At 57.6% G+C, this 41,200-nt stretch carries 39 protein-coding genes, 1 pseudogene and 2 riboswitches; of the genes and pseudogenes, 24 read left to right on the top strand and 16 right to left on the bottom strand.

What is annotated here, in order from left to right:
• Positions 1-87 precede the first annotated feature (87 nt).
• The 4 genes from GTO91_RS15475 to GTO91_RS15460 are packed head-to-tail and all read right to left on the bottom strand — an operon-like array spanning position 88 to position 2,746.
• The gene (locus GTO91_RS15475; protein ID WP_161259640.1) at positions 88-960 is read right to left on the bottom strand and encodes an energy-coupling factor ABC transporter ATP-binding protein; all 873 of its coding nucleotides are present in this window, start codon (positions 958-960) and stop codon (positions 88-90) included.
• A 42-nt stretch (positions 961-1,002) separates the two neighbouring features.
• Complete coding sequence (gene cbiQ, locus GTO91_RS15470; protein ID WP_161259639.1) at positions 1,003-1,701, bottom strand: cobalt ECF transporter T component CbiQ; 699 nt, start codon at positions 1,699-1,701, stop codon at positions 1,003-1,005.
• Positions 1,702-1,739: 38 nt separating this feature from the next.
• Positions 1,740-2,075: an energy-coupling factor ABC transporter substrate-binding protein gene (locus GTO91_RS15465; protein WP_161259638.1), complete on the bottom strand. Its 336-nt coding sequence runs from the start codon at positions 2,073-2,075 to the stop codon at positions 1,740-1,742.
• A complete protein-coding gene (locus tag GTO91_RS15460; protein WP_161259637.1) occupies positions 2,072-2,746 on the bottom strand; it encodes an energy-coupling factor ABC transporter permease in 675 nt (224 codons plus the stop codon). Before GTO91_RS15460 ends, GTO91_RS15465 begins: the two co-directional genes overlap by 4 nt.
• Positions 2,747-2,981: 235 nt before the next feature.
• Positions 2,982-3,163, bottom strand: a riboswitch (cobalamin riboswitch).
• A 297-nt stretch (positions 3,164-3,460) separates the two neighbouring features.
• On the opposite strand from GTO91_RS15460, the gene speD reads away from it, so the two are divergent.
• The gene (gene speD / locus GTO91_RS15455) at positions 3,461-3,832 is read left to right on the top strand and encodes an adenosylmethionine decarboxylase (RefSeq protein ID WP_161259636.1); all 372 of its coding nucleotides are present in this window, start codon (positions 3,461-3,463) and stop codon (positions 3,830-3,832) included.
• 75 nt (positions 3,833-3,907) lie between these two features.
• Here the strand turns inward: speD and GTO91_RS15450 are convergent, their stop codons facing one another.
• On the bottom strand, positions 3,908-5,131 hold the full coding sequence (locus GTO91_RS15450) for an HD-GYP domain-containing protein (RefSeq protein WP_161259635.1): 1,224 nt from the start codon (positions 5,129-5,131) through the stop codon (positions 3,908-3,910).
• Positions 5,132-5,252: 121 nt separating this feature from the next.
• Here GTO91_RS15450 and GTO91_RS15445 point away from each other — a divergent pair, with 121 nt between their 5' ends.
• The 14 genes from GTO91_RS15445 to GTO91_RS15380 all read left to right on the top strand — a co-directional run bounded on the left by GTO91_RS15445 (position 5,253) and on the right by GTO91_RS15380 (position 18,467).
• Positions 5,253-5,429, top strand: coding sequence for a hypothetical protein (locus GTO91_RS15445; protein ID WP_161259634.1), 177 nt, complete (start codon positions 5,253-5,255; stop codon positions 5,427-5,429).
• A 180-nt stretch (positions 5,430-5,609) separates the two neighbouring features.
• Positions 5,610-7,280, top strand: a complete 1,671-nt coding sequence (glgP, locus tag GTO91_RS15440; protein ID WP_268894893.1) for an alpha-glucan family phosphorylase — start codon at positions 5,610-5,612, stop codon at positions 7,278-7,280.
• A 260-nt stretch (positions 7,281-7,540) separates the two neighbouring features.
• Complete coding sequence (locus tag GTO91_RS15435; protein ID WP_161259632.1) at positions 7,541-7,723, top strand: YjfB family protein; 183 nt, start codon at positions 7,541-7,543, stop codon at positions 7,721-7,723.
• Positions 7,724-7,923: 200 nt separating this feature from the next.
• Positions 7,924-8,493 carry a flavodoxin family protein gene (locus tag GTO91_RS15430; RefSeq protein WP_161259631.1) on the top strand — a complete coding sequence of 190 codons (570 nt, stop codon included), beginning with the start codon at positions 7,924-7,926 and terminating at the stop codon, positions 8,491-8,493.
• Between the two features lie 13 nt (positions 8,494-8,506).
• Complete coding sequence (locus GTO91_RS15425) at positions 8,507-9,538, top strand: RluA family pseudouridine synthase (RefSeq protein ID WP_161259630.1); 1,032 nt, start codon at positions 8,507-8,509, stop codon at positions 9,536-9,538.
• Between the two features lie 31 nt (positions 9,539-9,569).
• On the top strand, positions 9,570-10,259 hold the full coding sequence (trmB, locus tag GTO91_RS15420; protein ID WP_161259629.1) for a tRNA (guanosine(46)-N7)-methyltransferase TrmB: 690 nt from the start codon (positions 9,570-9,572) through the stop codon (positions 10,257-10,259).
• 280 nt (positions 10,260-10,539) lie between these two features.
• Positions 10,540-11,199: a TMEM165/GDT1 family protein gene (locus tag GTO91_RS15415; protein ID WP_161259628.1), complete on the top strand. Its 660-nt coding sequence runs from the start codon at positions 10,540-10,542 to the stop codon at positions 11,197-11,199.
• A 62-nt stretch (positions 11,200-11,261) separates the two neighbouring features.
• Positions 11,262-12,407, top strand: coding sequence for a DUF362 domain-containing protein (locus tag GTO91_RS15410; RefSeq protein ID WP_161259627.1), 1,146 nt, complete (start codon positions 11,262-11,264; stop codon positions 12,405-12,407).
• Positions 12,408-12,601: 194 nt separating this feature from the next.
• A complete protein-coding gene (locus tag GTO91_RS15405) occupies positions 12,602-13,195 on the top strand; it encodes a TetR/AcrR family transcriptional regulator (RefSeq protein WP_161259626.1) in 594 nt (197 codons plus the stop codon).
• A 20-nt stretch (positions 13,196-13,215) separates the two neighbouring features.
• Positions 13,216-14,487 (top strand): efflux RND transporter periplasmic adaptor subunit, encoded by a 1,272-nt coding sequence (locus GTO91_RS15400; RefSeq protein WP_161259625.1) that lies wholly within the window; start codon positions 13,216-13,218, stop codon positions 14,485-14,487.
• Positions 14,484-15,137: an HlyD family secretion protein gene (locus tag GTO91_RS15395; RefSeq protein ID WP_161259624.1), complete on the top strand. Its 654-nt coding sequence runs from the start codon at positions 14,484-14,486 to the stop codon at positions 15,135-15,137. The genes GTO91_RS15400 and GTO91_RS15395 overlap by 4 nt, the downstream gene beginning before the upstream one ends.
• A 4-nt stretch (positions 15,138-15,141) precedes the next feature.
• Positions 15,142-15,789, top strand: coding sequence for an HlyD family efflux transporter periplasmic adaptor subunit (locus GTO91_RS15390; RefSeq protein ID WP_161259623.1), 648 nt, complete (start codon positions 15,142-15,144; stop codon positions 15,787-15,789).
• 6 nt (positions 15,790-15,795) lie between these two features.
• Positions 15,796-17,349, top strand: a complete 1,554-nt coding sequence (locus GTO91_RS15385; protein WP_161259622.1) for a DHA2 family efflux MFS transporter permease subunit — start codon at positions 15,796-15,798, stop codon at positions 17,347-17,349.
• A 167-nt stretch (positions 17,350-17,516) separates the two neighbouring features.
• Entirely contained in the window at positions 17,517-18,467 is a 951-nt protein-coding gene (locus GTO91_RS15380) for a nitronate monooxygenase (protein ID WP_161259621.1), read from the top strand.
• Positions 18,468-18,601: 134 nt separating this feature from the next.
• Here GTO91_RS15380 and GTO91_RS15375 read toward each other — a convergent pair whose 3' ends face one another.
• Positions 18,602-18,985 (bottom strand): VOC family protein, encoded by a 384-nt coding sequence (locus tag GTO91_RS15375; RefSeq protein ID WP_161259620.1) that lies wholly within the window; start codon positions 18,983-18,985, stop codon positions 18,602-18,604.
• Between the two features lie 141 nt (positions 18,986-19,126).
• Here GTO91_RS15375 and GTO91_RS15370 point away from each other — a divergent pair, with 141 nt between their 5' ends.
• Complete coding sequence (locus GTO91_RS15370) at positions 19,127-19,741, top strand: LysE family translocator (protein ID WP_161259619.1); 615 nt, start codon at positions 19,127-19,129, stop codon at positions 19,739-19,741.
• 22 nt (positions 19,742-19,763) lie between these two features.
• Here the strand turns inward: GTO91_RS15370 and GTO91_RS15365 are convergent, their stop codons facing one another.
• From GTO91_RS15365 to GTO91_RS15345, 5 genes are all read right to left on the bottom strand, one after another.
• On the bottom strand, positions 19,764-20,567 hold the full coding sequence (locus tag GTO91_RS15365; protein WP_161259618.1) for a MerR family transcriptional regulator: 804 nt from the start codon (positions 20,565-20,567) through the stop codon (positions 19,764-19,766).
• A 104-nt stretch (positions 20,568-20,671) separates the two neighbouring features.
• On the bottom strand, positions 20,672-21,430 hold the full coding sequence (locus GTO91_RS15360) for a YwaF family protein (RefSeq protein ID WP_207709041.1): 759 nt from the start codon (positions 21,428-21,430) through the stop codon (positions 20,672-20,674).
• 209 nt (positions 21,431-21,639) lie between these two features.
• A complete protein-coding gene (locus tag GTO91_RS15355; RefSeq protein WP_161259616.1) occupies positions 21,640-22,278 on the bottom strand; it encodes a LutC/YkgG family protein in 639 nt (212 codons plus the stop codon).
• A gap of 3 nt (positions 22,279-22,281) precedes the next feature.
• The gene (locus GTO91_RS15350; RefSeq protein ID WP_161259615.1) at positions 22,282-23,691 is read right to left on the bottom strand and encodes a LutB/LldF family L-lactate oxidation iron-sulfur protein; all 1,410 of its coding nucleotides are present in this window, start codon (positions 23,689-23,691) and stop codon (positions 22,282-22,284) included.
• A gap of 3 nt (positions 23,692-23,694) precedes the next feature.
• Positions 23,695-24,426 carry a (Fe-S)-binding protein gene (locus GTO91_RS15345; RefSeq protein ID WP_161259614.1) on the bottom strand — a complete coding sequence of 244 codons (732 nt, stop codon included), beginning with the start codon at positions 24,424-24,426 and terminating at the stop codon, positions 23,695-23,697.
• A gap of 245 nt (positions 24,427-24,671) precedes the next feature.
• On the opposite strand from GTO91_RS15345, the gene GTO91_RS15340 reads away from it, so the two are divergent.
• The gene (locus GTO91_RS15340) at positions 24,672-25,529 is read left to right on the top strand and encodes an MBL fold metallo-hydrolase (RefSeq protein WP_161259613.1); all 858 of its coding nucleotides are present in this window, start codon (positions 24,672-24,674) and stop codon (positions 25,527-25,529) included.
• A 272-nt stretch (positions 25,530-25,801) separates the two neighbouring features.
• Complete coding sequence (locus GTO91_RS15335) at positions 25,802-27,442, top strand: L-lactate permease (RefSeq protein WP_328793825.1); 1,641 nt, start codon at positions 25,802-25,804, stop codon at positions 27,440-27,442.
• Between the two features lie 216 nt (positions 27,443-27,658).
• On the opposite strand, the pseudogene GTO91_RS18810 reads toward GTO91_RS15335, so the two are convergent.
• The 3 genes and pseudogenes from GTO91_RS18810 to GTO91_RS15320 form a co-directional block, all read right to left on the bottom strand.
• Positions 27,659-27,736 (bottom strand): annotated as a pseudogene (locus GTO91_RS18810) (hypothetical protein); the annotation flags it as partial.
• The gene (locus tag GTO91_RS17870; RefSeq protein ID WP_207709040.1) at positions 27,721-28,428 is read right to left on the bottom strand and encodes a hypothetical protein; all 708 of its coding nucleotides are present in this window, start codon (positions 28,426-28,428) and stop codon (positions 27,721-27,723) included. The pseudogene GTO91_RS18810 and the gene GTO91_RS17870, both read right to left, overlap by 16 nt.
• 526 nt (positions 28,429-28,954) lie before the next feature.
• Positions 28,955-30,394, bottom strand: a complete 1,440-nt coding sequence (locus tag GTO91_RS15320) for an amino acid permease (protein ID WP_161259610.1) — start codon at positions 30,392-30,394, stop codon at positions 28,955-28,957.
• Between the two features lie 75 nt (positions 30,395-30,469).
• A riboswitch (Lysine riboswitch) is annotated at positions 30,470-30,645 on the bottom strand.
• A 385-nt stretch (positions 30,646-31,030) separates the two neighbouring features.
• On the opposite strand from GTO91_RS15320, the gene GTO91_RS15315 reads away from it, so the two are divergent.
• A complete protein-coding gene (locus GTO91_RS15315) occupies positions 31,031-33,238 on the top strand; it encodes an RNA degradosome polyphosphate kinase (protein ID WP_235919635.1) in 2,208 nt (735 codons plus the stop codon).
• A 176-nt stretch (positions 33,239-33,414) separates the two neighbouring features.
• Here GTO91_RS15315 and ppx read toward each other — a convergent pair whose 3' ends face one another.
• Complete coding sequence (gene ppx, locus GTO91_RS18725; protein ID WP_161259608.1) at positions 33,415-34,947, bottom strand: exopolyphosphatase; 1,533 nt, start codon at positions 34,945-34,947, stop codon at positions 33,415-33,417.
• Positions 34,948-35,264: 317 nt separating this feature from the next.
• On the opposite strand from ppx, the gene GTO91_RS15305 reads away from it, so the two are divergent.
• Entirely contained in the window at positions 35,265-36,053 is a 789-nt protein-coding gene (locus GTO91_RS15305) for a slipin family protein (RefSeq protein ID WP_328793824.1), read from the top strand.
• A 227-nt stretch (positions 36,054-36,280) separates the two neighbouring features.
• On the opposite strand, the gene GTO91_RS15300 is transcribed toward GTO91_RS15305, so the two are convergent.
• A complete protein-coding gene (locus GTO91_RS15300) occupies positions 36,281-37,501 on the bottom strand; it encodes a S8 family serine peptidase (RefSeq protein ID WP_161259606.1) in 1,221 nt (406 codons plus the stop codon).
• 478 nt (positions 37,502-37,979) lie between these two features.
• On the opposite strand from GTO91_RS15300, the gene sigK reads away from it, so the two are divergent.
• The 4 genes from sigK to GTO91_RS18805 all read left to right on the top strand — a co-directional run bounded on the left by sigK (position 37,980) and on the right by GTO91_RS18805 (position 41,123).
• Entirely contained in the window at positions 37,980-38,681 is a 702-nt protein-coding gene (gene sigK / locus GTO91_RS15295; protein ID WP_161259605.1) for an RNA polymerase sporulation sigma factor SigK, read from the top strand.
• 218 nt (positions 38,682-38,899) lie between these two features.
• Positions 38,900-39,724, top strand: coding sequence for a Fic family protein (locus GTO91_RS15290; protein ID WP_161259604.1), 825 nt, complete (start codon positions 38,900-38,902; stop codon positions 39,722-39,724).
• Between the two features lie 157 nt (positions 39,725-39,881).
• Entirely contained in the window at positions 39,882-40,841 is a 960-nt protein-coding gene (locus GTO91_RS15285) for a hypothetical protein (protein WP_161259603.1), read from the top strand.
• A gap of 174 nt (positions 40,842-41,015) precedes the next feature.
• Entirely contained in the window at positions 41,016-41,123 is a 108-nt protein-coding gene (locus GTO91_RS18805) for a nucleotidyltransferase domain-containing protein (RefSeq protein WP_161259602.1), read from the top strand.
• The last annotated feature ends 77 nt before the right edge of the window (positions 41,124-41,200 follow it).

Here is a 41,200-nt window from a genome sequence, read left to right as displayed (position 1 = left end):
TTCGATCATGAGAGGAATTGAACGTTTCTTCCCTAGAAAAAGTATTTCCCGCTGAAAAAGGTTTTCCAGCGGGAAAATTTGCTCCACTTATTTGCCTTCTTTGCGTTCCTGCCAGGCCTGCTCGATCAACGGGAGCAGGCTTTCTCGATCCATCGGGACTTCCCCGCCTTTCAAGTCATTCGGAGAGGGAAGAATCGACCTTTCCACCAGCGCCTGATACAAATCCATGGGCCAGGGCAATTCCAGACCGGCTTTTGTCAGGAGGTCTCGCCGGGCAAACAGTTCCCGGGGAACGCCCTGGAAGAGCCGCTGTCCCTGATCCAGCAGGACCACCTCGTCAGACCAGCGGGCCACGATATCCATCTGGTGCAGGGACATGACGATGGTGGCGCCCTCCCGGTTCAACTGCTCCAGCAGGTCGAGGATGCTTTTCGCTCCGGCGGGGTCGAGCCAGGCCAGCGGTTCGTCCAGGATGATGACCTGCGGGCGCATCGCCGCGACACCGGCGATACAGACCCGTTTTTTCTGGCCGTAGCTGAGGGCGTGGACGGGCCGGTGGCGCAGTTCGGTGATCCCTGTCGCTGCCATGGCCGCGTCGACGCGGCGGCGCACCTCGGCCTCGGGAAGGCCCATGTTGAGGGGGCCGAAGGAGATGTCCTGTTCCACGGAAGCGGAGAAAAGCTGGGCGTCAGGATCCTGGAAGACGAGGCCGACGTGGCTGCGCAGTTCGCGTAGGCCCCGGCGGGAGTAATCGATGGGCTTACCCTGGAAACGGACGACACCCCGGCGCGGCTTCAAGGCGCCGTTGAGATGAAGGAAGAGGGTCGACTTGCCGGCGCCGTTGGCGCCGACGACGGCGATCTTGCGTCCCGCCGGGAGGGAAAGATCGATACCCCGAAGGCCGCTGTTGCCGTCGGGGTAGTTGTATTCCACTTGTTCCGTTTCCAACAGGGCTGTCACGATGAAAACCATCCTCTTTTTTAGGGAGTTCTGGTGCTATTTTTAAGGGGTTCTGGCGCGTGGCAGTACACGAAGCTCTTCCTCATACCCCCGGGCCGACAGGGCGATGTAGAGCTCACGGGAACGGATGAGGGAGCGGACGAATAGGTTGGCCGCCAGGATACCGAGGGAGCGAAGGCTGTTGGCTTTCGTGGAGTAGCCGAGTCGGGACTCTTGGGCCACGACGATGGCCTGAGTCGTCTCCATGAGCACGAAGATGAAGCGGTAGATGAGAAGCATCAGTTCCGTCACAATCTTGGGCGTCCGCAAGCGGGCCGCTAGTTCGATCACATCGACCATCGGCGTGGTAAGCACGAGAAAATAGAGGCTGGCTGTGGCGCCGAGGGATCGAAAGAAGAGGATGCCAGCCTGTTCCAGACCGGCAGCTGATATGCCAGGGGTGTAGGGACCGATAGTCACCTGCGCCACGGGGTCAAGGGGGGATGGCGAAAAGGCCACTGTAATGCACCCGGTGAAGAGGAAGAGGCCAGGCACAGTCAACAGTTTTACGAAGATGGACAGGGGTACGCGGGCCGCGAAGACGATCAACGCGCCGGAGAGGAGCGTGATCAAGCCGGGCAGCCAGGGCGTGGGGGAGAGGAGGCTAGCCAGCAGCCCTGCCAGGGCGGCAAGCCCTTTCCCAGTCGGCGATTTGTCCCGCAGTTTGTTGGCCCAAGCCCACTGATCGATCGTGTAGAGCATCTGTTTAGACCCCGTTTGTGAACTGTTCTATTTCACCATCAGGCGTTGCCGACGGAATTGCGCCCCATGCCGCCGCCCATTCCGGAACCGGCGCTCATGTCGGATCCGCTGCTCTTGCGGCGGCGTGTGAAGTAGTAGGCGATAAAGGCGGCGCCGGCGGCGGCTTGAAAGCCGAAGAGAAGCGGTTCTGCCTCCTCTCCCGGTTCCCAAAGGGATTCGAACCAGGGTTTGTAATCAGGGGCGATGGTCTGCACCATTTCGCCTGCCTGATCATCGGCGCCGGCAAAATCGCCGGTGAAATGCATGACCAGGGGAACGCCCGTCAGAAAAAGGGCAGCCGTAATCAGGACAAGCTTGTTCCGCAGCCAGTTCATGCTTTCACCTCTTTCGAAAAGATGTTCAGCGCAGACAGTTCGTTGGCCGAGTATTTCGAGAGAGCATTGAAGATAAGGACGGTCAAAAGGCCCTCAGCCAGCGCCAGGGGAACCTGCGTAACCAGGAAGACGGAACCGAATTTGACGATGGAACCGGCGACGCCGGCGGCTGTGTCCGGGAAGGCGATCGCGAGTTGTAAGGTCGTTGTCACATAGGTCGCCAGGTCGCCGATGGCGGCGGCAGCGAAAATGGAGACGTTGGAGGGAAGGCTCAGCCGCTGTCCCAACCGGTAGACGCCGTAGGCGGCAAAAGGTCCCACGATGCCCATGGAGAAAACATTGGCGCCCAGGGTGGTGATTCCGCCGTGGGCCAGCAGGAGGGCCTGAAAGAGCAGCACGATGGCGCCGAGAACGGTCATCACGGTGGGGCCGAAGAGGACGGCGCCCAGGCCGGTGCCGGTCGGGTGGGAGGAACTGCCGGTGACAGAAGGCAGTTTCAGCGCCGATAGCACAAAGGAGAAGGCTCCGGTGACGCCGAGGAGCATTTTGGCTTCCGGATTGGCCCGGACGGTTTTTTGGATCGACCGCAGCCCATGGACGACGAAGGGCGTTGAGGCGGCTGTCCAGGCAGCGGCATGGCTAAGGGGCAGGTAGCCCTCCATGATATGCATTCGCAGACACTCCTTTTTGTGTAGGGGTGGTTGTAGGGATTTCCTATCTAAGTTCCGGTGTTTTCGTCGCTTGCTGTATCGTTCTGGAGAATATATATGTACTAAAAACTACAATCGCATGCTTGCAAGCTCCTCGATTTCGGTCATCGCCTTGGACCAAGCGGTAGATTGTCTGCGCCAGGTGGAGATTTCCCCATAGGCAACAAAATAAAGCCCTCCCTTCCTCCCGAAGTGGGTCTTTCGTTTGTTGCGGGCAGGTCTCCTGGCTCGGGCGTCATCCGGTCCCGCCTCCTTCCCAGACCGAAGTCCAGTGGATCTGTGGCGGGTCGTCTTCCCTTACAGTAGCGGGGGCTGCTGAGGCTTTACACCTCATTCCCTTTTCAGCCGCTGAGCGGCGCCTGCAACAAGGGTAACCGTGTTCGATTTTTCAGATAGCTATGGAAAGCACTATCTATATGCAATCGTAACACGTCAAGGCGCGCGGGGCAAGGGTGTCGCAAGGTTCAGGCAATAAAATCCTCTCGAAAAAAAGTATTGATTTGCCCCGCCATTTATGATATTAATATACTCATTGTGGTGGGAACCAGGATTCATCCAAATCGGGTTTGGATTGCTTCAAACAGACCAACGTCCCTGTTAGGGCGGGTCTAGACCCACCCCCGGATGGATCACGTAGGTCCCGGCATCCAATTTGCTGGGAAGGGGGCCGAAATGATGGATTACTCCACTTTCGGACGACATGTCACCATTGACACTTGGGGCGTAGATTTCGAAAAATTGAACGACGCCCGGTTCCTGGAGGAACAGATGATTGAAGCCGCCAAGGCGGCCGGAGCGACGGTTCTCTCGTCCCAGAAGCAGCAGTTTGAGCCGCAAGGCGCGACGGTCCTGGTCCTGTTGTCCGAGAGCCATATCTCCATCCACACCTATCCCGAGAAGGGTTTTGCCGCCCTCGATTGCTACACCTGCGGGGAGACGGTGGATCCGGAAGTGGCCATCAACCACATGATCAAGGTGCTGGTTCCCAAGAAGACGTCGGTAAAGCTGCTCAAGCGCGGCGACGGACCGATCGAGGTCCTGAAATAACGACGGCGCGTGAAAAAAAGCCTGGTCATCGCCAGGCTTTTTCTAATGCCATTCTTTTGATCTGATGAAAACGGCTTACATGGTTTGTTTCAACGCTTCGAAGTCGTCGTAGTGTTGGCAGAGAAGATCGACCAGATCGCCGTCGATGGCCTTTTCCAGGACCATCTTTTTCAGGATTGATTCGACCTTTTCGCGGGAAAGGCCATCCCGGTACGGGCGGTCTTCCACGAGGGCCGAGAAGATATCGGCTACGGCCACAATCCGGCTGCCGACGCTGAGTTCTTCCCCTGGGATGTGAAAGGGGTAACCTCTGCCGTCAAGGCGCTCGTGGTGGTAGGCGCCCCATTGGGCGATCTCGGAAAAGCCCGGAACCTGATTCAGGATGTGGTAGCTGTGATAGGTGTGCTGTTTGATGATCAGGTACTCGTCGGGCGTCAGTTGAGCCGGTTTTTCTAAAATCTCCTCAGGGATGCTCAGTTTGCCGATATCGTGGAGGAGGCCGGCGACTTCCATGCGGGCAGCGTCGGCGGGAGAGAAGCCGAATAACTGGCTCAGAAGCGTCGCCGAGGCCGAGACCAGCCGTGAGTGGCGGAGGGTGAAGCGGCTCTTGCTGTCAATGATGCGGGCGAAGATCGATGCCAGACCCTTCAACTCGCAATAGGGGAGTTGGATGGTATGCTCGTCGGCGCCGACGGCCTGCCGGGTCAGTTCGTCGATGAAGGGGGAGTCCAGGTCAAGCCAAAAGCTCTCTCTCCCTGCCAGTTCGTTGAGGAGGTCCTTCAATTCGGGGCGGAAGACTGTTCCGAACATGTTGTTGATGGCGTCCATGACCTGACGGCGCTGGGAGAGGATATGGGCGGGTGTCAGGAGGACCTCGATGCGATCGGCCAGGTGGATCAAGTCACCCAGCAGGAGCAGTGTGGGATCGACGGGAGCATCCTGCCGGCCCGGCTCGTCCCAGTGGTCATGGTGGTGTTCGATGATGATCGCGGCTTCTCTCAGTTGGGGCGAACTCGCCAGCATCCGCCGACCGAGTTCGCAATGGCTCTTGGGCGAGTGGATCTCAAAGCGGGAGAGGTCGCTCTTCTGGGCAAAGGTGACGGCGCCGATATCGTGAATGCTGGCTGCGCAATAGAGGGTCTTCAGTGTTTTGACCGGAAGCGCCATCGCCCGTCCGAGTGTGACTGCCATGTATGCAACCCGGCGGTGGTGGCGCGAGAGCCCGTGGGTAGTGAAGTCCAGGGCCATGGAGAGGGCGCCGAGCAGCCGGGAGAGGTCGACGGGGGTATAGGATGCCATCCGGATGCCTCCAATTGTTTGCAGATTTTTAATGAGATCTACACAGATCTATCATCCATATTACCATAAGATAAAGTCGTGTTGCCCCTTATTTTTCTGAACCGGCAAAGGAGGTGATATTGTGATCAAGCGGTTTACGGCGGAATGCACCGAATGCGGCACCGTGCGCAACGTGATCGTTCCCGCCCGTTCCCAGGCGGAACTGGCTGTAGATATGCTGGGCGAAATCGAACGCACCCGGACCTGCCCCTACTGCGAACAGGAAGGCGTTCGCGAGTTGCGGGACCATGTGGCCTGACCAACAGGCGCATCGTACAGTTGAATAGACCGGTAATCAGTTCAACGAACGGGGTCGGCAAAATAGTCGGCTCTCTTTTTTTTTAACATACTGAAAAAGGATCCAGAAAAATGTAGCCACTGGACGCCAGTTCCGTTATCATAGAATCGTGGGCAAATGCGCGAGAAGAGGTGAATGGGATTGAACGTATTCTATTCCGCAGGCACGGAACTGCCGCATGTCGCCTATTTTTGCATGGAATATGGTTTGAACGCTTCCATACCGATCTACTCGGGCGGTCTGGGCATTTTAGCGGGCGATTACATCAAGGCGGCCCGGGAACTGGGACGACCGATGGTGGCCGTCGGGATCCTCTGGCGCCAGGGATATACAGAACAGCACATTGACAGCAACGGTCAGCCCTATGATGTGTACCGCGATTATGAGTTCCCCGATCTGAAGGACACCGGTGTGTCCGTATCGGTCCGCATCTGGGAACATGATGTGGTCTGCAAGGTCTGGGTGCTCGACAACCAGGGGAATGTGCCCCTTTACCTGTTGGACGCCGGTTTTCCGGGCAGCCCCCATGGCTGGATGACCCAGCGCCTCTACGGCGGCGGGCGGCAGGAACGCATCGCAGCTGAGATGATCCTGGGCATCGGCGGGATCCGGGCGTTGCGCGCTCTCGGCTTGTCGATCGATGTCTATCATTTTAATGAGGGCCATGCCGTTTTCGCCGGGTTGGAACTGATCCGGGAGAAGATGAACCAGGGCCAATCCTTTGAGCGCGCCTGGCACAACACACGCCAGGAGATCGTCTTCACGACCCATACGCCGGTCGCTGCAGGCAATGAGGTTCACGACCATGACACGCTGGGGCGGATGGGCGCCTACAACGGCCTCAACTACAATCAGATGCGCGACCTCGGCGGCGATCCCTTCAGCATGACCGTGGCCGGTTTGCGCCTCTCCTATATGGCCAACGGCGTTTCCAAGCTCCATGGCCGCACGGTTCACCGCATGTGGGGGCACCTGGAGTCGATTCCTCTAATTTTTTCCATCACCAACGGCGTCCATCCGGGCACCTGGCAGGACCCCCGGATCAAACAGGCCTTCGAGACGCGGGGAGACCTCTGGTCCATCCATATGGACAACAAGCGAAAACTGATCGAGTATGTCAAGGAAAAAGGGCTGGGGAACCTGCGGGAGGACACCCTCCTGATCGGATTTGCCCGCCGGGCCGCCTCCTACAAGCGAGGCGATCTGATCTTCCGCAATCCGGAAGTGATCGATGCCTACCTGTCGACGGGGAAGATCCAGATCATCTTCTCGGCCAAGGCCCACCCCGCCGATATGATGGGCAAGGAGATCATCGCACGGTTGGTGGAATTCCAGAAGCGATACCCCGACAATGTGGTTTTCATCGAGAACTACAACATGGACATCGCCACGCTGCTGGTGCGCGGATGCGACATCTGGCTGAACAACCCGCGCCGGCCCCAGGAGGCCTCGGGCACTTCGGGGATGAAGGCGGCCATGAACGGTGTGCTGAACCTGAGCGTGGAAGACGGTTGGGTTGGCGAAGGGGTGCAGCACGGTATCAACGGCTGGCTGCTCGACTTCCACCCCGGCGAGAACCTTTCGCCACAGGAGCAGGATGAGTTGGACATGAAGTCCCTCTACCGGGTGCTGCTGCAGGAAGTGCTGCCCATGTACAACCACAACCGCAAGCATTGGGTCGAGATGATGATGCTCAGCATCGACATGTCGCGCTGGCAGTTCTCCTCCCACCGCATGTGCCGCGAGTACTATGACCTCATGTACACGCCGGTGACGACGAACAAGCGGCAGTTGCTGAATCAGTCGGTGTGACGGTAAGGACTGGCCGAGGGAACGGAAGAGACGCACACTGCGCCTGTAGATGCGAAAAAGCGGGGAAACCGGATTGCCGGTGGAACCGCTTTTTTTGCCTATTATCGCGAAGGGGGCGCCGGAAAGGCAAGGCTTTTTTGTTTTTTCCGACTTGGGTCCTATGCGCGCTGGGGAACGAACCGCTATAATGAAAAAGAACAGGCTAGCGCAAGCGGACAGGCCTGGGCTTTTGGTTCGGGAAAACTCAGGAGGTGAGCGGCATGAACATATCCCAACTTCCTGCGCCGACGCTGGTCAACGCCGCATCCAACGGGGACATCGTCCACATGCTGGTGCTGAAAAAGGCGATGGATATGGCGCAGCAGCAGGGTTCCGCCGACACGCGGATGATGGAGCAGAGCGTCAATCCCCGTCTGGGCCAGCGGATCGACGTGAGGGCCTAGGTATCGGTCCTCGATAGGTAAGCCATCATCGGGAGGTTTACAAAGCGTTTTTTGTCCTTACAGACAAGAGGCGCTTTTTATCTTTATCGGAAGGGGCCGCCCGATTCCCCGGAGGGGGAGATTATGATACACTTTCTGGAGGATCTGACAGCAGCGCCGGAATCGCTGGCGCATAGGAACGCATGATGGAGGGATAGTGTATGAAGAAAGTCATCCTCATCTCAGGAAGCCCCCGTCAAAAAGGCAATACGATGCAGGTGCTGCAAGCCTGCGCTGAGGCGATTCAGGCATCGGGCATGGAGACGGAGATTGTCTCTTTGGCCGGAAAGAACATCCAGTCCTGTGTCGCTTGCGGCCAATGCAAGTCGGGCAAATGCGCCCTCAATGACGGCCTGAATGAGATCATCGATAAAATCCGGGACGCCCAGGGTCTAGTGGTGGGCGCGCCCGTCTATTTCGGAACGGCCCGGGGCGACCTGATGTCGGCGGTGCAGCGGATCAGCATGGTCTCCATGGCCAGCGACCGCTTCTTGTCCTGGAAGGTGGGCGGCCCCATCGCCGTCGGCCGGCGCGGCGGCTTGACGTCGACGCTCCAGGAGATGCTGATGTTTTACTTTATCAGCGAGATGATCGTCGCCGGATCCACCTACTGGAATATCGTCTTTGGCCGCAACCCCGGCGAGGCGATGAATGATGAGGAAGGCCTGCGTACGGTGCGCCGTTTCGGCGAGAATGTGGCGAAGTTGATCGAGAAGATCCATACCTATTGAAAGGATTGTGGCCGTGTCGAAGGAATGGTTGGCTCACCGGATTAAGCCGGAGGAAGAGGGGCGGCGCATTGGCAGCGTTCTGCAGTTCTGCCTGGGATTTTCCCGCCGGCGCTTGCAGATCCTGACCCGGACCGACGGTTTTCGTCTAAACGGAAAACGGGCCCACCTCGACCGGCGGGTCAAGGAAGGCGATCTACTCGAAGTCTGTGTTCATCAGGAGGAGGAAGGCAACCTGGCGCCGGTCGCCATGGACCTGAAGGTGCTCTACGAAGACGCCGACCTGCTCATCCTCGACAAGCCGCCGGGGATCGAGGTGCACCCGCCGGAACAGAGGGCACGCTTCCGGCCGACCCTGGCCCATGGCGTGGCCCACTACTTCGCCGAGAAGGGGATTAAGGCGAGGGTTCGGCCGCTGCACCGGCTGGACAAAGACACGACAGGCATCTGTGTCTTCGCCAAGAACGCTTTCGCCCACCAAGCGCTGGATCGGCAACTCCGCGACGGGAGCTTGCAGCGCGGTTACCTGGCCATTTTGCGCGGTCTGCCGGCGGAGCCGGTGGGAATCATCGACGCGCCCATCGGTCGCGACCCCGAACATCACATGCGACGCATGGTCCGCGATGACGGAGAAACAGCGATCACCCGCTACCGGGTGACGCAGGTTTTTGAACCGTCAGCCTTGGAGACGAAGGGCGCAGCGGAAGCTGAAGCGGAACCGGAACGGCATCTGGCACTGGCGGAGGTTATCCTGGAAACGGGGCGAACCCACCAGATCCGGGTGCACTTCCGCCATCTGGGCACGCCGCTGCTCGGGGACCGTCTGTATGGGGGCGACTCGTTCCGCATCGGCCGTCAGGCATTGCATTCAGCCTGGGTGACGCTACTCCAGCCTCGCAGCGGTGAGGCGGTGAAGGTTACTTCCCAAATTCCCGAAGATATGGCCAGCCTGATCGGCGGGAACGCAAACGACAGAAGTGAAAACGAAGACAGAAAAACAAAAGACGGTCAAAACGACCTGGACTGCAACGAGGATAGTGTAAAATAGAAATCGATTCGCGTGAAAAAACGAGGTTAATATGCGGTTACGACGAATCCCAGGTACGCGGGAAAAGATTTTGCAGTATACCCCTTGGCTGGTGACGGAGCCTGCGGAATGGCAAGGCCGGTGGCAGGACTATATCGCCAGTCGGTTCGGTTTTCAACGGCCGGAGCCGGTGGAGATCCATCTGGAACTCGGCACAGGCAGGGGACGGTTTATCAATGAAATGGCCCGGGAGTGTCCCGAACGCTTCTGGATTGGCGCTGAACTGCGCGAGGAGGTCCTCCTGGACGCGCTGGAACTGGCGAAAAAGTGGGAGGCGCCCAACCTGGCTTTTCTGTGGATCGATGTGGAGCAGACCGTCGACATCTTTGGCGCCGGCGAGGTCGACGGCATCTACCTAAACTTCTCCGACCCCTGGCCCAAAGCGCGTCATGCAAAGCGGCGGCTGACCCACCGGCGCTTTCTGGAACGTTACCGGCGTTATCTAAAAACGGGCGGCAAGGTCCGTTTCAAGACGGACAATGAGAACCTCTTCCGGTTTTCCCTGGAGGAGTTCGAGGCCAACAGTTTCGCGCTCGAACAGGTAACTTTCGATCTGCACAAGGACCCTGCGCTGGAGACAATGGCGTTGTCGGCAAGGGTGATGACGGAGTATGAGCGCCGATTCTCCCGTCAGGGGATGCCGATTTATCGCTGTGAGGCGGCGCTGTGCTCTCGGGATTGACAGGGCCCGATTTATGGATTACCATAAGATCGCCTGAGGGGAGTAGTTTCACAGGCAAGGTCAACAAACTGGCGTCAGCGCCTGGCCTTGCCGGCCTGGACAAGCCGTATCTGCGGTTTGGATAACACCGGCTTAACGAGACCTTGGACACGTTTTTTGGCGTGTCCAAGGTCTTTCTGTTTTGTTGCTCTCCCCTTTTCGCCTGTTTCTGTAACCCCAGCGAATGTAAGTCAAAGCATTGTCCGCGTATGACCATCAATGCATTAAGGGAGGAAACTGTATGGAAGCATTCTGGGCATCCACCATCTTTGTTGTGCTGGCGGAAATGGGAGACAAGACACAGTTGCTGGGCATGGCCTTTGCCACCCGCTATAAGGCGGCGACGGTCCTGGCCGGTGTCTTCGTCGCCACGCTGCTCAACCATCTCCTGGCGGTGGCGCTGGGGGATTACCTGACCGCATTTGTTCCGATGGAGACGATCCAACTGGCGGCGGCCATTTCCTTTATCTTCTTCGGTCTTTGGACGGTCCGCGGCGATGAATTGGAGGGGGAGGACAAGAAGGAGTACTTCGGCCCCTTCCTGACGGTGACGATCGCCTTTTTTATCGCCGAGATGGGGGACAAGACCCAGTTGGCCAGCGTCGCCCTGGCGGCGAAGTATCACAACCTGATCCCCGTCTGGATGGGCACGACGACAGGGATGATGATCTCGAATGTGATTGGCATCCTCGTCGGTGTCGTCCTCGGCAAGAAGATCCCCGAACGGATCGTCAAATACGCCTCGGCGGCGATTTTTATCTTCTTCGGTTACGCCGGAATCATCGCCACCGTTCACGATCCGGCGATGCGCTATGCGGTGGTGGCGGGGATCACGGTGATCACGGGGATCGCCTTATACATGCTGACGCGGGGGGGAAAAGAACCTGCCCGTTCGGAGTGATTGTTCGGCTAAATCTCCCCAGCGAGTATGATACTAGTGGAAGCGATTCGAGGTGACGGAATTTGACCGGAAAAGGAAAAGCAGTGGCGATCACGGCCTGCCGGAGTTATGAACAGGGGGAGATAGACACCGCTGTCGCGCGCCTGCTGGAGCGTCTGGGCGGCTTAGCCGTCACGATCCGCCCTGGCATGCGGGTCGCCCTCAAACCGAATCTGGTGATGGGGAAAGATCCGGCAGCCGCCGTGACGACCCATCCGGCCCTGGTGGAAGCTGTCGCCAAGGCGGTCATCGCCTTGGGGGCGACGCCTTTCATTGTCGACAGCCCCGGCGGTCCCTCGGCCAACACGGCCGGATTGAGGATGGTCTATAAAAAGACGGGCATGGCTGCCGTGGCGGAGCGGTTAGGCATCGAGGTCAGTTATGACACGGCCGAAGTCGAAGTTCCCCTCACGGAGCGGAGCCCGCTGCGCAAAGTGTCCTTCCTCAAAGTGCTCTACGAAGCCGACGCCATCATCAACCTACCCAAGATCAAGACCCATGCCCAGACGGGTTACACGGGGGCGGTCAAAAACCTCTACGGCGCCATCCCGGGGATGCGCAAGGCCGAATACCATTTCCGGGTGCAGGAGCGAAAGCCCTTCGGCGAACTGCTGGTGGAACTCAACCTGGCCCTCCGTCCGGCGCTGACGGTGATGGACGGCGTCATCGGCATGGAGGGAGACGGGCCGACGGCGGGGGAACCGAAACCATTCGGGTACCTGCTGGCCTCGCGCTGTCCCTTCAGCCTGGACCACTACGCCCTGTCCCTGATCGCCGTCAAGGACATCGAGATGGACCGCGTCGCCCAGGCGCGGGGGCTCGTCGGACCGCTGCTCCTGTTGGATGATGGTGAAAGGATCACGCCGGTTCCTTTCCGCCCGGCCTCGCACCGCCGGGTCAACTTCGTCGAAAACCACCTGCCGCCCTTCTTAGCCAGACCCATCTCACGTTCGCTAAGGCCCTTGCCCGCCTTCGACCGTGACAAGTGTATCGGTTGCCGCATCTGCCTGCAGAGTTGTCCCGCCGACGCGCTACAGATGGAGGGGATCCCCCAACTGGACAAGGACAAGTGCATCGGTTGCCTCTGCTGCCAGGAGATGTGCCCCGAGCGGGCCGTCGAGGTGCGCCAGACGGGACTTAGCCGGTTGCTCTTCGGTTCTCGCCGCTGATTGAAAAGTCGGCGGATTTTTTTTATATTGACAGGTTTTCTCTTTCATGAAAAAATGAAGTTTGCTAAATGAACGTTCATTTAGGAGCGGCTAGAAGGCGTTGAAGTCTACGAAGAGTAGGGATTTTAAACAGGCGCAGAGGCGCATAAGGCGCGGCAGGCGCTAGATTAGCAGGCGTGGGAGGCGATAAAGAGTTGACGGACCTTTGCGGTTCCGAACGGCGCGACATGTTTAAGGCGGCGGCTATGGAGCTTGCCTGCCAGCACGGGTATGAAGGCGCCACCATCAAGCGCATCGCCCAGAAATGCGGCGTCACCGTCGGCACCATCTATCACTACTTTGAGAACAAGGAAGAACTCTTTCGTGAGGCCTTGCGGGAACGGACCTTCGCGACGGTCCTGAAAAAATTGATCGGCGAGATTGAAGAGAAGCCGATCGACGAAGGCCTGTTCCGGGTAGCGATGGGGTTTGTCGGTTTTTTGCGGGAACGGCGAAACCTGATCTCCATTCTCGTCAGTGAGGGATTGCACAATGGCGAGTTCGGCGGTCTTTTCATGGACATCGTTCGGCAGAACACGGAATTGATGAAATCCTATTTCGACCGCAAGATCGCTGCCGACGAGCTGGCGCCCATCGATTCCCGCATCGCCGTGCAGATGTTTTTTGGGCACTTCTTTACGGCCTATCTGCACAAGGAACGGATGCAGATGGAACACCTGCCCCCGCTGGACGAGGCGTTCGTTCGCGGCAGCATCGCCTTGCTCTTGCATAGTTGGACACAGCCATAGCAGAAGACAGGAGGACAGACATGCCGAACCAACAAATCCATCGGAAAATCGGTGTCAAAGCGATCGCCCTGGGGTGTGTCGTTGCGACAGCGCTCACCCTCACCGGCTGCAGCGGCGGAGCGGCCCCCGATTCGAAGGTACATAAAGTGGTCGTCGAAACAGTGGGGGAACAGGGACTTAACAAGGCCCGTGTGGTAACCGGACGGGTCATGGGGGAAACGGAATCGGCCATCATGAGCAAGCTCAACGCCAGGATCGTCAAGGTCCTCGTCGATGTGGGACAAGAAGTCACAGCCGGTCAGCCGCTGATTCAACTGGATGACCGCGACTACCGCGTCGCCCTCGCCCAGGCAGAAGCAAACCTGAGGGCCGCCCAGGCGCGGCTGGCTGACACGGAAAACGGCGCGCGGCCGCAGGAGCGGCAGCAGATGGAACAAAAGGTGACCGCTGCGGCGGCTTCCCTGGACATCGCCAAGAAGACGATGGAACGGACGCAGTCGCTCTTTGACGCCGGCGCAGCCTCGAAAAATCAACTCGAGTCGGCCCAACTGGCCCTGACACAGGCCCAGACCACCTACGAGCAGTTGCTGCAGCAACAGAGCCAGATGCTCGAAGGGGCCACCGCCCAGACGCTGGAGAGCCTAAGAGCCGCCGTGGCGCAGATGAGCGCTATCGTCGACCAGGCGCGGCTGAACCTCGAAGCGACAGTGCTCACCGCTCCCGTCAACGGCCGCATTGCCTCCAAGCCTGCCCATGAAGGGGAGATGGCGGCTACAGCGCCTGCGGCCAACACGTTGCTGACCATCGTCAGCAGCGAACCGGTGGTGGAAGCGAGCGTTCCTGAGGAGTATATCAAGCAGATCCAGGTTGGTCAGGCGATGAAGGCGCGCATCGAACAGGTCTCCTCAGAGGTTTTTGAGGCCAAGGTGATCGCCGTCAGCCCCATCGCCAACAGCGCCAGCAAAGAGTATCCCGTCAAATTGAGCCTTCCCCAGTCGGGGCTCTGGAAATCGGGCATGTACGCCGAGGTCACCCTGCCGAATGGTGAGGCCAGGTCGCCTATCGTGGTGTCGAAAAACGCCGTTGTCAAGCGCGGCAGTGAGCGCGTCATCATGGTCACCGACGGTTCCACCGTCACCACCCGCCCCGTGCTGACCGGCCGCTCTGACGGCAGCAATATCGAGATCCTGAGCGGGCTCAACGGGGGAGAAAAAATCATCACCGTCGGTCAGAACGACTTGAAAGACGGCGACGCCATTCAAGTGATCGCCGAAAAGGGAGCGGCAAAATGAAGAAGAAGATCGCGAAAATTGCCGGCGCCGCCCTGCTCTTGTCTGCCCTTGGCTACGCCGGTTACACCTATGTCGATTCCGTCCGCTATGTCACAACCGATGACGCCCGCATCGACGCCGACATGATCAAGGTAGGGCCGGAGATCGCTGGAAGGGTCATGGAAATCCGTGTCAAAGAGGGCGATCTGGTCCAGGCCGGAGAGACAATGGTCCGATTGGAAGAAAAAAACACGACCCTGCAAAACCGCGATGCCGCCCTGGTGCGGGCGCCTGGCACGGGCATGGTCATGAAAAAGAACGTCAACGACGGAGAACTGGTATCGCCGGGGCAGCGCCTCTTTTTGCTTGCAGATTTCCGGAATCTCTACGTATCGGCCCGGATTGAGGAAACCAAGATCCACCGGCTCTCCGTCGGCGAACCGGTCACCCTGACGGTCGACGCCTTCCCGGGGCGGAAGCTGCAAGGCGTGGTGGAACAGGTGGGATTTGCCGCTGATAGCGTCTTTTCCCTGTTGCCGAGCAGCAACGTGTCGGGAAACTTCATTAAAGTGACCCAGCGGATCCCCATCAAAATCAAAATTCTTGACGATCAGGGGCTGCGCATCCTCCCCGGAATGAACGTCATCGCCAAGATCTCCACAGGGGGATGATGCGGTGAAGGCCAAAAAGCTGATCGTCTTCATCATCGGCGGTTATCTCCTGGCGGCGGCGTTGATCTCTGCCTATTACGGCTACGAGCATGTCTACTTCGTCCAGACCGATGACGCCAAAGTGGCCGTCGACCTGGCCGTGGCCCGCGCGCCCATTGCCGGACATATCACCGATCTGAAGATCCGGGAGAATGAAACCGTTGTGAAGGACGATATCCTCGCTGTCGTGGAAGGAAGTCCGGCGCCCAATCAGCCGAAGCTGCGCGCCCCTGTTTTCGTGCCGAGCAGCGGACAAGTCCTGCGGCTCGACGCGCGTGAGGGGGAAGCCGTCACCGCCGGCCAGCCGCTGGTCGCCGTGGCCGACCGGGAGGCCGCCTATGTGGAAGCGCGCTTCGAAGAAGTGGATTCGAGCCGCATCCGGGTCGGACAGACCGTCGATGTGAAACTCGACGGAGCAGCCGGACGGGTCTTTCCGGGGATCGTTTCGTCCATCAACCGGAACACGGAACAGATCACCTGGCCGATTATCTCGCTGACGCCGGCGCAGCAGCACCCGAAAGAGGATCAACTGTTGAATGTCAAAATTGAGGTCCCCGGCGCGCCCCTGATCCCGGGCACCGGCGCTTCGGTCAAAATCCGGGTGAAGGAGTGATGGCCCATGACTTCCCGTGAGAACGGACACCCCGGCGTACTGGTGGTGACGATGGTCGTCGTCATCGGCACCTTCATGGCCGTCCTCGACACATCGATCTTGAACGTGGCCTTGCCCAAACTGATGGTGCTGTTCAGCGTCGATACGAAGGAGATCCAGTGGATCCTGACGGCCTACATGCTCGTGTCGGGCGCCGTCATCCCGATCATGTCCTATCTGGGCGACACCTACGGCTACCGCACTCTCTACGCCTACTGCCTGGCCGCTTTTACGGCAGGATCGTTGCTCTGCGGCTTCGCTTGGAACAACGAGAGCCTGATCGTCTTCCGGGTCATCCAAGCCTTGGGCGGCGGGCTGATCCAACCGGCCAGCATGGCGCTCATGTTCCGTTTTGTGCCCAAAGAGAAGATGGGAATGGCCATGGGGCTCTTCGGCCTCTCCATCGCCGTTGCCCCTTCGATCGGTCCGTCGCTGGGCGGTTTCATCGTCGAGGATTTCAGTTGGCGCTGGCTGTTCATGATCAACGTTCCCCTCGGGGTGCTGGGCTTCGTCCTTTGTCAGACGCTCCTGCCGGAGACGCAGAAGATCCCCTCTACGCAATTTGACTTTTGGGGTCTTTTTCTCTCGTCAGGCAGCGCCTTCCTCTACCTGCTCGCCCTCGATAAGGGGCAGGACTGGGGCTGGTCGAGCTACACCGTCGTCATGCTCCTGCTCACCGCGACCGCGATGGGGGCGTTGCTGGTTGTGGTGGAACTGAATCACCCCAATCCCATGCTCGATTTGCGCCTGTTCAAGATCCCCCAGTTCACCTACAGCGTTGTCATCTCCAGTTGCCTCTACATCATCCTCATCGGCGGCGTCTTGCTCTGGCCGATCTACCTGCAGAACATCCGGGGCTATTCAGCCATGCAGACGGGGATCATCCTGATGCCCCAGGCGATCGCCATGGGTCTGATGATGCCTGTCGCCGGGAAACTCTATGATAAAATCGGCGCGCGCCCCATGGCGATGGTGGGCATCCCCCTTATCGGGATCTCCACATACCTGATGCATACGCTGACGGTGGACACGCCCCAGTCTGTCTTCAATGTTTGGCTGATCCTGCGGGGGCTCGGCCTTGGGTTGACCTTTATGCCGGTCAACACAGCCGGTGTCAGCGCCGTGCCGATCATGAAAGCCGGCGCCGCTTCGACGCTGAACAACCTGGTCCGGGCCGTCGCCGGTTCCTTCGGCATCGCCATCACCACCTCCATGCTGGAAAACCGGCAGGTCTTTCACACCCACCGGCTGGTCGAGGGGCTTGATCTTTTCTCACCGAGTTGGACCATGATGCAGCAGTCGGCCAGCGGCATCCTGGGGGCGACGGGAGATACGTCGCCGTTGCAGCCGACGACGCTGACCCTCATGTACGGCCAGATCCAGATGCATAGCAACACCTGGGCCATGGCCGATGTCTTTCTCGCCTTCGCCCTATCGGTCATCCTTGTCGTTCCGATGGTGTTGCTGCTGAAGCGAACGGGCGGCGGAAAGGGCGGACCGCCGGCAGTGATGGCAGAGTAGAAAAGGACTTTCGCCAGATGGCAGCCGAAAAAATACTTGAATACAAAAGAGCGGGTATATTGACCGCTCTTTTGTTGCATCCTTTCTTTTGTTATTATTAGGTACATACCGGATCATGACATAAAGAAGAAAATGATCGGGAATGGCAGAAGAGGGGGATTTATTTCTTGAAAACGAAACTGACTGCGCTGTTGGGAATTCAATATCCTGTGATTCAGGGCGGCATGGCCTGGGTCTCTGAGGCCAACCTGACCGCCGCCGTCTCCAACGCCGGCGGAGCGGGCATCATCGCCACCGGCGGTCGGCCGACAGAGTGGGTCCGCGAGGAGATCCGCAAGGCCCGCAGCCTGACCGACAAGCCCTTCGGCGTCAACATCATGCTCATGGCGCCCAACAAAGACGAGATCGTGGAAGTCGTCTGCGAGGAAAAGGTGGCCTTCGTCACCCTCGGCGCCGGCAACCCTGTGCCCTTTTTCGAGAAGCTGAAGAGCGCCGGGATCAAGGTCATCCCTGTCGTCCCCAGCGTGAAGCTGGCCAAGCGGGTCGAGGCGGCCGGCGCTGACGCCGTCGTCATCGAAGGCATGGAAGCGGGCGGCCACATCGGCACCTTGACGACGATGGCCCTCCTGACCAACGTCATCCCTGAAATGAACATCCCCGTCATCGCTGCCGGCGGCATCGCTGACGGCCGGGGGATCGCCGCCGCGCTCCTGATGGGCGCTTCCGGCGTCCAGATGGGCTCCCGCTTCCTCCTGGCTGAGGAGTGCGCTCTTCATCCCAACGCCAAGAAGCGGATTATCGAGGCGGTGGACACGGACTCCATCGTCACCGGCTACTCCCGCGGCCACGGCGTCCGCGGCCTGAGAAACCGCATGACCGAGAAGTACCTGGAACTGGAGCGGACCGGCGCGCCCCAAGGGGAACTGGACAAGCTGGCTATCGGGACGAATAAGATGGCGGCCATCGAAGGCGACATCGAAAACGGCCTCGTCCAGGTCGGCCAGAGCCTGCATCCCTTGAAGGAGATCAAGCCGACCCAGGCGATCATGGACGAACTGATGGGCCAAACGCGAGAGGCACTGGCTGGGGCGGCCCGGCTGGCGGCTTCTTTTGAGTAGGTTTTGATATAGAAAAAGGTTGCAGAGACGTAAGAACCGCCCTTCGCCGCTTATCAGCGGAGAGGGGCGGTTTGTTTCAAATTCCATCCGTTTATCTCGTTGAACGGCAATACTATTCGTGCCAGGCAGCATTGTCAGACCTGTTGGATTTGGATAAGGTTTCCACAAGTATCTTCAAATATAGCGAATGCTCCCCATTCCATTTTTGTCGGTTCCTTGCTGAACACAACACCCAACTTCCTCATTCTTTCGTATTCTTCCTGAATATCGTCAACAAAAAATGCCGTGAGGGGTATCCCTTGCTCAAAAAGAGCTTGTTGAAATGTCTTGGCAGCAGGATTGTCGTTTGGCTCAAGGGCTAACTCGATATCATCCGGTCCTTCAGGAGAGACAACGGTTAACCATTTATATTTACCGACCGGAATGTCAGATTTTTTTACAAAACCCAAAATCTCCGTATAAAACTTCAGAGCCTTGTCTTGATCGTCTACAATTACACTTGTAAGTTTAATCTTCATAAGCATCCTCCCAATTTGTTTAATCGATCAATTCGAGTAAAGAGCTAATTGGCTCACTGTTTGGGAATACAACCACTAGTATTATTTAACCTTCAACACGTTATTCCGAATAGCCAAATATCGGACAAAGAAGGGATCTGAATGCCCTACTGGTTAAAAGGGCTGCTTATCGGACTCGCTGTGGCTGCGCCGGTCGGTCCCATCGGCATCCTCTGCATCCGCCGCTCCCTGGCCGAGGGATGGCGCGCCGGATTTGTTTCCGGTCTCGGGGCGGCCACAGCCGACGCATTGTACGGCTGTATCGCCGCCTTCGGCCTGACGGCGGTGGCGCAGTTGCTGATGCAGGCGGCGGTAGGGCTGAAGTGGGTCGGCGGCGCTTTCCTCTGCTACCTCGGTTATCAGACGTTCCGCTCCCGCCCATCGGAGACAGCAGTGGAGACGAAAAAGTCCACTCTCGCCGCCGCCTACGCGACAACCCTGTCCCTAACAGCGACGAACCCGGCGACTATCATCAGCTTCGCTGCGATTTTCGCCGGGCTCGGTATGGGCAGTGGCGGGGGCACAGGCGTTGGCAGCGCACTTGAGATGGTCCTCGGGGTCTTCGCCGGATCGGCCCTCTGGTGGATGTTCTTAAGCAGCGCGGTCAGCCTGTTACGATCCCGTCTCGACGGGCATGCGCTGGTGTGGGTGAACCGGTTGTCCGGAACCATCCTGTTAGGATTCGGGATGTGGGCGCTTTTTTCTGCGATTAGATGACCTTCTGATCTTTGAAGACCTGCTAATCTTTAACGACCGGGAAGTGGATCTCCGTCACCAACTGTTCCGGCGCCGTCGTAGAGGGATCGGTGCAAGAGACCTCCCGCATGGGGGATTCGACGCGGTAGCCGTTCCGGTTTGTCCACTCGAAGAGGGCTGCGTAGGCCTGTTCCATTTCATGATAGGGACCCACATGGACACAGGCGGCCACCCGGACGGCCGGCAGGGTGGCGTTGACCATGTTGGGGTCAGTGACGGGCCAGGCCACTTCCACATCGACAAGTTCCGGGTTGAATTCCTTGTCATGGTAGAGCATAATCGGCGCGCCGGCCACACAGGCGCCGGCAGCAGTGATCTCTTCATAAAGCCCGGAGATCAGGGGCGGAAGGGTTTCCGGGAAGTTGGTCAATTGCTTCCGAACGGAACGGACCGTTATTTCCGGCACATCGCGGAGCCGGATGTCGTAATCGCGGCGGTTCGTCATCACATTCGCCTCCAATGCTTGGTTCCACCAGGCCAGTTTCGTCAACCGAGCGTTGCAGCGGTTCAACTCCTCGATCAGGGTCTCCCGGTGTTGGGCCAGGAGGGCGCGCAGATCGTCGGGGCTGTTTCCCTTATCGATAATCGCCTTGATCGTTTCCAAGGGGATGCCGAGTTCCTTCATATGGCAGATGTTGCGCACTACATCGACTTGATCGCGCGAGTAGTAGCGGTACTGGTTGAACGTCTCCACCCGGGCCGGCCGGAGCAGGCCGATCTTCTCGTAGTGGCGGAGCGCCTTGGCTGTCACCGCGCAGATTTTTGAAAACTGGCCGATGGTAAACATGGTTTATCTCCTTCTGGATCCGTAGCACCGGTGCAATTTGAGTATAGACCTTACCCCAAGGGCAAGGTCAACGTGTACCGGCAAAAAAGCGATCTTTTTTCGGCTCACATCCCCATCGGCGGTCGGTCGAGCTGCGCCTTTTCACGGCCTTCTCTCCTCCAGTCGCTGATGGCGAAGGGCAGGTAGTAGAGGACCATCAACAACAGGGCAACCGCTTCAAGGGAAAGGATGTACCAGGGCCAGGGGCCGAGGTAGTCGAGCAGCGACGGGTTGTCGGGCTTGGCGCGCAGGTACATGTAGTTGCCGTCGCTAAGGTAGTTCACGGCGCCCACGAAGAACATGAACAGGTTCGTGATGATGACGGTCTTGCCGATGGAACGCCAGCGGGGGCGGTACTTTTCCACGAAGGTCATGTAAAGGCAGGCGACAATGATGGCGCCGTGGGCGAAGAAAAAGCGGTAGAAGATGACATGAGGGAAGGCGACCGGTCCCAGGTCGGGCGTGAGCAGCGCCTGGGCGGCCCCGATGAGCCCCCAGAAGTAGGTGATCTCGTAGAGGGTCTGGTTGCCCTTGAGCAGCATGATACCGCAAAGCAGGCAGGAGACGTTGCAGAGGTGCAGGGGCAGCGATGAGTCCGGAGACCAGAAGCCCCCGGCGATGTACCAACCTTGCATGAACAGTTCCTGCAGGAAAAGACCCGCCGCGAGGCTGTAGCGGAATCGCCGCCGGAACCGCTCGCTCATGCTGTCTCTGTAGAAGTACAGGCCAAGGGAAACGGCGGCGATAAGGACGAGGACCGTAATGTGAGAGAGGGAGTAGGCGACGAAGGGTTCTGTCGGTTCAAAAACAAGGAATGCGCTCACGAGCAACCCTCCCGTGCAATGTAAGCCCATTATGACATCTTTCGGAGCCCCTTGAAAACATCCGATGATTGCGAAACGGATCGCGCGCATAGGAACTCAAATAAAAACGCCCTTGCTTTTCCTCTAACCGGAGGGAAAAGCAGGGCGTCTTCTATTGAATAGACCGATGTGAATAGGCCTACGCTCTTTTAACGTCACGAAAGGCCTTCTCAAGCCTCCAGGCACAGCGCTATCACCCGTTCCGGCCCATGAACCCCGATCGTCAGGTCCATCTCGATGTCAGAGGTCCGACTCGGCCCGGTGATGAAGTTGAGGGCGCGAAAAGGCTGGTTACCGAGCCGGTCAAAAGCCTCCCCCAGCGTGCCGACCAACTCATTTTTCGAAAAGAGCGCCAGATGGACTGGCGGGAGCACGCTAGTGGAGCGCGCGTTGCCGGGGCCGGCCAGCAGGGCGAGGGTGCCTGTTTCGGCGATGACGGCATGAGCCCAGGTGATGCCCAGATCGCGCCGGGCGATCTCTGATGTCTCCCCGCCGGCATAAAAACCGGGGAAGATGCGGCGCAGCGGCTCCAGTTCCGGTCCGGACCAGACGGCCGCCTGTGACTCGCCGATTCCCAACTCATCCAGGAGCGCTCGCACGAGCCCGGCTGCCTCATCCCAGCCGTGGGCGCGAAGAAAGCGGCCGTTGACGGCTTCGAAGGCTCGGACAAAGGCGTTCAGCCGATGATCCGCATCAAGGCCGTCGACAGCGCGCGGTGGCAGCCGGTAGTCCGGCAAGGTTGCCGGCGCGGCGGGCGTCGGCCGTCCCAGGGCCTGGGCGAGATGAGATAGGAATTCTGCTTCCGCCATAATCTACACCTCCCCTCGCGCCCAGCGACGCCGGAAGGTTCTCCCGGACACCGGCGGGAAGTAGCGCGAGTTGGTCCAGGCTGACAGGGGCGTCGGGCCGCCTTCCAGGTGGCCGTCTTTCATAAAAGGGAACTGACCGACGGCGGCGGCGCGCATCATTAAGCCGTAGAGAGTGGGGCTGTCCCAGGTCTCGGCCCAGAGGCGAAAGGCGGTCCGTTCGAGGGCGGGCGTAAACCCTTGGGAGGTTCGCTCCAGCCGGAGTTGGATGAGCATCTCATGGAGGGGGATGCGGACGGGGCAGGCCTCGGTGCAGGCGCCGCAGAGGGTGGTGAGATTGACTGTCTCGCCCCAGTCTTTCAATTCATTTTGCAACAGGGGCGTCAGCACGGCGCCGATGGGGCCGCTGTAGACCCAGCCGTAGGTGTGTCCGCCCACCTGGCGGTAGACAGGGCAGACATTGAGGCAGGAGCCGCAGCGGATGCAGCGGAGCACCTCCCGGTACTTCGGATTTGCCAGGATGCGGGAGCGGCCGTTGTCGACGATGATGATGTGCATCTCTTTGGCGCCGTCGCTTTCTCCGGCGGCGGCAGGCCCCCGGATGACGGACATGTAGGAGGTAATCTTCTGGCCGGTGGCGGAGCGTGGCAGCAGCTTCGACATCACGTCCAATTCCCGGAAAGTGGGCACGATGCGCTCCATGCCCATAAAGACGACATGAACCGGCGGGACCGACGTGACGAGACGCCCGTTGCCTTCATTGGTGAAAAGGGAAATCGCCCCCGGATCGGCGACGGCGAAGTTGCAGCCCGACACGCCGATGGATGCGTCCAAAAACATCTGCCGCAGTTTGCGGCGGGCGTAACGGGTGAGGGAAGCCGTCTCAGGCGATTGTTTCTCGCCGGAGTCCTTTTCAAAGAGTTCGGCCACCTCGCCCCGGGTCTTGTGAATGGCCGGCACGATGATGTGGGAGGGCGTCTCGCCGGCCAGTTGGATGATGTATTCGCCGAGGTCGCTCTCCACCGCAGGAATGCCCCGCTCCTCCAGCACGGCGTTGACGTGCAGTTCCTCCGACACCATCGACTTCGACTTGAGAACCAACTTGGCGCCATGGCTGTCGACGATGTTCATAAAAATCTTGAGGGCGTCCTCCCGGGTGGCGGCCCAGTGCACCTTCGCGCCCTGGCGGGTCATGTTGGCGGCGAAACGCTTCAGGTACACATCCAGGTTTTCTACGACATGGTCGCGGATCTGCTGGCCGATGGCGCGCCAGTCCTGCCAGTGGCCGAGATCGTGGGCGACGACGGCCTTGCGATCTCTGAGGGTGTTGGTGGCCGATTTGACGGCCTTGCGTAAAAAGGGGTGGCGGAAAGCGGCCTGGATCCGGTCATGGAGGTCGCGATTGCTGACAGCCATGGCTCATTTGCCTCCCTGGGCCTGATCGATCACCTGGGCGATGTGCATCACCGGCAGGTTGTGGCCCATTTTTTCGAGGCGGCCCTTGATGTTCATCAGGCAGCCCATGTCGGCGCCGACGAGGATACGAGCGCCGCTTTTCAAGACGTTTTCCGCCTTTTCCGTCACGATAGCCTCGGAGATCTCAGGCATCTTGACGGAAAAGGTCCCGCCGAAACCGCAGCAGTCGTAAGCGCGGGGGAGTTCCTTCAATTCGAGCCCGTCGATGCTGCGCAGGAGTTGAATCGGCTCGTCCATGACCCCGAGGAGGCGGGTCATGTGGCAGGAGGGGTGGTAGGTGACGACCTCGGCAAAGCGCCCATCGATGGCGGTGACGCCGGCTACCTTGACGAGGAATTCCGTGAACTCGTAGGTTTTATTGCTCAGCCGCCGGGCCTGTTCCAGTTCCTCAGGCGACTCGTCGAAGAGGCGGAGGAAGTTTTCCCGTACCATCTCGGCGCAACTGCCCGAGGGGCTGACGACGTATTCGGCGTCTTGAAAGGCGCGCAAAAAGGTGCGGGCCACCCGGCGGGCGTCGTCGTGGTAGCCGGCGTTGAAAGCCGGTTGACCGCAACAGACCTGTTCCGGCGAGAACTGGACCTGCGCGCCGGTGCGGCGCAGGACGCGGACGACGGCCTCGCCCACTTCGGGGTAGAAGCTGTCGCAGAGGCAGGTGATCATGAGGGAGATGTTCATTTGGAGGGACCTCCCAAATAGGGGCGGTTAAGTTGCTTATTCAGTGTTCGTGATTTTTTGGTCACTTATGCCGCTTTGTTCAATTTGAATAAATTGTCTCTCCTTTAGAAAGCCGGGGCGTCCGGTGACAACGGTCCGAGCGTATGAAAAGTCCGGAGGTAAGATTAGACCGTTGTGATGCAGGTTATTTGAGTGTTTCTGTGGAAATAGTACGGCGTAAGAAAAAGACCAGACAAGGTGACAACATGCGCATGATACCAGTCAACAAAAGACTTACCCTTTTCCAGGCCGAGGTGGAGGGCTATCTGACCACAGCGGCCTTGCTCCTGTTGCCTGGCTGCAATATCATTGTGGACACGATGGAACTGCCGTCGCGGATGGAACCCATCCAGTCCTATTTGCGAGAAAAGGGGCGGGAAACACACCCCCTCTGGGTCATCAACAGTCACCACCACTGGGATCATGTCTGGGGAAACAGCGCCTTCTCCGGTTGCCCCATCATTGCCCACGAGTTCTGCCGGCGACGGTTGGAATCGGGCGGCGAAGAGGTGCTGGAACAGTACCGTGCGAAGGATAAACGCTACGGCGAGGTCTCCCTGGTCCTGCCGGGCATCACCTTTACGGATCGGATGCTCCTGCGCGATGGCGACTGCCGCGTCGACCTGCTGCATTTTCCCGGCCATACCGATGACAGTCTGCTTGTCTACCTGCCCGGCGAAGGGTTGCTGCTGGCCGGGGACAGCCTGGAGGACCCCTTCCCCATGCTCGAATGGGAAGGGGGAACAGAGCGGTACCTGCTCAACCTGCTCACCCTGCGGGGAAAGGCGATCAAGACCGTCGTCCCCGGACATGGCCCCCTGTCCGGTCCGGAACTGATCGATCGGAATCTGCACTATATCCGCCAGGTGTGGCGGCTGGCCAGAGCGGCCGTGCGCCGGAAAGAGCCGCTGGAAAGCCTCTATGTTCTCCCCGTCGAGGTGTTTCTGCATTCGTCGGGGATAGGGGACAAGAAGATCGAACTGCGCCCCTGTGATCGCGATACCCACCTACGGAACCTGGAACGGGCCTATCTGGATGCCCGCGACGCCCCCGAGGGTCGATGACCCCCGGGGGTTTCATTTTTGATAAGCCATTTATGTCGATGAAGCGGCGCCATAAGAAAAAAAGAAAACAAACAAATAGACGGAATATATAGAATATTTATCGAATAGAAGGTTATTTGAATTTTACGAAGAAATACAAGTTTGTGAAAAATACTTCTAATGCATGGAGGTGATGCCAAGGTTGCCAGACGCCCCAGACGTCCCGGACGCCCCTAGATGTTCCAGCCGAGCCACAACATACGTAGACCCAGTCGTAGAAACTCTTGCGGAAAATGTCAACAAAGAAGGGCGGCATACATCCTATGACTTGGACGCAGAATTACGACCCGATGGGAAGCCTGTTGATGTCTACGGTCGTTGCACTGATTCCGATTGTCTATTTTTTCTGGGCGCTGGCCATCAAAAAGATGAAAGGCCACATCGCCGGTCTGACGACAGTGGCCTTGACCGTGGTGATCGCGATTTTCGCCTACGGCATGCCGGCCGGGATGGCCGTCACATCGACCGTCTTCGGCGGCTTCACCGGTCTCTGGCCCATCGGCTGGATCGTCATCAACGCCGTATTCCTCTACAAGTTGACCGTAAAATCAGGCCAATTTGACGTCATCCGTTCCTCCATCAGTTCCCTGACGACAGACCGCCGGTTGCAGGTGCTCCTGATCGCCTTCTCCTTCAACGGCTTTATCGAAGGCGCCGCCGGTTTCGGCACGCCGGTGGCCATCTCGGCGGCGCTGCTCGTCGGTCTCGGCTTCCGGCCCCTCTTCGCCGCCGGTCTCTGCATGATCGCCAACACGGCCCCTGTCGCCTTCGGCGGCATCGGCATCCCCCTGATCACGGCCGCCAAAACAACAGGCCTGCCTGTCGCCGAAATCGCTGGCGTGGCGGCGCTGCAACTGGGCATCATGGGCCTGATCGTGCCCTTCTGGGTCATCGTCGCCATGGCCGGTTTCCGCGGCGCCATGGAGGTCCTGCCCGCCATCCTGGTCTCTGGCATCACCTTCGGCGTCACCATGTGGGCCACAGGCACCTTCGTCGGACCGGAACTGCCGGCCATCGCCGCGTCCATCGTCTCCCTGGTGGCGCTGGCGCTCTTCCTGAAGGTCTGGCATCCCAAGTCCATCTTCCTCTTCGCCGATGAAGGCCAGGAGAAGAAGGGAACGAATGTGTCCTACTCTCTCGGTCAGGTGATCAAGGCATGGTCTCCTTTTATCGTCCTGACCGGCTTCATCATCGTTTGGGCGATGCCCGCCATCAAGACGGCCATGCGGACGCTTAACGTGGTCATCCCTGTCGAGGGCCTGAACAAGCTGGTCATCCAGGCGGCGCCCATTGTGGCCAAACCGACACCCTACGCCGCCGTCTACACCTTCGATTGGCTGGCCGCCGCCGGCACCGGCATCCTGCTGGCCGCCTTCCTGTCCATGTTCCTCGTCCGGATGAGCTTTGGCGATTGGATCCGCCTCTACGGGCAAAACCTGAAAGAACTCATGTATCCCCTGATCACCATTTCCTGTGTGCTTGGCTTCGCCTTCATTGCCAACTACTCGGGCATGAGCGCCACCATGGGCCTGGCCGCCGCCAAGTCGGGCAAGGTCTTCCCCTTTATGGCGCCCATCCTCGGCTGGCTCGGCGTCTTCCTCACCGGCAGCGACACCTCCTCTTGCGCCCTCTTCGGCAACCTGCAGAAGATCACGGCGGAGCAGATCGGTGTTAACCCCGTCCTCACGGTGGCTGGCAACGCCACGGGCGGTGTGGCCGGCAAGATGATCTCGCCCCAGTCCCTGGCCGTCGCCGCCGGCGCTACCGGGCTCGTCGGGCAGGAGTCGGAGATCTTCCGCTACACCCTTAAGCACAGCATCCCCATGGTGCTCCTGATCAGCTTGATGACCTATGTCATGTCCCTGATGATGTAAGGGAGCGTACCGCCCCATCAGATCGGCGACGCGGATGCGCAGCAGATCCCTGATCATGGTCATGCCGTCGCGAAAAAGACGCAGCTTTGCTCCCGGCGGCGTCGCGCCAGGTGACCGGCACTTCGGCGATGGCGTAACCGAAGCGGCGGGCAAGGTAGTACTGTTGCGCAGGCAGCGAATGCGACGGCTACGCGAGGCGGCGCTTTCTGTGATCGCAACGGTGGCATCCACGCTGCCGTCATCGACGACGAGAATTTCATAGTCGGGAGAGAGGACGTCTAGGCAGGCCTGCACCGATGCGAGGGTGGGACCGAGACGTCCTTCTTCATTGTACGCGGGGATGACGACGGAGAGGGTTGGCGGCATGGTGATGCAACCTCCTCGTCACCGGCTGTTTTCCCTGTCGCTGATGTCGTCTGCTCTTCGAAAGAGGACGGACTGGGAGCCGGCAAGCTCCGGCATGCGGCGGCGGCAAGAAACATCAGGATCCACCCGCCCAGGATGTATTTCTCATAGGGCTGGTGAAAATCCGGCGACAGCGTCCTCAGGGCATAGAAAAGGAGAAAGGCGGTCAGCAGGACGAAACAGAACAACTGCGGCCGTAGGCTCCAAAATGGGGTAAGGCTGAAGGTAATCGCCAGGATCGCCAGGCAGCGTATGCCGTCGCCGGCGCCAGGCGCAGCGCGTAGCAACCAGCGCGTCAACAGGGTGAGAAAAAGGGCGTAAAGGACGATCCCAAGACCGACTACACCGGTGTAACCAAAAAAGCGTTCCACCGCTGACAGGATCATCTCAAAGAGCCATTCATGGGCGATCCAGGGCTGGCCGTTCATGGTGAAGGAGAAGGGATCGGTTCGCGGAATCTGACCATTGCCCAGGATCCACCGTCCTGCCTGGAGATGCCAGAAAAAATCGGGGTCAGCCATCGGCGCGCTCAGTGATAGGCTCATCCACCCCAATGCGACGAGCATTGCGGCTGCTTCCATCGCTGACATTCTGGGGGCGGTGAGAAAGCGGTTTTTTTACGGAGCATCAGTTAGTCACCGAACTCACGGCAGGATTCGCCGGGAACGGCGTCGCGGGAATGGCAGGAATGCGTTGAAAAGTCCACAAAGTGTGTGAAAACGCCGCGTTGGGAATGAAGGCGACAGATAAAAGGCAAATTGCCGAAACCGCACAGCGGCATAGGAGTCTATAGTGATAATGTAGTGAAAAAGGAAATAAATGGTTACAAACGAGGCGGCGAAGCTTTATAAAGTTATCCACAGCAATTTCGTAAAAAAAGCCCTGTTTCCGGGTTACCCACGGTTTTATCCCCATTATCCACAGGGTGATGGGTCGGCGGTTATCCACATGATGTTTTTCGACAGACATAAATGGCGAAAAAAGAAAAACCCCGTTGATCTTTGGTATAAGATCTCTGGGGTGATAAAAGGTTGTGCGATACATATCAAAGGGCTGTGGATAACACTGTGGGTAAATGAGAGGGAAAGATGCCGCCTGTCTGATACGTTAATCCGTTTGCGCCTGTGTCTGCGCTGCCGACGCCAATCCTGGCCGCCCTTTTCCGATGAATACATAGTAGCTCCCATAAATGAGCAGCAGGACCGGGATGCCGGCATAGAGGACGATCTGCTGTGACGGGTCAAAATAGAGGCTGACGATGACGCCGATGTTCAGGATTGCCGCCAGGATGGGCACGAGCGGGTAGAGGGGCGTGCGGAAGGCCAGTTGACCGGCCGATCCGCCGAGACGGGTGTATTCGCGGCGGAAATTGACCTGGCACCAGGCGATGATGATCCAGATCAGGCAGCCGGTGAGGCCGGTGCTGGACATGAGCCAGAGGTAGACCGTGTCGGCGGCGTAGGCCTCCGTCAAGAGGGACAGGCAGGCCAGCGCCAGGGTAAAGAGAACGCCGTAGAAGGGAACGCCCCGGCTGTTGAGGCGACCGAGCCAGGAGGGCGCCTGTTTCTCTTTGGCCATCGACCAGAGCAGGCGCGAGCAGGCGTAGAGGGCTGAGTTGCCCGCCGAAAGCGCCGACGTGAGGACGACAAAGCTCATCACATTCTGGGCGAAGGGGATGCCGATGCGGCCGAAGACGGTGGCAAAGGGGCTCTCCTGCACACCCGCCTCGGTCCAGGGGATCGTGCCGGCCAGGACGGTGACGGCGAGGACATAGAAGATGATGATGCGCAGGCTGATGCCGCGGATGACCCGGGGGACGTGTTTGCCGGGCTCTTCACACTCGCCGGCGGCAATACCCACCAGTTCGGCGCCTTGGAAGGAGTAAACGACGGCGATCATCGTTAGGAAGACGGCATGAAAGCCGTTGGGGAAGAGCCCTCCGTCGCCGGTGCTGAAGTTGGAGAGGCCGATGGCCCCCTCATGGCCGGTAAAGCCGAAGATCAGGCCGGCGCCGGCGATGATGAAACCGACGATGGCGACCACTTTGATGCTGGCGAACCAGAATTCCGCTTCGCCGTAGGCCTTGACGGAAATCAGGTTTAAGAGCGCCAGGGAGACGGCGAAGACGGCGCACCAGATGTATACGTCCACCTGGGGAAACCAGTTGTGCATGATGATGCCGGCGGCGGTGAAGTCGGCGGCGATGCAGAGCGCCCAGTTGACCCAGTAGAGCCAGCCGGTGGTGTAACCGGCGGCGGGGGAGATGAAGCGGGATGCGTAGCTCTGGAAGGAGCCGGCAACCGGCATGGCCACGGCGAGTTCGGCCAGACAGAGCAGGACGAGGAACATGATCAACCCGCCGGCGGCGTAGGCCAGGATAGCGCCGAAGGGACCGGCTTGATGAATCGTCTGGCCCGAGCCGAGGAAGAGACCGGTGCCGATGGTGCCGCCGACAGAGATCATCATCAGGTGGCGGGACTTCATGTCGCGGCGGAGGCCTTTTTTCTCTGGGATTAACTGTTCCGGATTCAAGGTAGGCGTTGTCATTGGTCTTCCTCCATTTACAATAAAAAATGGTTGTGAACGCTATCACAACCATTCCCGCAAAAATCCCTGTCACGGTCTGGCGATAGCGCTCCACCCCCGGAGGGTGACAGTCATGCCCCTGTTCAAGACATGCCCAGCAACGGTCCTTCTCCGCAAGGACGGTCACTTCGGCGGAAACGCCTTTCCAGTCTGGTCATCGCCCGGCAAGCTCTCTGACTGTACTTTTCGTTTTCCGCGCCTCTATCGGGATGTTCATTTGTCATGTACAAAATTTAATACAAAGCAACGATAGTGTCAATAAGAATATACATGCAGTGAAAATGAATAAATATGAGGGTTGTTAAGATTGTTAATTTTCTACTAAGATTGCGGCAAACGTCCCATCGGAAGGGGCTTTTTCCAGTATACTCGACATGATACATGACAATGCCCCTCCGAATCGTCGAGTTTTCCGCCATATTGGAATATCACGTCAGTTATGGCATGAAGGAAATCAAGGGTAGCGCTTTTTTCAGTTCGAATCATATAGCGATGCCGGTGTTCTTTCAGGTATCATAGAAATATGATCAGCCGCGTGAATAGACCCGGACGCTGAATCATTGATGTGGAGAGAGATAAAGGATGTGCCAAAAAAGCATGGAAGCCGAACCAAATGCCAACGGGCCAAGCCTTGACAAAACGCCGGAGCGGAAGTCCTTCAACCGTTCCGAGTACTACATCAACCGGGAATTGAGTTGGCTTGAGTTCAACCAGCGCGTGTTGGAGGAGGCCCTTGACAGGACCAATCCCTTGCTGGAACGTTTGAAATTTCTGGCGATCGTCAGTTCCAACCTGGACGAGTTCTTCATGGTGCGCGTCGCCGGCGTGCAGGATCAAAAAGAGGCGGGTTTGTTGAAGCGCGATCCTTCCGGCTTGACGCCGGCGGCGCAGTTGAAGTTGATCGCCGAACGTACCCACCGCATGGTGCAGGATCAGTACGCCCACCTGATGAACAACCTCCTGCCGGAATTGGAGGCCAAAGGGATCCGCTTCTTGCGGTGCGACGAATTGAACCGCAGCCAGAAGTCCTTTGTGGAGAACTATTTTGAACAGGTCATCTACCCTGTCTTGACGCCGCTGGCCGTCGACCAGAGCCGGCCCTTTCCGCTGCTGGCCAACAAGAGCCTCAACATCGCCGTCTTTTTGGAGCCGGAAAACAACCTGGCCGTCAAACGGCAACTGTTTGCCGTCGTCCAGGTGCCCTCGGTGCTGCCTCGCTTTATTGAGGTTCCCTGCACGGGAGGCGAAGCTTTCGTTTTTCTGGAGGACGTGATCAAGAGCCAGTTGGAGGTGCTGTTCCGGGGCAACCATATCCTCGACGCCTCGACATTTCGGATCACCCGTAACGCCGACCTGACCGTCGACGAGGAGGGCGCTGAGGATCTCCTGGAAGCCATCGAAAAGGAACTGCAGAAACGGAAGTGGGGCGCCGAGGTGCGCCTCGAATTACAGTCCGGCGCGAGCCCGGCCATCCGGGATTATCTGAAGGCGGACCTGGAACTGGATGATGAGGACCTCTACACCATCCCTGGTCCTTTAGATTTGACGGCTTTCATGCGCATCGTCGATCTGCCGGGTTACGACAATCTGCGCCACGAGAAGATGACACCCCAGGAGCCGGAAGACCTGGTCGGCGAGAAAGACCTCTTCGCCGCCATCGCCAAAAAGGATATCCTGCTGCATCATCCCTACGAGTCCTTTCATCCGGTCGTCGAATTTGTCTCCCAGGCCGCCCGGGATCCGCGGGTGCTGGCGATCAAGCAGACCCTATACCGGGTCAGCGGCGATTCGTCCATCGTCAAGGCCTTGGCCGAGGCGGCCCGCAAGGGCAAACAGGTGACGGTGCTGGTGGAATTGAAGGCGCGCTTCGATGAGGAGAAGAACATCGCCTGGGCGAAGACGCTAGAGAAGGCGGGCTGCCATGTCATCTATGGGCTGGTGGGCTTGAAGACCCACGCCAAAATCATCCTGGTCGTGCGTCAGGAAGAGGGGATGATCCGCCGCTACGTCCATCTCGGCACGGGCAATTACAACGACGCCACAGCGCGCTTTTATACCGATTTTGGCCTGCTGACCAGCGCCGAGAGCTTTGGCGCCGACGCCACCGACTTTTTCAATGAGGTGACCGGCTACGCCGTGCCGGCCAAGTGGCGGGAGATCGAGGCTGCGCCGCTGGGGCTGCGCAAGCGGTTTTTCGAACTGATCGAGCGGGAGATCGCGGCGAGCACGCCGGAAAAACCGGGCCGCATCATCGCCAAGATGAACTCGCTGACCGATGAGCGCATGATCCAGATGCTGTACAAGGCCTCCTGCGCCGGCGTGCAGATCGACCTGATCATCCGGGGGGTCTGCTGCCTTCGCCCGGGGATTCCCGGTGTGAGCGAGAACATCCGCGTCACCAGCATCGTGGGCCGCTTCCTGGAGCACCACCGGGCCTACTACTTCCAAAACGGCGGTAGCGAGGAGATTTACTTGTCCAGCGCCGACTGGATGGATCGCAACCTGGATCGGCGCGTGGAACTGCTCTTCCCCGTCAAGGCCCCGGCGTCGGCGCAGCGGGTGAAAGCCATCCTCGAAATGATGCTGAAGGACAACGTCAAGGCCCGCCGCCTGCTCCCCGATGGGACCTATGTGCGGGTCGCTCAGGAGGAACGGGAGGTCCTGCAGAGCCAGGTCTACTTCCTCAAGCACTCGCGGCGCAAGGGCGGACGCGGTTCGAGACGCAACCGTGCGGCAGCGGCGACTCCGGCGGCCCCAGCGGAGCGAGAGAACGAGAAGGAGAACGGGAAGAACCTGCTCCATTAATTCGGCAAATACAGATAGAGGCAAATACAAACAGAAGCGAACACAGACAGAAACAAAAGAACCGAAACAAAAGAGCGGGCAACCCTCGAAAGAAGGGATTGTCCGCTCTTTTTATTTTGCATCTGTGCCTGCCATCATGGTTTTCTTTTGTCGGTTTCGTTCGTACTGCCGCTCACTTAAGCCCCGCTCTGGGCCGACACGAGGAGGTTGCGTCCGAAGACCTTTTTAAAGTCTGGCGCCACCTTGTAGGCGTCACAGATCTCCAGATCGGCCGAGTGGCGGGTGCGGGCGATGAGATGGACGTTCTCCACATGATGATGGAGGCGCACCTCGCTGACCACGCCGGCCTCGCTGCGCTCCAAGGCTTCGGCGATGCGAAGGATGACGCCGAGCTTGCGGATCGTCCGGCCATCCTCTTCGCTGAGAATGTCTTTGTAGGGGAGCAGGTTGCCGGAAAACGTTTTGGTGTGGGCCATGGCGACAAAAGCAGCCATCAGGATCTCCCGGTGGGTCAGACCGTTGATGCGGGTGCTGGTGATCAGGTAGAAACTGTGCTTGTGGTGGTCGTAGTAGTTGACATGAATCCCGATGTCGTGCAGCAGGGAGGCCACTTCCAGGATTCGGCGCTCAAAGGGGCTCATTTCATGAAGGGCTTTCAACTGATCGAACATAGAGAGGGTCAGTGCGGCCACATGTCGAGAATGGTCCCGTTCCAGGCTGTAGTAGCGCATCAGGTTGTTGACGCAATGGCGGACCACGTCGTCGACGACGGGGACCGGTTGCTCCCGGAGCAGGTACTGGTAAAAGAGGCCGTCGCGAAGACCGGAGCCGCTGACGACCAGTTCCCCTCCCTGGGCGGCGTTGATAAGGGCGCTGATGATGGCCAAGCCGGCAACGATGATGTCGGCGCGGTCTTTCGAGAGACCGGGGATCTTTCTGCGCTGTTCCAGGCTGACCGTTTTGACGGAACGGTAGATCTCGTGAACGTCTTTGGGCGCCATCCGGTAGTTGTGGGTGATGTCGAGGCTGTACTTTTTGCGCTTGCGATCGATCTTGGACAGGTTGCGCACCGTGCCGCCGAGACCGACGATGGTCGGCGCTTCCATATCTTTGATCCACTCGATGGCGGCGAACTGGTCGGAAAGGAAATTTTCCAGGGCTTTCAGTTGATCCTCGCCGGGCTTGTTCGCTCCTCGCGCCGAGTCGATCCGGTTCTCCGTCAGGGTGACGGCGCCGAAGGGCAGGCTGATCGCCTGGACCATGCGGCGATCCTCGATGCGGATGACCTCGGTTGACCCGCCGCCGATGTCGACGATGATGCCCCGCTCGATGTCGATGGTGTTGATGACGCCGTTGTAGGCTGCTTCCGCTTCCTCCCAGCCGGAGAGGACGCGAAAATCAAAGCCGGTGTCCGCTTTGACCTGTTTGAGAAACTCCCTTTGGTTGACTGCCTGGCGGACGGCGGCGGTGGCCACGCAGTCGGTGCGGGTGATGCCATGAGCCTGGCAGAGGTGCTGGAACAGGCGCAGCGCCTCGATAGTCCGTTCTATGGCGATCGGTTTCAAGATGGCTTCCGGTCCCATATGTTCGCTGAGACGGACGCCTTCTTTTGCCTCGTCAATGAGCTTGTAGGATCCATCAGGCGCGATGCCGACGATCATGAGGCGGACCGAGTTGGAGCCCAGGTCGATGATTCCGATTTTTTCCACGTCTTCTCTTCCTTGTCCAGTAAGATTTATTGCGAAAGCTGTCGCCGTCTAAGGAGAAGGTCCGAACTCATAGACCGCAATAGATATTCAATGCGGATAAAGCGCCGGCGACCGCTCCCGAAAGCGCTCTGGTGTGAGCATTATCATAAAAATATTACACGCAGTCGCGCGAGTTCCTGCTTTGTTAGGTGCGCGGATTTTTTTGTCGGAGCGGGTGAATCTAGAAGGGAGAACAAACCGGTAATTTCTTTCGTGTGGATTTACTCAAAATGGCCCCGATGCAACCCAGGTCCTTATTTTTTGAGAGGGGGAAAATGGTGAGAACGCTGCTGTGGATTCTCTTCTATTCTTTGCCGCTCATCGTGATTATCGCCTTGGGCCTCCGAGTTGTGGGGCAATACGAGCGAGCCGTTCACCTGCGCCTCGGCAAATTCATCGGCATCCTGCAGCCGGGACTGAACTTCATTATTCCTTTCGGCATAGATCGGGCCATCTACGTGGATATGCGGACAGCCACCATCGATGTGCCCCGCCAGGACATCATTACCCGTGACAACGTGCCGGTGGCCATCGACGCCGTCGTCTACTTCCAGGTCTTCGAACCAAAACTGGCCATCCTGAATGTGCAGGATTTTCGCCAGGCGACGACCCTCTACGCCCAGACGCTGCTGCGATCGGTGCTGGGATCCCATGACCTCGATGAGATGTTGACGGCAAGGGATAAGCTGAATGCGGTTCTGCGAGAGCAATTGGACAAGGCGACCGATCCCTGGGGGATCAAGGTGACCGGTGTGGAGATCAAGGCCGTCGATCTGCCGGAAGGGATGAAGCGGGCTATGGCCAAACAGGCTGAGGCCGAGCGGGAACGGCGTGCCAAGGTGATCTCCGCCGAAGGGGAGTACCAGGCTTCGGAAAAACTGATGGAGGCGGCGGCGATCATCAGTAAGAACCCGACCGGGGCCTTACTGCGGATCTTGCAGACAGTGACGGAGATCGCTACGGAAAAGAATAGCACCATATTATTCCCGCTGCCGGTGGAAATCCTGTCGTTTTTGCAGCGGGAGAGTCGGGAAGAAAAGAAGGAACAGGGTTTGGAAGGACGGTAAGGCAATGGACGAGCGGGAAAAAGGCTGTTGACGCGGGCCGCGCGAAAAACTATTATGCCCTGCCGGGTCATAAGCGATGATGAAAAAGGCTTTTCATGAAAAAATGGCAATAGAAAAAGCAAATTGATCGCGTACAATAACCCCGCTGCGGCATATTCGACAGCGGGGTTTTACGTTACGTATCACTTTTTCTTTCGTTAGTTTTTGTCGCGTTAGTTTTTGTCGCCCTATTCACCACTCAAGGTCTCGGTGGGCCCCGATAAGGCCGCGCCCGCGTTCAACAGACCGAACCCGTATTGTTCGTCCCGGCCCGGTCGTCCCAAATCCCCGGCGCTCTTGGTCAGCGCATGGCTGATCTGAGCCGCTTTCGCGCCGGGGTGTGTCAGTTTGTAGAGGGCAGCCGTCGCAGCCACCATCGGCGTAGCGAAGGATGTGCCGGCGCCGTTGAGGTAGTAATAGCCCCCCTGGTCCAACTCCCCGAAATACTGGCCGATCTCAGCAGGGAGGGCGCCGGCGATGTCGACGCCCGGAGCGACGAGTTCGACGCAATGGCCGCTGTTGGAGAAGTCGGCGATGGTCTTGTCGGGCATGATGGCGCCGACAGTGAGCACACCGGGATAGGCGGCCGGATAGACCCTATCGGCGTCTGTACCGCCGTTTCCGGCTGCTGCGACGACGAGCGCGCCTTGCTTGCGGGCATAATGAACGGCTTCGGCGAGCACTTTGCTCTCCTCGTCCGTCTCCAGGCTCAGGTTGATCACCGCTGCGCCATGGTCGGCGGCGTAGCGGATGCCCAGGGCAGTATCGTAGACCGTTCCGCCCTCGGCGCCCATCACCTTGACCGGCAGGATTAGCACATTCGCCGGACCGGACACGCCGGCGATACCCATGCCGTTGGCGTTCACGGCGGCGGCGACGGAGGAGACAAAGGTGCCGTGGCCCATTTCATCAGTCAGGTCATGGGGGTCGCTGTAGGGGGAGCCGTCGGGCTTGGGCAAACTGACAAAGTTCATGCCCTCACTGGCAAGCACACGTCCAGCCAGGTCGGGGTGGTTGACATCGACGCCGGAATCGACGACAGCCAGTTTGACGATTCCCGTTGCTTTCTGCAGCGCATCCCAGGCTTCCGGGGCATGAATGGCCGCAAGGCCCCACTGCTGGTCGAAGAAGGTGTCGTTGGTGTTGACGGAACCAGTTGTTCCAGCCGGACGGACGCGGTGGTTCAGTTCCGCATATTCCACATCGGCGTCTCTACGCAGTTCATCCAGCAGTTCCCCGGTTGAACGATTCTTGGGGACTTCCAGGAGGAACGCCTCTGCTGCCGCCAGCTTTTTTTGTGAATCGGCCAGGATCTTCAGAGCCGGCCGTTTTTTAGCTGATTCCGGTGAGCGATACTTAACAATCACCTGTCCCGGGATCGGCGCCTTTTGAAACGTTCTCTCTAGCAAGCCCGCCTTACGGATTACGTCGGAAGGGGAGTTTGACTCAAATGCGTAGGCCGGGAATTGAGAGAAGGCGAACAAAAGAAGAATGAGCCAAGGGATAAAGCGGTTCCTGCCAAAAAGCAATGGTTGATTCTTCATCGGGCAGCCCTCACTTTCTGTAAGTTTTTTCTGATGAATTCTGGATAGAAAAGGTTAATCCTTCTTATGGATGTTTAGATATTTACATCGATGTTTAAGATTGTTTCTCTGTTCGCTACCAGTCTTCCGGATAGAATTCATTAGTACTGTAACCCGAAACATCTTCAACGGGTGAGCGATTCCTCCGGGAAGGTCGTAAACAATTGAATCCAGAGGATATACATACGGGTTGTCTGCGCGCCAAAGTGTTTCTCTTGCTTTATTTTGGGAAAATAGGGATAAGCACCTCGGGCAAGTTGCCTCCATACTATGTAAGACAGCATCGCGACCGGAGGTGGACTGGATGATCCCAACCCTCATAGGAGCGCTGATTGTTCCGTTTATCAAGGGACTTACGGCGCTGTTGAGCTACATCTCCAACAACGCATTCCCGCAGCCCCTGTCTGAAACGGAGGAAGCCTACTGCCTGGCTCGCTTAAAAGAAGGGGATGAACAGGCGAGAAACAAGCTGATTGAACATAACCTGCGGCTTGTGGCGCACCTGGTCAAGAAGTTCGACGGCACCGGTGAGAACAACGACGACCTCATTTCCATCGGCACCATCGGCCTGATCAAGGCCATCAACACCTTTGACGCAAGCAAGGGGACGAAACTGGCGACCTATGCAGCTAGATGTATTGAGAATGAAATTCTCATGCACCTCCGTGCCATGAAAAAGATGCGCGGTGAGGTATCCCTCTACGACCCCATCGGCGTAGATAAGGAAGGCAACGAGATTACCCTCATTGACATCCTGGGCACCGATCCGGAAGCGGTGTCCGATGTGGTGGAAAACGCCCTCGAACAGGCCCGTCTGTTGAGCAAGCTGAAAAAGCTGAGCAAGCGAGAGCGCTATGTGATTGAACTGCGTTACGGTCTCTTGAGCGGTTGCCGGCAGACGCAGCGGGAGATCGCCAGGAACCTGGGCATCTCGCGGAGTTATGTCAGTAGGATCGAAAAACGAGCGATCATGAAACTGATGTCTGACCTGGCGAACAAAGCCTAGGCAGGGGTTCATATATTGAATAGCGACCATCGACGGCGAAATCAGTCGGTGGTTTTTTGTTTTCATTCGCGCAATTCCAAGCTCCAGGTAGAATAGCGAAGCACTGTCATGTACAATGTCCTCAATAATATTTCGCGAAAAACAAATAGAGCCATAAAACCGTGGTAAAATATAGAAGTAAAATGTGCGGTTTGGACGCCTCTAAGGGGTGGGATACGATGGAGATTTTTCGAGAGATTGATCGGTTGAAGCAAACGGTTGACCGGTACCGTCCGTTATGCCCGGAGTTGATGTGGGCAATTTCACGGAAATTCCGTGAAGAATGGACCTATCATACCAATGCGCTCGAAGGCAACACGATGACATTGCAGGAAACCGTGTTCTTCCTCCGCGAGGGATTGACAGTGGAGGGGCGCACGTTGAGAGAACACATGGAAATGCTCAATCACGTAGAAGCCATCGACTTTATGCAAGACACATTGTCCTCTCGCGACCTTTCTGAACGACTTATAAAAGACTTTCATGCGATACTGTTCAGCGATATGAAGTATGGAAAGGGCGAAATCCCGGTTCCCCCTGGATTGTATAAGACCCGCGACAATTATGTTGTCACGCTGTCCGGGGAAATTCATCACTACTGCCCGCACTATCTTGTTCCTGAAAAAATGGAGGAAATGTTTTATTGGTTGGACCATGCCATGCAGGTGCTACACCCTGTAGAAACAGCCGCAGTCGTGCACCAGAAGATAGTGGCGATCCATCCCTTCCCCGACGGCAATGGTCGAACCGCAAGGTTGGCCATGAACTTTCTTCTCTTGCAGAAAGGATACCCGCCGGCGATCATTCCCAAGGAGCGGCGGCGAGAGTACTATGCGGCCCTCGAAGAAGGCGATCAGGGAAAACCGGAGCGGTTCATCCGCCTCGTCGCCGAAGAGGTGAAGCGAAGCCTGCTGGTGATGCACACGGAGATCGACAAGGCCGTGCAACAACAACAGCCAGTAGCTGTAGAAAAGAAAAAACCGGATAGGGCTTATGAGCGGTAGCGCTCATTGGACGTTAGTAAGAACGGGCCGCAAGTAAGTAAGTTTGCGGCCCGTTTTGCGTTAGAGGTTTTGTTGTGGTAACCGGAAAGCGTTAGAGGAATCCAATTACTTTCCTAGAATGTTTTACGAAAACTGTAAGCCGTAAAGGGGAACTGGTATGATTATTTTTCTCGATCTGGAGTCAATGGCTCCGATTTATACGGGGGTATTTCATCTTTCAGCCGTAAAGGTAGATAAAGACGGCACTTTAATAGATAAGAAAGACAGGTTTTTTATGGTTGACAACGTTCTAACAAACATTCATAACCTGACGCAACAATCGTTGTCGGAAAAATCAGGGGGAATCAACTTTCGACGAATAGGCAAAAGTTTGATTGAATGGCTTCATAACTCTGAGTTAATCATCGTCTATGACAAAAGTAAAATTATTGAGGTATTAAATAGAGAATTGCCGACTCATATACATGGCATCCATGACTTACATTGGCGTTGTCTAAAAACATCATGGCAGGAATACTCAAAAAGTAATCATATCATTGCGCTTAAAGATAAAAATAGTATTATAAAGAATTACTTGGAGTTCCTTAATATTGAACCGGATGAAGTCGATGTATACACGGAATCCATCTTTAACCATTTCTTAGACTTACCGGATTCAAGATGGACTATAGGCGCGATGATGAACATCTGGCAAGCGGAATTGACACACGCCCAAAATAAAACACCCAGATGCCAAAAGTGTAAGGCGATTTATCGTTTCTACCATATCGATATACGAGGCGGTTACGAATGCTGGAAATGTCAGAAGGCGATGAATGTCATCCTTATCTACAACCAAGAGGATGACATTCCGATTTCTGAAGATTGTCCGATATGCAGCGAGATGGCATACTCTAGACCTAAATCCCTTATCCCCCTGGCTGAACAACAGGGAGTAATACTCGAAGAAAGATATAATAAAACCATGAATTCTAGATATATCATGCATATCTGCCCCCATTGCAAAGCTCACCAGGGGGATTATCATATTGTTGAGGACATGCACCAAAGTCCTACATTTATCAAAAGGATTAATGGGAGATATTGCCGGTTTTGCGATGATTGGAACTTCGAGTAAAAAGGGATGTGAGACACATTTATTTGGGATATAATGTTATTTGAGGTGTTTAGGAGGTAGGTGGTTAAAGTGATAATTTTAAATAATAAAAAAACGCCAGACCCCTTGATTTTCCAGATAACGTAAAGCCCTCGAATAATTTAAAGAGAGGTTACAAAAACATTCCGGTACCTCGTGCTCTTTGGTTCCGTCGCTCGTCAAACAGTTGGGGAGGATTCCGACATAGATATCCTAGTTCTGGCAGACAAGGAACTGTCGGATTTCGATGTAGTGAATGAATGACGCCCCGTTTTCCTTGTAGTTGGAGAGCGGGGCGTCTTGTATTTTTTCGTGGGTCTCTGGTCAAAGCCTCGTTACTT

Origin of the sequence: Heliomicrobium undosum, assembly GCF_009877425.1 — a bacterium.
GTDB lineage: Bacteria > Bacillota > Desulfitobacteriia > Heliobacteriales > Heliobacteriaceae > Heliomicrobium > Heliomicrobium undosum.
This window is presented reverse-complemented; position numbering and strand designations above follow the sequence as displayed.

Coding starts and splice junctions, on each gene's coding strand:
- GTO91_RS15320 (WP_161259610.1), bottom strand. CDS start 30,394: ATGACAACGCCTACCTTGAATCCGGAACAGTTAATCCCAGAGAAAAAA.
- GTO91_RS15370 (WP_161259619.1), top strand. CDS start 19,127: ATGCCCTACTGGTTAAAAGGGCTGCTTATCGGACTCGCTGTGGCTGCG.
- GTO91_RS15430 (WP_161259631.1), top strand. CDS start 7,924: ATGAAGAAAGTCATCCTCATCTCAGGAAGCCCCCGTCAAAAAGGCAAT.
- trmB (WP_161259629.1), top strand. CDS start 9,570: ATGCGGTTACGACGAATCCCAGGTACGCGGGAAAAGATTTTGCAGTAT.
- GTO91_RS15435 (WP_161259632.1), top strand. CDS start 7,541: ATGAACATATCCCAACTTCCTGCGCCGACGCTGGTCAACGCCGCATCC.
- GTO91_RS15365 (WP_161259618.1), bottom strand. CDS start 20,567: ATGTTTACCATCGGCCAGTTTTCAAAAATCTGCGCGGTGACAGCCAAG.
- GTO91_RS15350 (WP_161259615.1), bottom strand. CDS start 23,691: ATGGCTGTCAGCAATCGCGACCTCCATGACCGGATCCAGGCCGCTTTC.
- sigK (WP_161259605.1), top strand. CDS start 37,980: ATGATCCCAACCCTCATAGGAGCGCTGATTGTTCCGTTTATCAAGGGA.
- GTO91_RS15415 (WP_161259628.1), top strand. CDS start 10,540: ATGGAAGCATTCTGGGCATCCACCATCTTTGTTGTGCTGGCGGAAATG.
- GTO91_RS17870 (WP_207709040.1), bottom strand. CDS start 28,428: ATGGAAGCAGCCGCAATGCTCGTCGCATTGGGGTGGATGAGCCTATCA.
- GTO91_RS15385 (WP_161259622.1), top strand. CDS start 15,796: ATGACTTCCCGTGAGAACGGACACCCCGGCGTACTGGTGGTGACGATG.
- cbiQ (WP_161259639.1), bottom strand. CDS start 1,701: ATGCTCTACACGATCGATCAGTGGGCTTGGGCCAACAAACTGCGGGAC.
- GTO91_RS15355 (WP_161259616.1), bottom strand. CDS start 22,278: ATGGCGGAAGCAGAATTCCTATCTCATCTCGCCCAGGCCCTGGGACGG.
- speD (WP_161259636.1), top strand. CDS start 3,461: ATGGATTACTCCACTTTCGGACGACATGTCACCATTGACACTTGGGGC.
- GTO91_RS15465 (WP_161259638.1), bottom strand. CDS start 2,075: ATGAACTGGCTGCGGAACAAGCTTGTCCTGATTACGGCTGCCCTTTTT.
- GTO91_RS15315 (WP_235919635.1), top strand. CDS start 31,031: ATGGAAGCCGAACCAAATGCCAACGGGCCAAGCCTTGACAAAACGCCG.
- GTO91_RS15400 (WP_161259625.1), top strand. CDS start 13,216: ATGCCGAACCAACAAATCCATCGGAAAATCGGTGTCAAAGCGATCGCC.
- GTO91_RS15340 (WP_161259613.1), top strand. CDS start 24,672: ATGCGCATGATACCAGTCAACAAAAGACTTACCCTTTTCCAGGCCGAG.
- GTO91_RS15375 (WP_161259620.1), bottom strand. CDS start 18,985: ATGAAGATTAAACTTACAAGTGTAATTGTAGACGATCAAGACAAGGCT.
- GTO91_RS15460 (WP_161259637.1), bottom strand. CDS start 2,746: ATGCATATCATGGAGGGCTACCTGCCCCTTAGCCATGCCGCTGCCTGG.
- GTO91_RS15345 (WP_161259614.1), bottom strand. CDS start 24,426: ATGAACATCTCCCTCATGATCACCTGCCTCTGCGACAGCTTCTACCCC.
- GTO91_RS15290 (WP_161259604.1), top strand. CDS start 38,900: ATGGAGATTTTTCGAGAGATTGATCGGTTGAAGCAAACGGTTGACCGG.
- GTO91_RS15285 (WP_161259603.1), top strand. CDS start 39,882: ATGATTATTTTTCTCGATCTGGAGTCAATGGCTCCGATTTATACGGGG.
- GTO91_RS15335 (WP_328793825.1), top strand. CDS start 25,802: ATGTCAACAAAGAAGGGCGGCATACATCCTATGACTTGGACGCAGAAT.
- GTO91_RS15450 (WP_161259635.1), bottom strand. CDS start 5,131: ATGGCATCCTATACCCCCGTCGACCTCTCCCGGCTGCTCGGCGCCCTC.
- GTO91_RS15395 (WP_161259624.1), top strand. CDS start 14,484: ATGAAGAAGAAGATCGCGAAAATTGCCGGCGCCGCCCTGCTCTTGTCT.